45 protein-coding genes, 2 tRNA genes, 3 rRNA genes and 1 riboswitch (1 of these 51 running past the window's edge) are annotated in these 57,671 nt (G+C 41.5%); of the genes, 15 read left to right on the top strand and 35 right to left on the bottom strand.

The window, feature by feature from the left end; translation table 11 throughout:
- Nucleotides 1–50: 50 nt before the first annotated feature.
- The 10 genes from rrf to FHK88_RS00290 all read right to left on the bottom strand — a co-directional run bounded on the left by rrf (nucleotide 51) and on the right by FHK88_RS00290 (nucleotide 13,304).
- Nucleotides 51–164: ribosomal RNA gene (gene rrf / locus FHK88_RS00245) — 5S ribosomal RNA — on the bottom strand.
- A gap of 119 nt (nucleotides 165–283) precedes the next feature.
- Nucleotides 284–3,137 (bottom strand): 23S ribosomal RNA (locus FHK88_RS00250).
- Between the two features lie 298 nt (nucleotides 3,138–3,435).
- Nucleotides 3,436–3,511, bottom strand: a tRNA-Ala gene (locus tag FHK88_RS00255).
- Between the two features lie 9 nt (nucleotides 3,512–3,520).
- A tRNA-Ile gene (locus tag FHK88_RS00260) sits at nucleotides 3,521–3,597 on the bottom strand.
- Nucleotides 3,598–3,658: 61 nt separating this feature from the next.
- Nucleotides 3,659–5,192: ribosomal RNA gene (locus tag FHK88_RS00265) — 16S ribosomal RNA — on the bottom strand.
- The 16S, 23S and 5S rRNA genes sit together here with 2 tRNA genes alongside, the layout of an rRNA operon.
- 996 nt (nucleotides 5,193–6,188) lie before the next feature.
- Nucleotides 6,189–9,041, bottom strand: a complete 2,853-nt coding sequence (locus FHK88_RS00270; RefSeq protein WP_227428784.1) for a transglutaminaseTgpA domain-containing protein — start codon at nucleotides 9,039–9,041, stop codon at nucleotides 6,189–6,191.
- A gap of 12 nt (nucleotides 9,042–9,053) precedes the next feature.
- Nucleotides 9,054–10,532, bottom strand: a complete 1,479-nt coding sequence (locus FHK88_RS00275; RefSeq protein ID WP_227428785.1) for a DUF58 domain-containing protein — start codon at nucleotides 10,530–10,532, stop codon at nucleotides 9,054–9,056.
- Nucleotides 10,533–10,577: 45 nt separating this feature from the next.
- Nucleotides 10,578–11,591: an AAA family ATPase gene (locus FHK88_RS00280; protein ID WP_227428786.1), complete on the bottom strand. Its 1,014-nt coding sequence runs from the start codon at nucleotides 11,589–11,591 to the stop codon at nucleotides 10,578–10,580.
- 111 nt (nucleotides 11,592–11,702) lie between these two features.
- Complete coding sequence (gene menA, locus FHK88_RS00285; RefSeq protein WP_227428787.1) at nucleotides 11,703–12,629, bottom strand: 1,4-dihydroxy-2-naphthoate octaprenyltransferase; 927 nt, start codon at nucleotides 12,627–12,629, stop codon at nucleotides 11,703–11,705.
- Nucleotides 12,630–12,668: 39 nt separating this feature from the next.
- Nucleotides 12,669–13,304: a DNA glycosylase gene (locus FHK88_RS00290; protein ID WP_227428788.1), complete on the bottom strand. Its 636-nt coding sequence runs from the start codon at nucleotides 13,302–13,304 to the stop codon at nucleotides 12,669–12,671.
- 208 nt (nucleotides 13,305–13,512) lie between these two features.
- Between FHK88_RS00290 and upp the strand changes: the two genes are divergently transcribed.
- Entirely contained in the window at nucleotides 13,513–14,160 is a 648-nt protein-coding gene (gene upp / locus FHK88_RS00295; RefSeq protein ID WP_227428789.1) for a uracil phosphoribosyltransferase, read from the top strand.
- Nucleotides 14,161–14,207: 47 nt separating this feature from the next.
- Here the strand turns inward: upp and FHK88_RS00300 are convergent, their stop codons facing one another.
- The 6 genes from FHK88_RS00300 to FHK88_RS00325 all read right to left on the bottom strand — a co-directional run bounded on the left by FHK88_RS00300 (nucleotide 14,208) and on the right by FHK88_RS00325 (nucleotide 19,539).
- A complete protein-coding gene (locus tag FHK88_RS00300; RefSeq protein WP_227428790.1) occupies nucleotides 14,208–14,894 on the bottom strand; it encodes a hypothetical protein in 687 nt (228 codons plus the stop codon).
- A 66-nt stretch (nucleotides 14,895–14,960) separates the two neighbouring features.
- Nucleotides 14,961–15,464: an acyl-CoA thioesterase gene (locus FHK88_RS00305; protein WP_227428791.1), complete on the bottom strand. Its 504-nt coding sequence runs from the start codon at nucleotides 15,462–15,464 to the stop codon at nucleotides 14,961–14,963.
- A 75-nt stretch (nucleotides 15,465–15,539) separates the two neighbouring features.
- The gene (locus tag FHK88_RS00310) at nucleotides 15,540–16,559 is read right to left on the bottom strand and encodes a hypothetical protein (RefSeq protein WP_227428792.1); all 1,020 of its coding nucleotides are present in this window, start codon (nucleotides 16,557–16,559) and stop codon (nucleotides 15,540–15,542) included.
- Nucleotides 16,560–16,768: 209 nt separating this feature from the next.
- Nucleotides 16,769–17,548, bottom strand: coding sequence for a uroporphyrinogen-III synthase (locus tag FHK88_RS00315; RefSeq protein ID WP_227428793.1), 780 nt, complete (start codon nucleotides 17,546–17,548; stop codon nucleotides 16,769–16,771).
- 7 nt (nucleotides 17,549–17,555) lie between these two features.
- Entirely contained in the window at nucleotides 17,556–18,560 is a 1,005-nt protein-coding gene (gene hemC, locus FHK88_RS00320) for a hydroxymethylbilane synthase (RefSeq protein ID WP_227428794.1), read from the bottom strand.
- Between the two features lie 241 nt (nucleotides 18,561–18,801).
- Nucleotides 18,802–19,539, bottom strand: a complete 738-nt coding sequence (locus FHK88_RS00325) for a LytR/AlgR family response regulator transcription factor (protein WP_227428795.1) — start codon at nucleotides 19,537–19,539, stop codon at nucleotides 18,802–18,804.
- Nucleotides 19,540–20,943: 1,404 nt separating this feature from the next.
- Here FHK88_RS00325 and argH point away from each other — a divergent pair.
- Nucleotides 20,944–22,410, top strand: a complete 1,467-nt coding sequence (argH, locus tag FHK88_RS00330; RefSeq protein WP_227428796.1) for an argininosuccinate lyase — start codon at nucleotides 20,944–20,946, stop codon at nucleotides 22,408–22,410.
- Between the two features lie 4 nt (nucleotides 22,411–22,414).
- Nucleotides 22,415–22,705, top strand: coding sequence for an oxidative damage protection protein (locus FHK88_RS00335; RefSeq protein WP_227428797.1), 291 nt, complete (start codon nucleotides 22,415–22,417; stop codon nucleotides 22,703–22,705).
- A 126-nt stretch (nucleotides 22,706–22,831) separates the two neighbouring features.
- Here FHK88_RS00335 and phoU read toward each other — a convergent pair whose 3' ends face one another.
- The 5 genes from phoU to pstS form a co-directional block, all read right to left on the bottom strand.
- Nucleotides 22,832–23,611: a phosphate signaling complex protein PhoU gene (phoU, locus tag FHK88_RS00340; RefSeq protein WP_413680424.1), complete on the bottom strand. Its 780-nt coding sequence runs from the start codon at nucleotides 23,609–23,611 to the stop codon at nucleotides 22,832–22,834.
- Between the two features lie 77 nt (nucleotides 23,612–23,688).
- Nucleotides 23,689–24,588: a phosphate ABC transporter ATP-binding protein PstB gene (pstB, locus tag FHK88_RS00345; protein ID WP_413680420.1), complete on the bottom strand. Its 900-nt coding sequence runs from the start codon at nucleotides 24,586–24,588 to the stop codon at nucleotides 23,689–23,691.
- Between the two features lie 78 nt (nucleotides 24,589–24,666).
- Nucleotides 24,667–25,560: a phosphate ABC transporter permease PstA gene (gene pstA / locus FHK88_RS00350; protein WP_227428799.1), complete on the bottom strand. Its 894-nt coding sequence runs from the start codon at nucleotides 25,558–25,560 to the stop codon at nucleotides 24,667–24,669.
- 61 nt (nucleotides 25,561–25,621) lie between these two features.
- Nucleotides 25,622–26,572, bottom strand: a complete 951-nt coding sequence (gene pstC, locus FHK88_RS00355; RefSeq protein WP_227428800.1) for a phosphate ABC transporter permease subunit PstC — start codon at nucleotides 26,570–26,572, stop codon at nucleotides 25,622–25,624.
- Nucleotides 26,573–26,878: 306 nt separating this feature from the next.
- Nucleotides 26,879–28,045 carry a phosphate ABC transporter substrate-binding protein PstS gene (gene pstS / locus FHK88_RS00360; RefSeq protein WP_227428801.1) on the bottom strand — a complete coding sequence of 389 codons (1,167 nt, stop codon included), beginning with the start codon at nucleotides 28,043–28,045 and terminating at the stop codon, nucleotides 26,879–26,881.
- A gap of 297 nt (nucleotides 28,046–28,342) precedes the next feature.
- A riboswitch (TPP riboswitch) is annotated at nucleotides 28,343–28,462 on the top strand.
- Between the two features lie 110 nt (nucleotides 28,463–28,572).
- Between pstS and thiC the strand changes: the two genes are divergently transcribed.
- Together thiC and FHK88_RS00370 are read left to right on the top strand one after the other, a co-directional pair.
- On the top strand, nucleotides 28,573–30,579 hold the full coding sequence (thiC, locus tag FHK88_RS00365) for a phosphomethylpyrimidine synthase ThiC (RefSeq protein ID WP_227428802.1): 2,007 nt from the start codon (nucleotides 28,573–28,575) through the stop codon (nucleotides 30,577–30,579).
- Nucleotides 30,580–30,841: 262 nt separating this feature from the next.
- Nucleotides 30,842–33,721: an autotransporter domain-containing protein gene (locus FHK88_RS00370; RefSeq protein ID WP_227428803.1), complete on the top strand. Its 2,880-nt coding sequence runs from the start codon at nucleotides 30,842–30,844 to the stop codon at nucleotides 33,719–33,721.
- 141 nt (nucleotides 33,722–33,862) lie between these two features.
- Here FHK88_RS00370 and FHK88_RS00375 read toward each other — a convergent pair whose 3' ends face one another.
- From FHK88_RS00375 to FHK88_RS00395, 5 genes are all read right to left on the bottom strand, one after another.
- Nucleotides 33,863–34,315, bottom strand: a complete 453-nt coding sequence (locus FHK88_RS00375; protein WP_227428804.1) for a hypothetical protein — start codon at nucleotides 34,313–34,315, stop codon at nucleotides 33,863–33,865.
- Nucleotides 34,315–35,082 carry a polymorphic toxin-type HINT domain-containing protein gene (locus tag FHK88_RS00380; protein WP_227428805.1) on the bottom strand — a complete coding sequence of 256 codons (768 nt, stop codon included), beginning with the start codon at nucleotides 35,080–35,082 and terminating at the stop codon, nucleotides 34,315–34,317. The genes FHK88_RS00375 and FHK88_RS00380 overlap by 1 nt, the downstream gene beginning before the upstream one ends.
- Before the next feature lie 57 nt (nucleotides 35,083–35,139).
- Complete coding sequence (locus FHK88_RS00385; RefSeq protein WP_227428806.1) at nucleotides 35,140–35,616, bottom strand: hypothetical protein; 477 nt, start codon at nucleotides 35,614–35,616, stop codon at nucleotides 35,140–35,142.
- A gap of 191 nt (nucleotides 35,617–35,807) precedes the next feature.
- A complete protein-coding gene (locus tag FHK88_RS00390; RefSeq protein WP_227428807.1) occupies nucleotides 35,808–36,704 on the bottom strand; it encodes a fructose bisphosphate aldolase in 897 nt (298 codons plus the stop codon).
- A gap of 147 nt (nucleotides 36,705–36,851) precedes the next feature.
- Nucleotides 36,852–37,802, bottom strand: coding sequence for an EamA/RhaT family transporter (locus FHK88_RS00395; protein ID WP_227428808.1), 951 nt, complete (start codon nucleotides 37,800–37,802; stop codon nucleotides 36,852–36,854).
- Between the two features lie 206 nt (nucleotides 37,803–38,008).
- Between FHK88_RS00395 and FHK88_RS00400 the strand changes: the two genes are divergently transcribed.
- Both FHK88_RS00400 and FHK88_RS00405 read left to right on the top strand, forming a co-directional pair.
- On the top strand, nucleotides 38,009–39,880 hold the full coding sequence (locus FHK88_RS00400) for an ABC transporter ATP-binding protein (protein ID WP_227428809.1): 1,872 nt from the start codon (nucleotides 38,009–38,011) through the stop codon (nucleotides 39,878–39,880).
- A 52-nt stretch (nucleotides 39,881–39,932) separates the two neighbouring features.
- On the top strand, nucleotides 39,933–40,226 hold the full coding sequence (locus FHK88_RS00405) for a hypothetical protein (RefSeq protein WP_227428810.1): 294 nt from the start codon (nucleotides 39,933–39,935) through the stop codon (nucleotides 40,224–40,226).
- 105 nt (nucleotides 40,227–40,331) lie between these two features.
- On the opposite strand, the gene FHK88_RS00410 is transcribed toward FHK88_RS00405, so the two are convergent.
- Nucleotides 40,332–40,841 (bottom strand): GlcG/HbpS family heme-binding protein, encoded by a 510-nt coding sequence (locus FHK88_RS00410; protein WP_227428811.1) that lies wholly within the window; start codon nucleotides 40,839–40,841, stop codon nucleotides 40,332–40,334.
- Between the two features lie 331 nt (nucleotides 40,842–41,172).
- Between FHK88_RS00410 and FHK88_RS14090 the strand changes: the two genes are divergently transcribed.
- The gene (locus tag FHK88_RS14090; protein WP_264480566.1) at nucleotides 41,173–43,539 is read left to right on the top strand and encodes an alpha/beta fold hydrolase; all 2,367 of its coding nucleotides are present in this window, start codon (nucleotides 41,173–41,175) and stop codon (nucleotides 43,537–43,539) included.
- Between the two features lie 16 nt (nucleotides 43,540–43,555).
- On the opposite strand, the gene FHK88_RS00420 is transcribed toward FHK88_RS14090, so the two are convergent.
- Complete coding sequence (locus tag FHK88_RS00420) at nucleotides 43,556–43,834, bottom strand: hypothetical protein (protein ID WP_227428812.1); 279 nt, start codon at nucleotides 43,832–43,834, stop codon at nucleotides 43,556–43,558.
- A gap of 93 nt (nucleotides 43,835–43,927) precedes the next feature.
- Between FHK88_RS00420 and FHK88_RS00425 the strand changes: the two genes are divergently transcribed.
- Nucleotides 43,928–45,016: an ADP-ribosylglycohydrolase family protein gene (locus FHK88_RS00425; protein WP_227428813.1), complete on the top strand. Its 1,089-nt coding sequence runs from the start codon at nucleotides 43,928–43,930 to the stop codon at nucleotides 45,014–45,016.
- Between the two features lie 11 nt (nucleotides 45,017–45,027).
- Here the strand turns inward: FHK88_RS00425 and FHK88_RS00430 are convergent, their stop codons facing one another.
- From FHK88_RS00430 to hisA, 6 genes are all read right to left on the bottom strand, one after another.
- On the bottom strand, nucleotides 45,028–46,293 hold the full coding sequence (locus tag FHK88_RS00430; protein ID WP_227428814.1) for a hypothetical protein: 1,266 nt from the start codon (nucleotides 46,291–46,293) through the stop codon (nucleotides 45,028–45,030).
- Between the two features lie 70 nt (nucleotides 46,294–46,363).
- A complete protein-coding gene (locus FHK88_RS00435; protein WP_227428815.1) occupies nucleotides 46,364–47,020 on the bottom strand; it encodes a histidine phosphatase family protein in 657 nt (218 codons plus the stop codon).
- 14 nt (nucleotides 47,021–47,034) lie between these two features.
- Entirely contained in the window at nucleotides 47,035–48,048 is a 1,014-nt protein-coding gene (locus tag FHK88_RS00440; RefSeq protein ID WP_227428816.1) for an NADP-dependent oxidoreductase, read from the bottom strand.
- A gap of 70 nt (nucleotides 48,049–48,118) precedes the next feature.
- Nucleotides 48,119–48,517 carry a hypothetical protein gene (locus FHK88_RS00445; RefSeq protein ID WP_227428817.1) on the bottom strand — a complete coding sequence of 133 codons (399 nt, stop codon included), beginning with the start codon at nucleotides 48,515–48,517 and terminating at the stop codon, nucleotides 48,119–48,121.
- A 73-nt stretch (nucleotides 48,518–48,590) separates the two neighbouring features.
- The gene (locus FHK88_RS00450; RefSeq protein ID WP_227428818.1) at nucleotides 48,591–50,114 is read right to left on the bottom strand and encodes a mechanosensitive ion channel family protein; all 1,524 of its coding nucleotides are present in this window, start codon (nucleotides 50,112–50,114) and stop codon (nucleotides 48,591–48,593) included.
- 155 nt (nucleotides 50,115–50,269) lie between these two features.
- Nucleotides 50,270–51,007: a 1-(5-phosphoribosyl)-5-[(5-phosphoribosylamino)methylideneamino]imidazole-4-carboxamide isomerase gene (gene hisA / locus FHK88_RS00455; protein WP_227428819.1), complete on the bottom strand. Its 738-nt coding sequence runs from the start codon at nucleotides 51,005–51,007 to the stop codon at nucleotides 50,270–50,272.
- A 450-nt stretch (nucleotides 51,008–51,457) separates the two neighbouring features.
- On the opposite strand from hisA, the gene FHK88_RS00460 reads away from it, so the two are divergent.
- The 6 genes from FHK88_RS00460 (at nucleotide 51,458) to nqrF (ending at nucleotide 57,453) form a co-directional block, all read left to right on the top strand.
- On the top strand, nucleotides 51,458–52,810 hold the full coding sequence (locus FHK88_RS00460) for a Na(+)-translocating NADH-quinone reductase subunit A (protein WP_227428820.1): 1,353 nt from the start codon (nucleotides 51,458–51,460) through the stop codon (nucleotides 52,808–52,810).
- A 5-nt stretch (nucleotides 52,811–52,815) separates the two neighbouring features.
- Nucleotides 52,816–54,051, top strand: coding sequence for an NADH:ubiquinone reductase (Na(+)-transporting) subunit B (locus FHK88_RS00465; protein ID WP_227428821.1), 1,236 nt, complete (start codon nucleotides 52,816–52,818; stop codon nucleotides 54,049–54,051).
- Complete coding sequence (locus FHK88_RS00470) at nucleotides 54,032–54,844, top strand: Na(+)-translocating NADH-quinone reductase subunit C (RefSeq protein WP_227428822.1); 813 nt, start codon at nucleotides 54,032–54,034, stop codon at nucleotides 54,842–54,844. The genes FHK88_RS00465 and FHK88_RS00470 overlap by 20 nt, the downstream gene beginning before the upstream one ends.
- A gap of 1 nt (nucleotide 54,845) precedes the next feature.
- Nucleotides 54,846–55,520 (top strand): NADH:ubiquinone reductase (Na(+)-transporting) subunit D, encoded by a 675-nt coding sequence (locus FHK88_RS00475; RefSeq protein ID WP_227428823.1) that lies wholly within the window; start codon nucleotides 54,846–54,848, stop codon nucleotides 55,518–55,520.
- Nucleotides 55,520–56,128 carry an NADH:ubiquinone reductase (Na(+)-transporting) subunit E gene (gene nqrE / locus FHK88_RS00480; protein ID WP_227428824.1) on the top strand — a complete coding sequence of 203 codons (609 nt, stop codon included), beginning with the start codon at nucleotides 55,520–55,522 and terminating at the stop codon, nucleotides 56,126–56,128. Before FHK88_RS00475 ends, nqrE begins: the two co-directional genes overlap by 1 nt.
- An 86-nt stretch (nucleotides 56,129–56,214) precedes the next feature.
- Nucleotides 56,215–57,453: an NADH:ubiquinone reductase (Na(+)-transporting) subunit F gene (gene nqrF / locus FHK88_RS00485; RefSeq protein ID WP_227428825.1), complete on the top strand. Its 1,239-nt coding sequence runs from the start codon at nucleotides 56,215–56,217 to the stop codon at nucleotides 57,451–57,453.
- Between the two features lie 107 nt (nucleotides 57,454–57,560).
- On the opposite strand, the gene FHK88_RS00490 is transcribed toward nqrF, so the two are convergent.
- Nucleotides 57,561–57,671, bottom strand: the end of a protein-coding gene (locus FHK88_RS00490) for a hypothetical protein (protein WP_227428826.1). 1,584 nt of this gene lie beyond the right edge of the window; the window shows 111 of its 1,695 coding nt (coding positions 1,585–1,695); its start codon lies beyond the right edge, outside the window; its stop codon occupies nucleotides 57,561–57,563.

Here is a 57,671-nt window from a genome sequence, read left to right on the forward strand (position 1 = left end):
CAATAAAAAGCCCCCATTAACGAATGTTAAAGGGGGCTTTAGGTATAGGGAGCTGACGATGACCTACTCTCACATGGGCGAACCACACTACCATTGGCGCTAAGATGTTTCACTTCTGAGTTCGGGAAGGGATCAGGTGGTTCCATCTTGCTATTGTCGTCAGCAAAGGGGGTTAGATATGAGTCTAAAGTGTTAAATATATTAAGCTAAATCAAGCTAAGTAAAATCGGATGATATAAAATCGTTATCAAGACTTGTTTATACAAAACCAATTGGGTGTTGTATGGTCAAGCCAAACGAGCAATTAGTACAGGTTAGCTACACGTATCACTACGCTTCCACACCCTGCCTATCAACGTCCTAGTCTTGAACGGCTCTTAGGGGAAATCTAATCTTGAGGTGGGCTTCCCGCTTAGATGCTTTCAGCGGTTATCCCATCCGAACGTAGCTACCGGGCAATGCCATTGGCATGACAACCCGAACACCAGCGGTTCGTCCACTCTGGTCCTCTCGTACTAGGAGCAGATCCTCTCAAATTTCCAACGCCCACGGTAGATAGGGACCGAACTGTCTCACGACGTTCTAAACCCAGCTCGCGTACCTCTTTAAATGGCGAACAGCCATACCCTTGGGACCTGCTTCAGCCCCAGGATGAGATGAGCCGACATCGAGGTGCCAAACACCGCCGTCGATATGAACTCTTGGGCGGTATCAGCCTGTTATCCCCAGAGTACCTTTTATCCGTTGAGCGATGGCCCTTCCATACAGAACCACCGGATCACTAAGACCTACTTTCGTACCTGCTCGACTTGTGGGTCTCGCAGTTAAGCGCGCTTCTGCCTTTATACTCTTTGAACGATTTCCGACCGTTCTGAGCGCACCTTCGTACTCCTCCGTTACTCTTTAGGAGGAGACCGCCCCAGTCAAACTACCCACCATACATTGTCCTCGATACTGTTATATCTGAGTTAGAACCCCAACATGACCAGGGTGGTATTTCAAGGATGGCTCCACAAATACTGGCGTATCTGCTTCAAAGCCTCCCACCTATCCTGCACAAGTCAGGTCAAAGTTCAATGTAAAGCTGTAGTAAAGGTTCACGGGGTCTTTCCGTCTAGCCGCGGGTACACAGCATCTTCACTGCGATTTCGATTTCACTGAGCCTCTGCTGGAGACAGCGCTGCCATCATTATGCCATTCGTGCAGGTCGGAACTTACCCGACAAGGAATTTCGCTACCTTAGGACCGTTATAGTTACGGCCGCCGTTTACTGGGGCTTCGATCAAGACCTTCGCTTACGCTAAGCCCATCAATTAACCTTCCAGCACCGGGCAGGCATCACACCCTATACGTCCACTTTCGTGTTTGCAGAGTGCTGTGTTTTTAATAAACAGTTGCAGCAGCCTGGTATCTGCGACTGTCAATAGCTTACAGAGCAAGTCCTTCACCATCGACAGCGTACCTTCTCCCGAAGTTACGGTACCATTTTGCCTAGTTCCTTCAGCAGAGTTCTCTCAAGCGCCTTGGTATTCTCTACCTGACCACCTGTGTCGGTTTCGGGTACGATTCGTTTATGACTATCGCTTAGAAGCTTTTCCTGGAAGCATGGTATTTGCCACTTCGCTGTACATGTACAGCTTGCTATCAGATCTCAGTATTAAGTGACCGGATTTGCCTAATCACTCTACCTACATCCTTCCACCTGGATAACCATCACCAGGCTGGCATAACCTTCTCCGTCCCTCCATCGCATCATAAACAAGTATTGGAATATTAACCAATTTCCCATCGACTACGCCTTTCGGCCTCGCCTTAGGGGTCGACTCACCCAGCCCCGATTAACGTTGGACTGGAACCCTTGGTCTTCCGGCGTGCGAGCTTTTCACTCGCATTATCGTTACTCACGTCAGCATTCGCTCTTGTGATACCTCCAGCATGCCTTACAACACACCTTCACAGGCTTACACAACGCTCCCCTACCACTTGAAACAATTTTCAAATCCGCAGCTTCGGCTCCTAGTTTGAGCCCCGTTACATCTTCCGCGCGGGCCGACTCGACTAGTGAGCTATTACGCTTTCTTTAAAGGGTGGCTGCTTCTAAGCCAACCTCCTAGCTGTCTATGCCTTCCCACTTCGTTTCCCACTTAACTAGGAATTTGGGGCCTTAGCTGGCGGTCTGGGTTGTTTCCCTCTCCACGACGGACGTTAGCACCCGCCGTGTGTCTCCCGGATATCACTCATCGGTATTCGGAGTTTGCATCGGTTTGGTAAGTCGGTATGACCCCCTAGCCGAAACAGTGCTCTACCCCCAATGGTGTTCGTCCGAGGCGCTACCTAAATAGCTTTCGGGGAGAACCAGCTATCACCGAGTTTGATTAGCCTTTCACCCCTATCCACAAGTCATCCCCTGGCTTTTCAACGACAGTGGGTTCGGTCCTCCGATGCCTGTTACGGCACTTTCAACCTGCTCATGGATAGATCACTCGGTTTCGGGTCTATACCCTGCAACTAGACGCCCTATTAAGACTCGGTTTCCCTACGGCTCCCCTATTCGGTTAACCTCGCTACAGAATATAAGTCGCTGACCCATTATACAAAAGGTACGCGGTCACGGAACAAGTCCGCTCCCACTGCTTGTACGCACACGGTTTCAGGTTCTATTTCACTCCCCTCACAGGGGTTCTTTTCGCCTTTCCCTCACGGTACTGGTTCACTATCGGTCAGTCAGGAGTATTTAGCCTTGGAGGATGGTCCCCCCATCTTCATACAGGATTTCTCGTGTCCCGCACTACTTAATATGCTTCTTCTAATGTTTCGAATACGGGACTATCACCCACTATGGTCAGCTTTCCCACACTGTTCTTCTACATTAGAGTCCGTCGGCTCCTCCCCGTTCGCTCGCCGCTACTAGGGGAATCTCATTTGATGTCTTTTCCTCGAGTTACTGAGATGTTTCACTTCACTCGGTTCGCTTCCTAATAAATTAGGATACCTAGCTTATGCTAGGTGGGTTTCCCCATTCAGAAATCTCCGGATCGCAGGATATTGCCACCTCCCCGAAGCTTATCGCAGGCTGTCACGTCTTTCTTCGCCTCTGACTGCCAAGGCATCCACCATGTGCGCTTCATTACTTGACCATACAACCCCAATTAGTCTTAGGATTCTATGTAGTAATGATAACGATATCACCTATGTTTACGCTTGATTCAGTTCTCTTTACTTTCGATAACCAACCCTTGGGATAACAACTGATGTCATTAAAGGTTGATTATCAGGTTAAATTATATATTGTGTATATATAACTTAACCCAGACTCATATCTATGTTTTTAAATAATCATAATGCCTTCGTCAGGTCATTATCATCTGTATAAAACAGAAGAAAATAATCTATATATAAAATTACTTTGTTCTGCTTTCGCTTCACTCTATATCATGGTGGAGCCAAGGAGAGTCGAACTCCTGACCTCCTGCGTGCAAGGCAGGCGCTCTACCAACTGAGCTATGGCCCCGTAGTTATTTGGTGGGTCTGATAAGACTTGAACTTATGACCCCCGCGTTATCAACACGGTGCTCTAACCAACTGAGCTACAGACCCCGAGCTTAGCTTAAACTAAAGAACAACTTGTTGTGAATTCTTGCTGACCGAATGTCGTTTTTAAGGAGGTGATCCAGCCGCAGGTTCCCCTACGGCTACCTTGTTACGACTTCACCCCAGTCATTGACCACACCGTGGTGATCGCCCTCCTAAGTTAGGCTAACCACTTCTGGTGCAATCAACTCCCATGGTGTGACGGGCGGTGTGTACAAGGCCCGGGAACGTATTCACCGCGGCATTCTGATCCGCGATTACTAGCGATTCCGACTTCATGGAGTCGAGTTGCAGACTCCAATCTGGACTACGATAGGCTTTTTGAGATTCGCATCACATCGCTGTGTAGCTGCCCTCTGTACCTACCATTGTAGCACGTGTGTAGCCCTGGTCGTAAGGGCCATGATGACTTGACGTCGTCCCCGCCTTCCTCCAGTTTGTCACTGGCAGTATCCTTAGAGTTCCCGGCCAAACCGCTGGTAACTAAGGAAAAGGGTTGCGCTCGTTGCGGGACTTAACCCAACATCTCACGACACGAGCTGACGACAGCCATGCAGCACCTGTATCACAATTCCCGAAGGCACTCCCGTATCTCTACAGGATTCTGTGTATGTCAAGACCAGGTAAGGTTCTTCGCGTTGCATCGAATTAAACCACATGCTCCACCGCTTGTGCGGGCCCCCGTCAATTCATTTGAGTTTTAACCTTGCGGCCGTACTCCCCAGGCGGTCTACTTATTGCGTTAGCTGCGTCACTAAGAGATCAAGTCCCCCAACGACTAGTAGACATCGTTTACGGCGTGGACTACCAGGGTATCTAATCCTGTTTGCTACCCACGCTTTCGAACCTCAGTGTCAGTATGATGCCAGGAAGCTGCCTTCGCCATCGGTATTCCTTCAGATCTCTACGCATTTCACCGCTACACCTGAAATTCTACTTCCCTCTCACCTACTCTAGCTAACCAGTATCAGATGCAGTTCCCAGGTTAAGCCCAGGGATTTCACATCTGACTTAATTAGCCACCTACGCTCGCTTTACGCCCAGTAATTCCGATTAACGCTTGCACCCTCTGTATTACCGCGGCTGCTGGCACAGAGTTAGCCGGTGCTTATTCTGCAGCTAATGTCATCGCTTATGGGTATTAACCATAAGGTCTTCTTCACTGCTTAAAGTGCTTTACAACCAAAAGGCCTTCTTCACACACGCGGCATGGCTGGATCAGGGTTCCCCCCATTGTCCAATATTCCCCACTGCTGCCTCCCGTAGGAGTCCGGACCGTGTCTCAGTTCCGGTGTGGCTGATCATCCTCTCAGACCAGCTACAGATCGTCGCCTTGGTAGGCCTTTACCCCACCAACTAGCTAATCTGACTTAGGCTCATCTAATAGCGAGAGCTACAAGTAGCCCCCTTTCTCCCGTAAGACGTATGCGGTATTAATTCGAGTTTCCCCGAGCTATCCCCCACTACTAGGCAGATTCCTAAGCATTACTCACCCGTCCGCCGCTAATCCAGTCTAGCAAGCTAGACCTTCATCGCTCGACTTGCATGTGTTAAGCCTGCCGCCAGCGTTCAATCTGAGCCATGATCAAACTCTTCAGTTTAATCTTCTTGGAATCTTTTAAGATGATTCCTAATCTTGGCTCATTCTTTAATCGTATAGTCTTTCGACTACTGGCATTTTATTGCTCATTCGTATGTTCGTAATGAATTAACTTTTGAGTTTTCTTGCCTTAAAGAATGATAATCTTTTTATAGTTAGTCTTTGACCAACTTTAATTCATTAACATTCTGTGTCAGCAAAAATCCACACAAGTTGTTCTTTAGTTTGCTTTTAAATAGTTGACATACAATGTCTTCCATTGTATGTTATATCTAAACTAAGATAGCCTTCAATTTGAAGTTACTCATATTTGAGTGTTTATCTTGCTTAGTGAGCCATCCAGTATATCATGTTTTTAATATCTGTCAAGCTTTTTTTCAATTCTTTTTTTCTTCGTTTCAATCTAAACCCTTCCATTCAACAATTAATCAATTGTTTCATTAAAGTGTTTAGCTCGTCCCGATGAGGTGCGTATTATACGCTAATCTCCCTCACTGTCAAGAAGTTTTTTATCTTTATTTTTAGTTGGTTGTTTTTATCCATCTCTGAATAATTCCACCCAACTTCAAATATCCACTAACTCAATTTCCCAAGCTAGCCTTCCCTCTTAACGAGGTGCGTATTATATACCCTTTTTAATTCGGGTCAAGGACTTTTTTAAAATAATTTTTGAGAGGTTCTTGGGTTTGGGGTTATTGCCTTAGTTAGGTAGTTATTATTAAGGTGTGGGTCGGTCTGAATATGGCTTTTTAGCCCTGATATGAGAACCGTTAAAAAATTGTACTGCAATTTTAGGTTCGCAAGGAAAAATGCCTTAAAGGGCTTTTTTTGAGCGGTATCCTGTTGTAGTCGATGGCGTTACGGACTGTGGCTAGCTGTGGTCGCTCGCTTAGATGGAACACGGCTAGTCACGTTAGTCCGTACGCCAGCGACAAGGCAGATACAAGCGTATGGCAGGATTAGCTACTACTTATTCTTTAGTAAGTTTAGTAGTAGGTTAGTTAGGCTGTCTTCGTCTGCGTAGCTTTGAGAGTGAGCTTGATAGTAGGTCTGTCGGTTTTGTTTGTTGTATGGGGTGCTGTTGCAGGTGCTTTAGGCTTTGGCAGTATAGGGCAATCATAAAGTTTGGCACTGCTTGAGTGTCTTTTGCTGTGGCAGTCTGTAATGGCTCGGTTAGGTAAAAGTTGCTATTGACCATTTGGCTTAGGTACTGCTGTTGCTGTACGTCAATGAGTTGGTGCTTTTGTAGGTATTGGCTAAATTGGTCTATGGTTTGTCCGCGTGGACGGCGAACGCCATGACGTGTAAGCATACGTTGATATAGGTGCATACTTTGGTGTAGATAGGTTTTTAGTTGCTCGTTTTGGCTATGGTCGCTGTCTGTATTTGAGTTTGGCTCAAAGGTGAGTCGCTTTAGGCGGTATAGGTCGATTTTGTCCATGATGGGGTTATATAGTTGACGATACAGCAGATAACACCCACTAGCAATGACAGCAAATATGGCTACAAACCATAGTGCCTTTTTAAGTAATATAATCAGGTAGTCGAGCAGTAAGATAAGTTGATACCAAAATTGATACGCCCAAAATTTAAGCTGTTCTGACCAGCTAAGCTGATGCTGATTTTCTGTGAGGCTGTCATTGACTAGGTTTTGTTGTTGATTGATATTTTCTAGGTAGTCTTTGATGGCGGTATGGGTGTTTTGTGGCGGTGGTAGACTGATACTATCACTATTTATGTTGTCACTGGCTGACTCATCATTATTAATATTTTCATTGATTGTATCTATCGTATTGTTGTCATCAATACTGTCATCGCTATTGTCACTATTGTTATTAAGCTCACTATTAGAATCGCCATTAGAGTTGTCATTAACACGGTTTAATGGGTCAGATTGGTTTACAGAACTGTTAGCCCCTGATTGTTTTGCTATTTGCTCAGCTTGTTGTTGTGCCTGTTGCCGTTGCTCGGCTTGCTGTTGTGCAGTATTTTGGTTAGGGGGTTGATATGCCCCTGTGGCTTCAAAGACTGCCCAATGCCCATCAATATAAGCAGAAACCCATGCGTGTCCGTTTGTGCCTTTGACTTCATAATAGCCTGTGATGGGGTTGTAGTCTTGGGCAACGTAGCCTGTAATCATACGTGCAGGGATATGTTGTTGCCGTAACATGATGGCTAAGGCGGTGGCAAAATATTCGCAATGCCCTTGTTTACTGCCAAATAAAAAGTCGGTTAATGGAATGTTGTTTTGGTTGGGCAAGGTGGCTAGGGTGTATTGATAGTTGTTACGCAAGTGGCTTTCTAAGGCTTGGGCTTTTTGCCAGTCATTGCGATATGGGGCGGTGATTTGTTGCGACAGCTTAGCAATTCTTGGGTCAAGATTATTAGGTAGTTGTAAGTCTTTGCTGTCAGGTTTGGCTTGATGACGGTCAATTAAGCGGTTGTGTTGGTATTCGTCCACCACTTGTAGCTGATATTGAGTGTCTTTGCTTAGGGGTTTGCCTGCTTTGACTTGGTCGTAATAGTTGGTGGCAAGCCAGCTATTAGGAAAGCTAACAGCAACGGTGTTATCAGTAGTCAGTAGATGCTGTTGCCCATTGTCTTTGACCACTTGAATGTCAATGTTGGCGTTTGGTTTGTCGGGATATAAAGAATAGGTTTGTCGCTCACCTGTTAATTTTTTCCAACCATATTGTAGGCTGTACCATGACGCACCATCAAAATAGGTTTGGGTGCGGTTTTGTAGGTAGCGTGGGCGTTCGGATTTGACATAAAAATAAATGCTGTCATCTAGCCATGAGGATTGCCCGATATTCACATTGTTTGCGTCAGGACTTGCTAAGCCGTCACTGCTATTAGCACCGTTATCCACATTAATAGGCTGAGCGGGTTTGCCAAATGGGGAATTTTTGTTACCCATTTTATGTGCGTTATTATTTTGTCCTTGTTTGCCTGTATTGTTGCCACTGCTATTAGTCGGCTCGTCATAAAAGCTATCGCTTAGGTCGGCATTGGCTGGTAGGATTTGTTGCTCAAGGGTGCTATTTTCATATTGTTGAAAGCCTTTTAATGGCACTGAGCCTAAATTGCCTGCACTAAAATGTGGGGTGGCAAGGTAGAGAAAACCTGCAACGGCACTGATGATAACGGCAACGATAAGCCGTTCTCGATAATGCCATTGCCCAATATATACCATCTCTTGGCTGTTGCTGTTTGTACCAGTATGCTGGTTAGCAATTTGGGAAATATTGTTATCAATTGGGTTGAGATAGCGTTGTTTATCGACAAATACGGACGCCAGATAAAAACAGGCAAAAACGCAAAATAAGAGAATAAAAAATAGGTAACCTGTGGAAAAGGTATGCACTGCCCCGCCCATTAAGGCGACAAAGGCGATGATAAGCCCAAAGTAAACTTGCCGATGTTCACGAAAGTTTAGGTTTAATGCCAGTTGTAAAAAAAACAACATACCCAATAAGGCAACGATTAAGCCTTGGGCAAATAATAAGATAAATAAAACCGCCAATCCCAATACGGCACAGGCATCAGCAGGTTGCTTTAGGGCGTTTTTTTGTTCTCGGTACTCATAGGCAAAATTTAGACTAAAAAAGTTAGCAACAAATGCCACGATAAACATCACGACAGCAAAACCAATACCAAATAAGCCAAAAACCGCCCCTGCAAAGCCAACGGCAATCAATGCAGACAGCCATAGATGAATGGCAAAATCCTCTAAAAGCCATTCTTGAGGCTGATTCTGCAAGCTGTTCTGCAAACCATTTTGTATGTTGTTCTGCATACTGCTTTGTGTATCGTTTTGAGGGTTGGGTCGGATATAGGTTTGGCTCATTTGTTTTTCCCATTATCCTTGTTGTTGTGTTCGTTTTGCTTGCTCGTTTTGATGATTACCAATATTATCAAACGTTTTGCCACCAAACACTTGTGCCAGTTGCTCAAGTGTTGAGTTGGGCTGAATACGATACACACTGAGATTGTCGCTTAGCTGTTGGTAGTGGTTTTGTTGGGTGGTTTTATCTAAATAGATATGGCAATGTTGGCAATGGGCATGACTGGCTGTAGAGCCAGCACTGTTGGTTATTGGCGTATGCGCATAAAAACTGATAAGCAAGTTACTTTGCGAAAATTTATTTAAGGCGGTGCTAATAAATGCACCATAGTTATTGTTTTGGTTGTTGGAACTGTTCAAGCTATTACCTGTTGCCATTGTTGTCATCAGATAAAAGCCATCAATTTCTGCCAATTTTCTTAACACATCACTGGTGGGGTGAGTCTGCTCAGTCAGTTGGATTTGCCAATAATCTGTGAGTGAGTGAAACGGTGCGTCAAATCCCAATAAATGCACGCCAAACCCTTGCCCGCTTAGATGATGTCCCATTGATAAGGCGATACTAATCATGGTGTCAAAGGCTTGAGGCTCACGAATATCAAATTGATTAAGCAAAATTAATATTCGAGGTTTATCCAATGCGTCAAATTCTTTGACCACCAAATCTTGCCCACGACTGACCTGTCTGGCACTTGCTCCCCAATGCACCGTTTTAAAGGCGTCACCTCGGCGATAAGGTCGCACATCGGCAAATTCATCATGTTGTCCTTTATGGCGTGACGGTAAGTTGCCAACGCCCACACTGTTTGCCCAATGATTGGGTAGATTGGCAACGCTAAACCAACGCGGTAACACATAAACTTTATTGTTACTACCCTCGTCCGCACCATCGAAAATAAAACCATCAATATCAAAGCTTTGCTGAGTGCTGACAATGCCTAATGGATAGGCACAGCTTATTTGAACTGTAGATAAACGATAAACACCTCGTGGCAATTGCCCGATACACTCAAACGATTGGGTATGTTGACTGCGTAAGATAAATAGGCGAAACGTGGTTTGAACGGATTGTGAAATAGGCTGTGAAATGGATTGTGAATTGTCAGCTTTATTTAGTTGGGCAAGACGTGGGTCTTGATATTCTTTAATCATCGGTAAATAGATGGCTAAAAAATGCTTTGTCCATTGACTTTGTAGACTGACGGTAACGGCAAAATCCTCTCCTGCCAATACATTGTCATGTGGTAGGTTTGCTCGTAGTGATAAGCCTTTAAGGTTGATAAAATAAAAGCCATAACTGACCAACATCACCGCCAATAAAAACGCCACCAACGCATATAACAACATTAAGCCCCGATTCCATGCGATAAAGGCACACACCACAATAAAACCCCATAAAAACCGATGCAGGTTAATATGCTTTAAAACGGGTTCAAGCTGAGCCACCAGTTCATCTAATTGGTTAGGCTCACTGGTGTTTGTGTGGTTTAACATGGCAACATTTCCCTGTTTTTAATATTCTTTTTTTATAAAGTTTTATTATAAAGATAAAGGATTATCAGGAACGGCGACTTGTCTGTCGAGTAATTGCTCAAAGAATTGTTGTCGCTCCATCGCAGTGCTATGCTGATTTTTAAATAACAAACGATGTGCCAAAATCGGTTCTGCCAATAATTTAATATGCTCGGGGGTAATGCTGTTTGCCCCTGTCAATAAGGCATAGGCTTGTGAGGCTTTAAGCAGGCTTAAAGAGGCACGCGGGCTTGCCCCCAATCGCAACGCTTGATGATGACGGGTACGCTCAACGATATTCACAATATAGTTAAACATATCCTCGCTAACTGTCACTTGACTGGCACGTTGACGCAGTTGTAATACTTGCCCTGTCGATAATAACGGCTTTACTTGTTGTTGCGTAGATAAGCTATGGTTATCACTGCCTGCTTGCCCACAAACCCCTTTTAACATGGCGATTTCACTGGCTTTATCAGGATAACCCAAAGACAACCTCATCATAAACCTGTCCATTTGAGCTTCGGGTAATTCATAAGTGCCACTAAATTCCACAGGGTTTTGGGTGGCAATCACAAAAAATAGCTCGGGCAACTCATGGCTGACATTATCAATACTCACCGTTGCGTCACTCATCGCCTCAAGCAGTGCCGACTGAGTACGTGGGCTGGTGCGGTTAATCTCATCTGCCAATAAAATATTGGTAAACACAGGACCTTGGATAAATTCAAAAGAGGCATTTTTTTGGTTATATACCGTCACCCCTGTAATGTCGCTAGGCATTAAATCGGGGGTACATTGCACCCGCCGAAACTGCCCCTTAATGGCGGTTGCTAATGCTTTGGCAAGGGTGGTTTTACCCAGTCCCGGTACGTCCTCTAATAACAAATGCCCGCCTGCCACCAAACAAGTGAGCGCCAATAAAATCTGTGGTTGTTTGCCGATTAATGCTTGCCCAATATTGTTGGTAAGGGCTTTTGTGACATTGGGAATATTTGAGCGAGGTGGATTGGATTGACGAGCCGTTGTATCAGTTAGCATCCTTGTCTATTTCCTCTATAATGTTTGATTTTTTTAGTATAGATATTAGCTTATCTTAAACTATTTTTGACACCTTGTCTTTAATTTGCTTTATCCTAAATTTACTTTACCTTAAATAACAATCCCCAATGCAAATAATAGGTTAATAAAGAAGGTTAGTAATACAATTTTTGGTAATTGTGTGCCAATTTTCTGTGGGACTTGCTGAATATATTTAATATGGCGAATGATAAGCGGTAATGTCAGTAACCATAATAAACTTGCCAATCCATAGTAATAACTTGCGACAACATACAGCAAGATTGCCACTGCCAATAAAGCAAAATAGCCCTTTCGCATTTGCTCTTTGCCCAATAGCACCGCAACAGTAATTTTACCTGCCTGCTTATCACTGTCTATATCTCGCATATTATTAAGATACAACACACACGATGCCAACAATCCGCACCCCGTTGCAGGCAATAGTTGCGGTAAGTCAGTGGGGATTGCAAATCGCTGAGTTTGCAAATAACAACTGCCCAACACCGCAAGCCAGCCAAAGAAGATAAGAACCGCCACCTCTCCCATCGCCCGATAGCCATAAGGTCGCTTACCCATGGTATATGCCATCGCTGCAAAAATCGCTACAATACCAAAACCTAAAAATAATAATAAATCACTAATACTATCAAACGCCCAATAAATCAGCCCTACCCCAGAAAAAAAGGTGAGCCATGCCCAAATAATAATCCAACGCTTTAAGCGTTTGGGGTCAAGCTGACCTTGTGCTGTCAAACGCTGGGGGCTATCAGTTGCCCGTAAATCATCAGTGCCTTTGATACCGTCACCATAATCATTGGCAAGGTTGGATAAAATTTGTAGTGCCAATGCCACCCATAAACTCAGCAAAAATATACCCCAATGATGAAGGTCAAAACCTGCTAATTGATGATATGCCAACGCATTGCCACAGATAATACTGGCAACAGCAAGCATAAAGGTACGAGGACGGGTGGCTTGGATAAAATTGATGACAGTGGTTTTTATGCTCGATGACACAATAACTATTTCCTTAACCTGTATTACAAAACTTACCCGTTAAATCTTACCCATCTTTGCAAAAAATGCCCGATACGCCTCAACTTTTTTGCTAAAGGCAAGAGGATATGCCCGAGAAGTAGAAGGCAGACGATATAAAGTTAACGCACGAGTAGGATAAGGATAGTCAATGTGTTGGTTGGTTTTTGGAAGTTTGGGAGGATTCTCAAGTAAGCTGAGTAAAATTTCGGTGGCTTTTCCGCCTGTAGTAAATAAGGTTTGCACTTGTGGCACTTGCGTTAAAATACTGTCCAAATCGACTTTGTCCACCACTTGCAAATGCTTGTCAGCAGCATTGCCTTGCTCACGAATAGCACTGCGAACGGTGGGACATGAGGCAATGCCCCGTTCATGCAAAAAATCAATAATACGCTGGGGTTCAAAGCGTTTTTCCTCACCCACTCGGAAGTGGTCAGGGTCAGCAAAAAACACCTCACCATAAATTCGCCACATATCATTATAAAAATTAGGATAATGAAACGGCATAGCCCATTTATCCTCAGTGGGCGGAAATGTACCCATCATCATAATGGTCGCTTCTTTGGGCAATACAGGCGGAAATGGATGTTGCTCAATCGGTAGTTCTTCTGCCTGTTGTGCAAAAGGTTGCGTAGAACTTTGTGTACTATCGGTCATTGTATTATCCATAACGGTTTGTCGTGAAATTTTGCTATCATAGCGTTTGTTAATGCAAGCTATAGTCAGCGAAGCTATAAACTGGTACAAGGCAAGCGCGTGCAGATAGTACGGTTGTATAACAAGCGAGCCTAACACTGTAACAGTTATAAAGTTTGTTGACTATATTTTAGCACTCATGACTCTACTCCCATAATAAGGACAAAAAATGACAGACCTTCAAGTAACGGTAATTGACCATCCCCTTGTACGTCACAAACTTAGCCTCATGCGTGAAAAAGACTGCAGCACTTATAAATTCCGCACCTTAACCAAAGAGTTGGCTCGTTTGATGGCGTATGAAGCCAGCCGTAATTTTGAGATTGAAACCTTTACCATGCAAGGCTGGTGTGGTGAGATAGAAGGCGAGCAAATCGTCGGTAAAACGCTGACCGTTGTACCAATTTTGCGGGCAGGCTTGGGTATGCTAGATGGGGTATTAGACTTAATTCCTACCGCCAAAATTTCGGTGGTGGGCTTACAACGTGATGAAGAAACCTTACAACCTGTGCCGTTCTTTGAAAAACTGGTCAAAGATGTGCATCGTCGCCCTGCGTTAATCATTGACCCCATGCTTGCGACAGGTGGTTCGATGGTAGCGACCATTGATATGCTCAAAGACAAAGGCTGTCAGGATATTAAAGCCTTGGTACTGGTGGCTGCCCCTGAAGGCGTGCGTTTGGTCAATGAAGCACACCCTGACGTTACCATTTATACCGCCGCTTTAGATAGCCATCTGGATGAAAATGGTTATATTATTCCAGGGTTAGGTGATGCAGGCGATAAAATATTTGGCACCAAGCAAGATATTTTATAAGCATATCTATGAATAACATATGATTGCCTAGTCAATCATACTTTTTGCTATCGGATTTCATAACGGCGTAAAAAAACGGGCATAGATGGTGAGAGTTGGTCGCTGTCTATGCCTTTTTCATCAACTTGGTATAAGCTTTGCTCTGAAACCAAACGTAAATCTGAAAAATTGAGTATCATCACTTCGCTTTGCAAGCGCTCACTGGTGCGTTTATTATGGCGTACTGCAAAACCCAATACTTTATGACTGGCAATTTGTAGCAAGTTAATAAATACACAGCGTTGTCTAGACGGTAGCAACGCAGGATTATCCTGTGCCTGTTGCCATGCAGTAAAGGGATTGAGTGTGCTAGAAAATAGCTTTTCTTGTCGTGCCGTTCTTGGTAACTCACCACCAAAAAACAGCGTCTGTGTCATTGGCAAATATTGTGCATGACGCATTAGCTCATGACGCAGTAAATCTGGCATATCAGCATTAAAGTTATCTTCACTTTGACGATAAAAAGCTGCAAAGCTACGCTGCACATAACGCCCAAATACAGTAAAGTTTATCCACTCTTGGTAAGTATCATTTTGCAGTAATATCTCACAAAATGCTTGTTTATATGTGGATAAGTCTTGCTGTAAATAGCAAGGCAAGGCATGCAATAGCTGCTGTGGCTCACAAATCTGATGACCTTGCCATTGTATTGGATATAAGCAACCATCAAGCAGTGGCAAACTAGGATGATTCATCAAGACAAACGCCCTAGATGACCCACATCACCCGCTAAACAGCTCTGAAAAATAGGCAATTTCATATTAAGATGTCTGTGGCTCATGCCCAACCGCTTGGTCAAAACTTAATAACTGCTGACGCTCTTCTGCTGTCCATGGTGACTTACGCTGTGCAGTATCATCCAGACGAACCACCACTGCCTCACCTGTCGCCACGACTTTTTTCTGGGCAGTACTATAGTATAAATACTCAGTGACAATGCTACTATTTCCCACTGATTTGCTACGTACACCGATTAATAGTGTATCTGGATATGTCACTGGTACTAAATACTGACAGCTACACTGTGCCAGTACAGTCACGCTACCAGCAGCAAACATATTTATAGCACGCAAATAGGCAATACGGGCAGACTCAGCATAACGATAATACACCACATTATTTAAATGATTGAAAGCATCCATATCACCCCACGCCACAACTTGTGGATGGATAGTCGGATAGTGTTGCAATACTTCAGGAATATCACCAATACTCTCAACACTAAATGGCTCAGATATTTGTCTTGTCTTTTCTACTGCGCTCATAAATTTCCCTTTTATCATTATTGTTTAGTATCCAGCATACTTCACAATATTATTTAACGATATCTTGTGGATGAATTACTGATTATTCTCTGGTACTGCCAATACCTGCGTGGTGGTTAATGTGACTGCTGTTGGTGGTGTTGCAATCATTTGCTCAAGAAGATAAACCACATCGCTCATATTTTGTAGATCACCATATTGCAAGGTTTTGATGCGATCCAATTCATTACTATCATTTGTTTCTGTACTATGCTTATCTGCACTATGATTAATAGTATTGTTAGTACTATTATCACTGCCTGATTCCACTGGCTGATTATCTAGCTTAGAAGGTGATGTCGTAGCAGATGACAGCTCAGTTGCAGATGCAGTAGCTGGAAAAAGTGACTTTAATCTATCCACTGACAATCGCAAATATCTTTGTAACATCACTGAATCTTGATTTGCAGCTGCTTGCTGTGCCAGATTTAACTGCATAATCACATCATACAAACGGATATCTGGCTTCTGTACTGAGGTGTCTGATACTTGTGAGGCTAAAAATTTTTGCACTGCTTGTATGGCAAAAATCTGCTCCTGCCAGCTATCTGGCTGACGCTCTCGACTTTGGAGATAAGTAATATCTTTTTCTAAGCTACGCAACAGTACTGCTGTCAACGCAGCGGAAATATCATGATTACCTTGCTCTAACTGCCAGTGTATGCCCTGCAATAACTGAATGGCTTCTAAATAACGAGACTGACGTAGCAACACATCTGCCGCTTGTAGCTGTAACCTAATTTGCTGAATCTGTCCAGATGACTGCGTAGAGGGGGCTTTATCTTCTACAACCTGCTTATTTGATAAATCTTTATTCATCGCCACTAGCTTATCTTCAAGCATATTTAGTTTATCAATACGCTGACTTATGGTCTGCAGGCGCTGGGTGATATCTGTATGTTGACGTTGCTGCGCAATATAAAGCCATACTAGCCCAACTAACAACAGACTAATACCCAACCACTGTAGTAGCACCAATAAATAACGTGCTTTTTTACGTTGAGTGGTGGCAGCAAGGTTCTCTTGTTGTTTGTTGACAGAGGGCTTATCACTCATGCTGGCTACCTTATACTGACAAAGTGGAATAAATCATTATTAAACAACTGCTTATGTGAGTCTGTTAAGCTTTCCATTGCATACCACTGACTTCTTGTAAATATTAACATCATGGTAGTATAAATACTCAACTAACCCCACTATTATTTATCACTCTAAAAAAGCAAAGTCATTATAAAGAAGCAGAGTTGCAAAAACCTATCACGACCTTACTTATCTAAAGTATATAGGTAATCTAAAATATGCTGACTTTGCAAACTTTGTAGTTGACTGTACTGTAATCCCAACGCCTGTAGTCGCTGTGACAAGCGTTCCCCTAATACAAAGTAATAAAAACTGGATAAAGACGGTGCAGCTACTGGCATATTAACCTGCATTTTCTGGCTTTCCACCACTGTCTGCCAATGTATAAAAGCTTCTCCACTACTAATCAACACCACCATTGGCGTATCTTGTTGCCCTACCATCTTTTCACAGAGTTGCTGATAATCTTCTGACAATGACTGTGGGCAACGGCGCTCATACCACTCAACAATATCAACTTGTATGCCCCGTTCTCGCAAGCAATCTACTAGCAGTCGTCTACCACCAGCACCACGCCAGATGAATACTCGGCTATTTGCTGACAGCTGCTGAATCATTGGCATATTCAGCATCCCTTCATTACTCGACTCATCTGGACACTGTACTTGCCAACCTCGTTGGCGCAATATTTTTGCAGTGGCTTCACCAACAGCAATAACTGGATAGTCAGGCACATAGTCATATGGGCATTGTGCCAACCCCATACGCGCAGCCGATGGGCTGACCACAACCAATACTTGATACTCACTGTTCAATAGTTGCCCCATACACCGCTTATCTTTATCTGATAAGTCCAATGTATCCAGTGTCAATAATGGCATATCATAAACCTGCACACCAGCCTGATGCAGTGCCTGACTCAGAGCCACTGCTCGGCTCGCAGGGCGTGTATTTACAAATTGCACAAACTCACTACTTATTATAAATATGGTTTAAAATTTGGTCTGCACCCTGTGCTAATAAAGCCTCAGCAACCTCAATACCTACTTGCTCTGCTTGTCGCTCTTGCTCAGACTGTGTCCCAGACAACTGGCATCTCTGCTCAACCTTTAGCAATGTTGTGCCATCCTCTGAGCCGACTCGACCACGTAGCCAAAGCTCAGATGTCTGCTCATCTAACAGTGCAAAACCAGCAATAGGTACTTGGCAACCACCTTGTAAGTGTCTGTTTAACGCTCGCTCAGCAATCAGGCAGATACGAGAAATGTCATCATTCAGAGGTGCCAACAGTGATAATACTGACTCATCCCCTTCTCGACACTCAATCGCCAACGCTCCTTGCCCCACTGCTGGTAGACTAACCTCAACGTCTAACTCTCCACGGATACGCTCATCTAGACCCATGCGCTGTAGACCACTGGTTGCCAAAATAATGGCATCATACTCACCAGCATCCAGCTTACTAAGGCGTGTGCCGACATTGCCACGTAACGTCTTAATTTGTAAATCAGGTCGATGCGCTTTAATCTGACATTGACGGCGCAAACTTGATGTTCCTAGCACAGCACCTTCTGGCAATGCTTGTAATGACTCATACTGATTAGAAACAAACGCATCTGTCGGCGCAGCACGCTGACAATATGCCCCCAACATCAACCCTTCTGGCAACTCCATTGGCACATCTTTTAGCGAATGCACAGCAATATCAGCACGCTTATCAAACAGTGCTTGCTCCAGCTCTTTCACAAATAAGCCTTTACCACCAATCTTGGCAAGGGGTGTATCCAAAATCTTATCACCTTTGGTCACCATCGTAACCAAATTCACCGTTAACTCTGGATATAGTGCTTCCAATCTGGCCTTGATATGCTCAGCCTGCCACAATGCCAATGGGCTTTGGCGTGTGGCAATATTTAATGTGGTTTGGTCAGTTGCTATGTTATCTGTTACTAAGGGTTTTTCTTGTGATATCGTCATGATAACACCCTTCTATTAGGTCATATAAGAATAAAGGCTCAAAAAATCATTACCACAATATTATAGTCAAAGAATAATACAATGAAGACAAAGTAACCGAATACTGAATAGACAGCTACACAAAACAAGGACAGCACTGTAGCTGTTTGGTCATTCTTTGACTATAGATCTTTCTGTATGGCAAAAAAATACCCCTATTTAATCATAAATAAGGGTAATATGAAATTTTTACTGTATTCTGTTACATATTCTGAATCTTATCACGCAATACTGGAACATGACGACGGCTTACTGCCAGCTTTTCATCAATACCTTTAAAACGCACTTGATACTGTCCAGAGTCAACAGTCTCTAATAGCTCAAGATAATCTAAGTTAATCAAAGCGTTACGATGAATACGGAATAAGAAATCCTCAAACTCCTGCTCTAGCTCTTTTAATGTCTCATCAATCAAGACGATACCACCCTTATGGCGGACTTTGACGTACTTTTGGTCAGCAGTAAAATAATAAATATCAGCCAAAGGAATCAGCTCTACACCTCGGTGCGTACGTGCTGCAATATGCTGACGTACAGGTCGTACGGTTGGGTCTTCTAACTTACGAATCTCATTTAACTGCGCAGCGTTGAGGCTACTTGCGCCTTCCAATGCTTCTAATAGCTCATCTTTATTGGCAGGCTTCAATAAATAGCCAATCGCCTGTGACTTAAAGGCGGCAATGGCATAATGGTCATAAGCAGTCACAAAAATAACTGCGGGTGGATGCTCAAGCTCATTTAGCTCATGCGCACAGCGAACACCATCCATTTTTGGCATACGAATGTCTAATAATATAACATCAGGCTGATGCTGTTTAACCATATCTACAGCTTCTGAGCCAGTCATTGCTTGTGCAACGACCTCATGTCCTGCCTCTTTGACAATCCGTACCAAACGCTCACGCGCTAATGGCTCATCATCACATACCACAATTCTCATGCTCGACTCCTTCAATTATATACTTGACCATTCATCACGAATTCTTCAGCTTTTTATATCTACAGCTTAAAACCTTACTTTGTATTACCTTGTTTATCATCATTATGAAAAATTAGAATATATAATATAGATAATGACTCAATAAAACTTTATTGATTATCCATCCAGCAATGGACAAAATGAAAAAACGAGACCTTGTAATACAAAGTTGCCTTGTTAGACATTGATTCCATACTCTCTACATATCTAATTTTCAAAAACTTCCTATCTAGCAAAGCTTAAACTTAATCAAAACATCGTGACAAGGATGATTTCATATTAATAATTTTACCATGATTTTTCAAAGTAAAATTTAAATTCTCATTTTATAACCAAATACCACAGCTCTTCTTTTGTAGAACTTGTACAATTTATAATCAATACATACAATCACAATAGCACATTGAAATAGTGAGCATAGCAGTCACAGATACTAACTATGGCACAATGTTTGTAAATCTCTTAATTTACAATATGATATTACATTGCCTGAACATGCGTTATAATGCACTCTATACCAGATGACACAGTATCTAAAAGACTTTGCAGTGAATTACTGACATCCTCTAGAAAGACCTTTGTGCCATTTGCTATACTGACATCATATCTATTGATTTGTTTGATGATTGTTTAATGGCTTCTTAGTTTTAGCAACAGCTGATTCAATGACTAAAATCATGCTGTGACTAGGTATGCAACACCTCAAAACTATCAGTATCCAACATCAATTACATCATCTTAAGCACAACAAATGAGCTCATACACCAATAGGTAAATATTGCACGCACTATTTGTTTGGCTGAATGGTTGCCACTGTGTTATAACCGAAACCATCCTAGATAAGTAACTAATTTACTCATTTTATAGCTCATCACACTACTTAAACTTCGGAAGCTCCAAAATAGCAGTGCTATTATCAGGGTAAAAAATGAGTAGAGTAAATAGTTTATATAGACAAACCGATATAATTATCATTTCAGATGATGACTGACAAAAAATAGATACATTTTGGACAAAGATAGAGCAAAAAGTTTTTATTGAGCCAAAAAAATTATGAATTTGCTTTATCCAGCGTCTATAAGGATAGCAAAAAATTTTGTATACATATCATATCTATTAGCGCAAAAATAGTGCCGAATATGTTATCAACCATCACAACTTAGCAATGAGCATATATTCCAAACCAGAGTAGTTTTTAGACTAAGGCAATGCCTTAATGGTTGATTTCAAGATAGATATCTGCTCTATTTTGCCTTTGCTAGTAACAACTTGTTGTAATAGTTTATAACCCTATTCATATCACTGAGCAACCTGCTCATTTTTTATTCTTTTACTCTTACTTTTCATTGGATAAGCGATTTTATTATGTCAACACACTCTCATACTAATGCCAATACTCAGCCATCTACAAGTGCGCAATCACAGCAAGGACAACAGATGTGGGGTGGGCGCTTTAGTGAAGCTACTGACAGCTTCGTTGCTGCTTTTACTGCCTCTGTTGGCTTTGACCAGCGTTTTGCCAAGCATGATATTCAAGGCTCAATTGCCCATGCGACCATGCTTGGAAAGTGCAATATTTTGACTGACGATGAGGTCAATGCGATTATTAATGGGCTTAAACAAGTGCAAGCAGAGATTGATGCAGGTGAGTTTAATTGGTCTGTGACACTTGAAGATGTACATATGAATGTCGAATCACGGCTGACTGATTTGATTGGAGTAGTCGGTAAAAAGCTGCATACAGGACGTAGCCGCAATGACCAAGTAGCGACGGATATTCGTCTGTGGCTGCGTGAAGAGACCGATAATATTATTGCTTTATTGGTTAAGCTACAATCTGGGCTATTGGATTTAGCAGCGCAGCATACTGATACTATCATGCCCGGATTTACCCATCTGCAAACCGCTCAGCCTGTCAGCTTTGGTCATCATGTGATGGCGTGGTTTGAGATGCTAAATCGTGATACAGACAGACTGATTGATGCTCGCAAACGTATTAATCAGATGCCATTAGGTAGTGCTGCCTTAGCAGGTACTACTTTCCCTATCGACCGCACTATTACCGCAGAGTTACTCGGCTTTGAAGGTATCTGCCAAAACTCATTGGATGCTGTTTCTGACCGCGATTTTGCCATTGAGTTTACTGCTGCTGCCTCTATTTTGATGATGCACCTATCACGTATGAGTGAAGAGATTATCTTATGGATGTCTGCTCAGTTTGGCTTTGTGCAGATTCCTGACCGTTTTTGTACTGGCTCATCCATCATGCCTCAAAAGAAAAACCCTGATGTACCAGAGCTTGTACGTGGTAAGGCTGCGCGAGTATTTGGTCAGTTAACTACCTTACTAACACTGATGAAAAATCAGCCGCTTGCCTATAATAAAGACAATCAAGAAGATAAAGAACCATTATTTGATTGTGTGGATACGCTTACAGGTTCATTATTGGCATTTGTGGATATGCTTCCTAATATTATTCCGAACAAAGAAAACATGCGAGCAGCGACGATGAAGGGCTATGCAACGGCGACAGATTTGGCAGATTATCTGGTACGCCGTGGTGTTGCATTCCGTGATGCTCATGAGGTAGTTGGAAATACTGTGGCACTGGCTATCAAAGAAGGTGTTGATATTAGTGAGTTAAGTTTGGAGCAGCTACAGCAGTTTAGTGATGCCATTAGCGACGATGTGTTTGATTATTTGACACTTGAAGGCTCACTTGCTGCTCGTGACCATTTGGGCGGTACTGCTCCCAATCAGGTAACACAAGCGGTGGCACGTGGACGTGAGCGTTTAGAAAAGTTTAACAACAATCAAATTACACAAGGATAAGATCATGACCCAGACATTTGACCCTAAAGCCAATATGGTATTTTGCCGTAAATATAAGCAAGATTTACCCAAAATGCCCCATCCACCTTTTCCCAATAAGATTGGTGAAGAGATTCAAAATACCGTGTCAAAAAAAGCATGGGATGAGTGGCTAGAGCATCAAACCATGCTAATTAACGAAAACCATTTAAGCATGATGGACCCTGAAGCCAAAAAATTCTTAACTGAACAACGCAATAAGTTTTTGGATAACGAAGACTACGAGCGCCCTCAGGGTTGGACACCTGAAAGCTAACTAAAAGCTCAGGTAGAGTTAACATAAAAAAGTGGTGTTTGTTAAACAAACACCACAGGGAAAATGATTGTGTTTTCATCGTTCTTTTTTATTGTTATGTACTTCGTATTTTTTATTGATTTAAAGTTAAGATGATTTTTTCTCTTCCACTTGAGATTGTTCAGCCCCACTCGCTTGTCGTGCCAGTTGTTGGTCATGTACTTCTTGTACGGCCTTTTCTACCTGCTCAAAGTTTGTATGGCGCACGTCTTTACCACTTTTTGAGTAAATCACCAACTCGGCAATATTACGGGCATGGTCTCCAATGCGCTCTAAAGCACGCAATACCCAGATGATGTTCAATACTTTTGAGACATGGCGTGGGTCTTCCATAATATAGGTCATTAAGGCACGAATGGCAGATTGATACTCTTGGTTAATCACCGTATCATTACGCATTACCTCAAACGCTTGCTCAGCATCAAGATGAGCAAAGGCTTCTAAAGCACTGTGTATCATCAAGCGTACCTGATTGCTCAGGTGCTGGACTTCTGAGTATCCCCGTGGGGAGCTGCCTTCACTGACTACCTGCTGAGCCATTTGCGCAATTTTTACTGCTTCATCACCGATACGCTCAAGGTCTACCACACCTTTACTCATCGCCATAATCAAACGCAAATCATTGGCGGCTGGCTGACGCTTGGCAACCATCAATAAAATGCGCTCATCTAGGGTAATTTCCATTTGATTAATGTCATGGTCCGCATTAATCACTTCTTGTGCCTGAGCATTATTTGCATCGGTTAAAGAATGAATGGCTTTAGCAACTTGCTTGGCAACCGACTCTCCCATTTCTAAAAAAAGAGTAGTGGCTTCTTTTAGCTCTATGTCAAAGCTCTTTGAGGTATGTTTATCCAATGTATTCATGTTCATAACTTACTTTCCTTGATGATAGCCATCAATCTCAACCATATCATCAGCTCATTGCGATAGTTGATGCCCTATTAACCGTAGCGTCCGGTGATATAGTCTTCTGTCGCTTTTTGCTGTGGGTTAGTAAATAGCTGGTCTGTCTCGCCCATCTCAACCATATCACCCAAATACATATAGACAGTGTAGTCTGACACCCGTGCTGCTTGCTGCATATTATGGGTTACAATGGCGATGGTATAGTCATTTTTTAAATCTTCAATTAAGTCTTCAATCGCACCAGTAGAAATGGGGTCAAGTGCTGAGGTTGGCTCATCAAGAAGCAACACTTCAGGCTTAGTTGCCACACCACGAGCAATACATAAACGTTGCTGCTGACCACCAGAGAGTGATAGCCCAGATGCTCTTAGCTTATCTTTAACCTCTGTCCATAGTGCCGCTTTTTTCAATGCCCATTCAACACGCTCGTCCATCTCTGCTTTACTAAGTTTTTCATAAAGCTTTACGCCAAAGGCAACATTGTCATAAATGGACATTGGAAATGGCGTTGGTTTTTGGAAAACCATACCAACCCTTGCCCGTAGCAAGTTGACATCAACGTCCCTATCCAAGATGTTTTTGCCATCTAGGTTGATTTGACCTTCTGCACGCATACCTGGATATAAGTCATACATACGGTTAAAGGTACGTAACAAAGTAGATTTGCCACAGCCAGAAGGACCAATAAATGCAGTGACATGCTTGTCAGGAATCTCAAGATTAATACCTTTGAGTGCTTTAAAATCACCATAGTAAAAATTGAGGTCACGGATTTGCATTTTTGCAGGTGGCATATTACTAGGTAAGTCAGCCATGGTCTGTGTGGTGAAGTTCTCCATATTTGGCTGGGCCGCTTGTGCATTACTAGCAGACTTGTTTTCTTGTGTCTGTATAGAGGTCTTTTGAGAGGTTACTCTGTCAACAACGTCATTCATAATCATATCCAGTTATTTCATTCATTAATTGGCTAATAGCAAATGTCTATATGGCGCAAGTACATCCTGCCCCCAACCTTACTTATGCTCTTTACCACCGATAAAGCGTGCTGCGATGTTCAGACTCAATACAGCCAATGTGATTAATAAGGCAGCAGCCCATGCCAGCTCATGCCAGTTAGCGGCTGGACTCATAGCAAACTGATAGATGGTATTAGGTAAGTTTGCCATTGCTTTATTCATATCAGTATTAAAGTATTGGTTATTAAATGCGGTGAATAGTAACGGTGCAGTCTCACCAGTAATACGGGCAAATGCCAGTAATACCCCAGTGGTCAACCCTGCTTTGGCAGCTTTAACTGTCACACTACTGACCAGCTTCCACTTCGGTGTACCCAGTGCATAGGCAGCTTCACGTAGCTGGTTGGGAACAAGATTAAGCATATTTTCTGTGGTACGTACCACGACAGGAATCACAATCAGGGCCAATGCACACGCACCTGCCCATCCTGAGAAGCCTTTACCCTGTACCATCAAGGCATAAATAAATAGACCAATCACAATAGAGGGGGCAGATAGCAAAATATCATTTAAAAAGCGGGTCACTTTACCCAGCCAACTGCCTTGTGAAAACTCAGCCAAATATATCCCTGCCATCATGCCCACTGGTGCACCAATCAATAATCCTGATACTGCCAGCATTGCCGAACCAATAATGGCGTTACGTAACCCCCCTTCTGTATTCGGTGGTGGGGTATCGGCTGTAAAAATCGGCAACTGAGCTAAACCTTGCGCACCTTCAAAAAACAACTGAAACAAGATTAAAAATAGCCAAGTCAATCCAAACGCTACCGATATCAAGGCAAACCCTAAGCCAAATATATTTAGCATACGGCGCTTACGATAGAGGCTCATATTGATGCGTGCCTCAAAGGGCTTAACAGGGGTGGATAATGCGTTGGCTGATTGCATATCTGCTTTCCTTTATCTTAAATATCTCTGACACACTTTTATAAATTTAAAGACTGAAAAATTAATTACCTGCTTTTTTATCAATCCGCATCAACATCAACTTCGAAATAGACAACACAATAAAGGTGATAACAAATAGAATCAGACCTAAATGTAATAATGAAGATAAATGTAACTCACCAGATGCTTCAGCAAACTCATTTGCCAATGCTGAGGTAATTGATACCCCTGAAGCAAACAAACTTGGATTGATATTAAAGGTATTACCAATCAAGAAAGTCACGGCCATTGTCTCACCCAATGCACGTCCTAACCCCAAAATCACGCCACCAACAACACCAGCTTTGGTATAAGGCAACACAATTTTGCGCATCACTTCCCATGTGGTCGCACCCATACCATATGCCGACTCTTTTAATAAATCCGGCACCACTGAGAAAACATCACGCATGGTGGCTGCAATAAAGGGAATAATCATAATTGCCAAAATCAAGGCTGCGGTAAACATACCGATACCCATCGGTACACCACTAAACAGCTTGCCAATAACTGGCAAACCACCGACATTCTCAATCAACCACGGCTCAATGTGGTCACCAAAAAATGGTGCAAAAACAAATAATCCCCACATACCATAAATAATCGAAGGAATACCAGCGAGCAGCTCAACGGCAATGCCCAGTGGCTTTTTTAGAAAATTAGGACACAGCTCAGTTAAAAAAATTGCAATACCAAAACTCACTGGTACTGCAATCATAATGGCTATCACCGAGGTGACTAATGTGCCGTAAATCGGTGCTAAAGCACCAAACTGTTCATTCACTGTATCCCACTCACTACTGGTATAAAAGCCCAAACCAAATGCTTGCATACTGGGCCATGCGCCAATGATAAGTGATACTAAAATACCGCCTAAAGACAGCAATACCAATGCAGCAAATGCCTTAGTTGCATTGACAAAAAGAAAGTCATAACGTCTTTGTTTTGCTAGCTGGGATTGTAAATCTGCCATGAAAGCCTCTTTTTTTAGGTTGCGGTCACCAGAACATATCCAGAACTTATTAAGCCACGTACGCCAAACCGCTTTATTACTTGTAATAAGGATTAGAATCTAATAGCAAGGATGATTGCCTTACCCTATCAAGCTCATGGCATCGACTGCTTCAAGAGAACAAGCTTTCAATGAATAAACTTGCTTGGGTAAGACAACAGCAAGCAAATACGCTCATAAGTCAGTATTCGCTTGGTTGTCTCTACATATTTACAAAGGGTTTTTAAAAGTGTTTTAAAGTAAACTGTTTATTTTTGACACAACATCTTATGATGCAGGTTTATAAACTGGCTGCCCATCTGAGCCAACCACTTCGTTCCACTTCTCTTTAAACAGTTTGACAGCGTTATCAGAAAACGGTACATAATCTAGGTCGATAGCGTCTTGATCGCCTTCGGTATATGCCCAATCAAAGAAATTCAATACACCAGCTACTTTTTGTGGGTCGCTAGGCTGTTTGTGAACCAAAATAAAGGTAGCTGCGGCAATTGGCCATGCTTGCTCTGTCTCAGAGTTGGTAATAACTTTATAGAATCCCGGATACTGAGCCCAGTCAATGTCACCGGCTGCTGCAAAGGTTTCTGCTGATGGCTGAACCATATTACCCGCCGCATTTTTTAGTGCGGTGTGTGCCATATTATTTTGCTTCGCATACGCATACTCAACATAGCCAATAGAGTTGGGCATACGGTTTACATAGCTTGCCACACCCTCGTTACCTTTACCTGCTGCACCACTTGCAGATGTTGGCCATTTAACCGTTTTATCCACGCCCACAGTATTTGCCCAATCAGTCGATACTTTGGCAAGGTAATCAGTGAAGTTAAAAGTTGTACCAGAACCGTCAGAGCGGAAGATAGTCGTGATATTGGCATCAGGTAGTGTTAGGTCTGGGTTTAATGCCACCAATGCAGGGTCATTCCACTTAGTGATTTTGCCCAAATAAATATTGGCTAAGCTCTCACCATCAAGATGTAGCTGACCTGCTTCCACACCCGGAATATTAACCACAGGCACAACACCACCAATCACCGTTGGAAACTGAATCAAACCTTCTTTTTCTAGCTCTTCTGCGGTCATTGGCGCATCTGAAGCACCAAAATCTACAGTATTAGCAATGATTTGCTTGATACCACCTGATGAGCCGATAGATTGATAGTTTACTTGTCCACCAGTAGCTGCATTATAGTCTGCTGACCATTTGGCATAGATAGGCTGTGGGAATGATGCACCTGCACCAGTGATATCTAATGAGATATTTTCTGCTGACTTAAAGTTGCCAGTAGAAGTAGAGGCACTTTCACCAGATGTGGTTGTTGTAGTAGTTGCTTCAGTTGATTCTGCTGCTGTAGTTGCTGTATCTTCTGCTTTCTTATCACAAGCGGCAAGAGATAGAACGCTGGCAACTGCCACTGCTAATAATGAATAACGCATGCCGAACTCCTAAAAAATGAACTTATTAACAAAAAGTAGTCTTATATTCTGTTGTGTACAGATAGCATGAATCACATCATCACTACAGACACCACATTTTTACTGAGCAATATCTAAAAAATCTATTGCCTTTGTTGGATATGCCCATAGTGTGCCGTTCAAATATGACATTTTGATGAAATCAGAGTTTATTTTATCTAGAGCATTGATAATCCTCATTAATAATAATCATTATTATTTCCCGTTAATCGTTGTAAACCTATGCTAAATCGTAAAAACTCTGCTAATATATAGAAGATTTAAGACTCGGGGTGCATCTTGTCACTGTCGATAAACGGACAAAGACAACTTGCTGAGACATCACCCGTTGAACCTGATGCGGTTAATACCGTCGTAGGGAAGTCACTACTTTTTTGCTGATGCTTTGTTTGGCAAACTGCTCAAAACATCACATGTATGGCAAAATACTGGGCTGTCTACCGAGTCGTCTATTCTTTCTTCTATTTATAAAGATAAAAGGACTCACCATGACCTCTCGCTCAGCCGAAAAAGCCAATGCCCTAAAAACCCCTGCCCACCGCAGCCCCAAAGATGAACGCTTTGAGGAAGAAGCACGCGACCTCACCCGTAATCTACCCGCCTCCAAAAAAGTATATGTACAAGGCTCACGCCCTGATATCCAAGTACCAATGCGTGAGATTACCCTTACTGACACACCAACAGGGGGACTGGGCAAAGCCGAAGGCGAACACAACCCACCGTTTTATGTCTATGACACCTCTGGCGTTTATACCGACCCCAATGTCAATATTGACTTAACCAAAGGACTTCCAAAGCTACGGGAAAAATGGATAGAAGAGCGTGGCGATACTGAAAAGTTGGCAGGACTGTCTAGCGATTATGGCAATCAACGTGCCAGAGACATCTCTACCGCTAACTTACGTTTTGCGCATATTGACAAGCCGCGCCGCGCCAAAGCGGGTAAAAACGTCACCCAAATGCACTATGCCAGACAAGGTATCATCACCCCTGAGATGGAATATATCGCCATTCGTGAAACCCAAAAGCAGCATGAACTTACCGACATGCGCCAACATGCCGGCGATAGCTTTGGGGCAAATATTCCCAAAATCATCACCCCTGAGTTTGTGCGTAGTGAGGTCGCCTCTGGTCGTGCGATTATCCCAAATAACATCAATCACCCAGAATCTGAGCCGATGATTATCGGGCGTAACTTTTTGGTAAAAATTAATGCCAATATTGGTAACTCAGCACTTGGCTCAAGCATTGATGAAGAGGTCGCCAAAATGACATGGGCGACTCGCTGGGGCGCGGATACCATCATGGATTTGTCCACTGGTAAGCACATTCACGAAACCCGAGAATGGATTATCCGTAACTCACCTGTACCCATTGGTACGGTGCCGATTTATCAAGCATTAGAAAAAGTTGATGGCGTGGCAGAAGACCTGACATGGGATATCTTCCGTGATACCTTGATTGAGCAAGCCGAACAAGGCGTGGATTACTTTACCATTCACGCAGGTGTGCTACTGCGCTATGTACCACTGACCGCCAAACGCTTAACGGGTATCGTCTCTCGTGGTGGTTCAATCATGGCACAGTGGTGCTTGGCTCATCATAAAGAGAGCTTTTTATACACTCATTTTGAAGAAATTTGCGAGATTATGAAAGCCTATGATGTGGCGTTTAGCTTGGGTGATGGTTTGCGTCCCGGCTGTATCCAAGATGCCAACGATGAGGCACAATTTGGTGAATTGCGTACCCTCGGTGAGCTGACGCAAGTGGCATGGCAACATGACGTGCAGGTGATGATTGAAGGTCCGGGGCATGTGGCAATGAACCGCATTAAAGAAAACATGGACTTGCAATTAGACATGTGCCACGAAGCGCCATTTTATACCTTAGGACCTTTGACTACCGATATTGCCCCCGGCTATGACCACATTACCAGTGCCATTGGTGCGGCAATGATTGGTTGGTTTGGAACAGCAATGCTTTGTTATGTGACCCCAAAAGAGCATTTGGGCTTACCCAATAAAAAGGACGTGAAAGACGGTATCATCACTTACAAAATCGCCGCCCATGCTGCCGACTTGGCAAAAGGTCACCCCGGAGCGCAGGCTCGGGATAATGCTCTATCTAAAGCCCGCTTTGAGTTCCGTTGGGAAGACCAGTTTAACCTAGCGCTTGACCCTGATACTGCGCGTGAATATCACGATGAGACCTTGCCCAAAGATGCGCATAAATCTGCCCATTTCTGCTCAATGTGTGGTCCGAAGTTCTGTAGTATGAAAATCACCCAAAATGTGCGTGAATATGCCGAAGGGTTAAAAACCCCTGTGACGCCAAACTCTGGTGAGCTTGCAGATAATAAGCATCTGATTAAAGAAGTGGATACTGAGCTGGTCAGACAAGTGGGTGAAGCCAGCCTTGATGAGGTGCAAAAAGGTATGCAAGAGATGACCAAAAAGTACCATGAAGAAGGCAAACAGCTTTATCATGAAGTGTAAGGCATCGTTTCTGTTATAAGTTTTAAATATATCTCATAAAAAAACGCACACTCAGGATTGGGTGTGCGTTTTTTTATGAGATATATTTGCTAAAGCATCCAAAAATTCCAATAAATAATAAAACAATTAAAAAGATATATAAAAATATCATATAGAAAAAAGAAAAGCTTACACAAAAATTTATACTATACTTAGGCTCTATTATATAGGTGCTATCTTTCACCATATAAGAAATAGATTGATTACAAATAGGAAATTTAACATGAACCATGTCTATCGTATCGTTTTTAACCGTTCATTGGGTATTTATCAATGTGTCTCTGAAATTGCCAAATCTCGTGGAAAAACATCTGGAAAATCACAAACCACTTCAAAAACCGTATTAACTTTAAAAGGTTTGGTCATCGCTATGATGGGATTGTCAGGGTCAGCGATGGCGGTGACTTATGATGATGGTCAAACACATACTCTTTATGATAACCCTTATGTTGTTACTGACGATACCATTAGTGGGGAAAATACCAATGTAAATGGCTTTGATATAGAAGTCGGTAAGCAAAATGATGGTACTTTAAATATTACCGGTAAAAAGGTACAGCTTACTGTTGAAAACAATCTAACCATTGGTCAGGATGCCACAGGTACAGTGACTATAACCCGTACTGAAGATAACAATGATTCTCAGCCATTCCTAGAAAATAATTTGCGAGTAAAACAAGATACTATTTTAGGAGCTTCTACTTCAGGCTCAGGTATTCTAAAAATTGATGGTAGAAATAACTTTCAGACAACCAACCTTATTATTGGTCAACAAGGTCGTGGCGAGTTCCAAGTATCAAACACACCCTATAATCGTGGTTTAACCAGAGCAACAGATACTACCTATATTGGTGGCTTTGGTGATAATAGCACTAATGCCACAGGTAGTTTAACCGTTGAGGATAGTGGTTTTGTAAGCCCCAAACTGGTTGTTGGTAATACTGGCTCAGGAACTCTACGGCTTATCAATGACGGCGAGATAGAAGTTCATAGCCTCGAGCGTAATCCAAACTCTGTACGCTCTGATATTTATATTGATGGAGGAGAAATAGACGTTATTCAAGATCAACCTAATTTATTTGCTAACTTCACTAAAGACAATAAAATTGAGCTGGGTAAAAAAGGAATCTCCTTTTATACTCAAGGTCATGTCGAAGATGATGCTCATAATTTAAAAAAAGTAGGTACCCATGTCACTATTAATCCTGATGCTGTGATTACAGGAAATATCGAAAGTTTTGATTTTGATAAAGATAGATTTAGTGGCTTTGGAAAATATGGTCTTGGTACTTTAGAGCTATCAAAGAGTAGCAAGCAATGGACAGGAGATTTTTTAATTACTCAAGGTAAGCTAAAGTTTAATGGTGATTACACCATGGAAGCAGGTGAAACCTTAGGTATTGGCTTATTAGATTGGGATGAGGACGGTACTATTGATCCTGAATATGGTCAGTTTATTGTTAATGGTAATGTTAATATTAACGAAGGCAAGTTATTTGTTTATACTGATGAAGCTCTAAAAAACACACCAAAAACAACTGAATGGAAAAATGTCGTCTTAGCAGATAAACGTACAGGTGAGTTTAAAGAAGTTGCTGACAATAGTCCACTTGTAAAGTTTGAAGCTGACTATAGTGATGCTAATGCAGTACACCTAAGAATGGTTGCTCCTAAGCCCGAAGAGCCCACTAAGCCTGAAGAACCCACTCAGCCTGAAGAACCCACTCAGCCTGAAGAACCCACTCAGCCTGAAGAACCCACTAAGCCTGAAGAACCCACTAAGCCTGAAGAGCCCACTAAGCCTGAAGAGCCTACTAAACCCGAAGAGCCTACTAAACCCGAAGAGCCTACTAAACCCGAAGAGCCTACTAAACCCGAAGAGCCTACTAAACCCGAAGAGCCTACTAAACCCGAAGAGCCTACTAAACCCGAAGAGCCTACTAAGCCCGAAGAGCCTACTAAGCCCGAAGAGCCTACTAAGCCTGTAGAACCATCTGACACCACGTTTGCACAAGCTGTCAATAAACAGGGCAATACTTCAGCTGCTGATATTGCCTCTGTATTAGATCAGGCAATACAAGAGCGAGTAACTACTGGCAACAACAAATTGGCAGATCAACTGATTATCAATACCCAAAACTTTAATCAAGCCCAAGTTGCTGAGGCGACCAATCAACTACAGCCTCTATTTGTAGGTTCAGTCAATAAAATTATTACTGATACCAACAATGTAGTGACAAACGCCATTACTGAGCATAGCCAAGAAATGACTCCAAATCGTCATATTTGGGCGAAGGTTATTGGACAAGATAGCAGTAAACAAGCAAATAACCACATCACAGGATATGATACAAAAGGCTATGGCGTTATCTCGGGTATTGATACAGCCATTACAAACAATCTAAACTTAGGGGTAGCTGCCTCATATATCCAAAATGATGCAGATACTAACGGCTATAATATCAACCATAATGCCACCGTTAAAAACTGGCAAGTTCTAGGATATGGTCGTTATGCTGCTAATGAATCTACACAAGTAAACTTCCATGCGGGTGCAGGTAAGAGTGACATTACAGGAGAACGTCACCTATCAATAGTTTCAAATGCTATTGCTTATTCTGATTACTCTGCAGATACACTACAGGCAGGCTTTGGCATTGATCATCGCATCGGTACTGTAAACAAAAATATTACGCCGTTTGCCAGTGTCAACTATGCTCAAACCTCCAGTGAAAGCTATCAGGAGACTGGTGCAGGTGTATATAACCTTAATGTAGATGAAAATCGCCATGAGTCTTTGCGCTTTACTGCAGGTGTCAAACTGGCTCAACCACTATCCTATAATCTTGCATTGACAGGACATCTGGCAGGTGCAATTGAAAATAGAGACCAGTATTCAGACGTCACTGCTAGCTTCACTAGCATGCCAAATACAAAGTTCACTACTATTGGGCAAGAGGTAGGACGCAATATTGGTATTGCTGGTATTGGTCTAAATTATATGCCAACAGCCAACACGACCTTATCAACAGGTTATCAAGGCGAGTGGCGTGATAATTATCAAGACCATATGGCAACCATTACCTTACAAACAAAGTTTTAATGCTCTGATTTTATAATATCCACTTACAATAAAAACGCACACTCAGGATTGGGTGTGCGTTTTTTATGAGTTATGGTATTGCTAATGGTTAGTGTGATAACTGATATATCAAAGACGGATTGTTATCCACCTCAAGCTTATTCAACTTGCTTCATGCTTAAATTGTTGGTATTTATCAGCATAGTTTTTTAGCATTTCTTTCAATTCCTGAGACAAACTATCATATAATTCATTTTTTAAAATATCATATGCCTTGATAAACATATGTGTATTATTTCTGGTAAATTCTTGTCTCATATCATGCTCAGTAAATGAATTTAATATATTAAATAAAATACCTAACTCATAAGGGTTATACTCAAATGCTTTTATGAAATACTTTAAACCAGTCTCATCTTCTTCATATTCAGTTAGATAAGAACAATACATTGCAACGATTAGACCTTTCATTAACAAAGCATCAGCTATCTCCTCTTTATTTGCTTGAGTATCTATAATAATTTTATTTAACAAATTAAATGTCAACTCACCATCAAAATCACTATTCCCTATTAAAGAATTAATTTTATCTAGTTTATCTGCTATACATGACATCACTTAACTCCTGCATTCTTTGGAGACACAGTACCATCTAAAAATCTAATACCCTCAACCCATATGGTATGACCATCAACTTCTTGAGTTAATATTAGTTTATCCCCTACCTTAACGCCTTTAGCCCCATGATATATATAACCCGTATCTACCCACTCTCCTTTACGTAATGCTTCTTTAATAATTGGATTAACATCATCTAGAGTTACGTCCTCATCACTAAATATCTTGCTCCAGTTGTGATGATCTACAGTAACTACATGCTCATTAATACCCCATTTATCAAAACAAGCATTATGCACCCAAACGCCATAAGTACTATCACTACCTGTCACAAAATAAGTATGGTCGTTATTAACAGTTAGATTATAAGCTGATAAAGGCTCATTGGTTTGGCGGACTTTTTGTACAACTTGCCATTCACCATTTTCGGATAGAAGCTGATAGCCTGCTTTTAGATTACTGGCATCCACCCATTGAGCATTGTCTATATCACCCTGATAGTCATGACCTTCTGATGAAGGCGGTAATGGATAGTCGTGATTAATTTTGGTAAAGAATGGATGTATTTTGTTAGAGACAATGGTTTGCGTGTTGCCTGTCGCATCTTTGATATCAATATAAACCGTTTGCTTGTATGGGTTATTATATTGGTTAAGTACCTGCTGGAAGCTTAACTGACCAGTGTGTTCATTTCGAGATAAAACTTGCTCACCCACATGGATGTTTGCAATTGGCTTATAACCTGTGATGGTTTTAACCAGCATATCTCCACGGAAGGAGCAGGTTTTAGTAGTTTTACTGATAATGTATTTATTACCACATTATTTTATTTTCAAACAGTTTAAAGGTCTTATATAAAAGTATAAACTATCTTGGTCAATATATATCACCTCTATACTTGAATTAGGCTTACATCTATAGGCGCCAACACTACCTGATTCTAAGTCGAGAAAAACTTGATTTCTTCTTAGGTCACCCATACCTATTATGTCAGTTTTAATCACTTTAACCACTCTATCATTTTTCCAAAAGACAAACTTTTCAAAGCCGTCATCACTTTCTATATCAAAACCATCTTTTATGTCAATATAATCAACGCCTCCAAACCAATTATAGGTCGCAGATGTCATAAACTCATTCAACTTGTAAACTTTCCCAACTTCATTATCTGTACGAATCTTTTCAACCATTCTTCCTTCAAAATTATTTATTTTTGAGAAAAATATATAAATAATAACGATCAAAAATAAAGAGATAATAGAGATAGAAATCTTAATTTTCTGGCTGGTTGTTATCATAGATTTAATCTTCCTAATTTTTATGCCTATCCAAAAATCACCTCTTTAATCAATAATTCACAATCAATGTCACCCCTAAATAACAAGGCACCAGTAACAACCATAAGTTGCCTGATGCCAATAGTAAGTAAAACAGAGACTATAAATATTTAAAGTGGCGACTATCTACTCTATCCACTATATTTTTGCTCTTATCCTTTTGATGCACTATAAATCTTGTCAATAGATGCATCAATGGTGCTAGAAAATTCTGCATCACTTTGTGATTTACTCAAGCCTTCGGTAAATGCACGTGAGAAACTGGCAATCATGCCTGCATTTTGGGCAAGTTTATCACATGCTTCTTCACGGCTATAACCACCTGATAATGCTACTACTTTTAGCACCTTAGGATGATTGACCAAATCTTGATAAAAGCCTGCTTCTTCTGGAAGGGTTAATTTGAGCATGATTTGCTGTCCATCATCGAGACGCTCAAGGTTACGTAGTATCTCAGCTTTTAGTAGTGTTTCGCTTTCTGCTTTATCAGCAGTATTGATGGTTACTTCTGGCTCAACAATGGGCATCAACCCTTTAGCAAGGATTTGCTTTGCCACATCAAACTGCTGTTGTACCACTTTTTCAATACCACTGGCACTGGCTGTATGAATCACTGAGCGCATTTTAGTACCAAAGATGGGATAGTTTTTGGCTTTATCGAGTAATGAATCTAGGGTTGGAATCGGCTTCATCACTTGTACGCCGTCCATCTGCTCAGCCAAACCTTTATCGACTTTTAAAAACGGTACAATGTTTTTATCTTCCCATAGATAGTTTGCGGTTGGCTTATCATTAACTTGTCTGTCCATAGTATCTTCAAACAAAATTGCACCCAACACACGCCCACTATCAAAGCAGTCACAAGTCATGATACGACGACGCATCTCATGCACTTGGGCAAACATTTCATCATCATTGTTATATTCGCTTTCTTCAACCCCATACAAACGTAAGGCTTTTGGCGTACTGCCACCACTTTGGTCCAGAGCGGCGATAAAACCTGTGTCATTTTTAATTCTTTCTAGTTGTTGCTGATAGCTGGTACTCATAAATTCCTTACTCCAGTTATTAATTTAAACGAAATTTTACAAATTGCTTCACATGGTAGCAGAAATTTATGACTGTTCGCATCATCAAATTGTTACATTCAACATCAAAACCACTAAAAACATTGAATAAAAAATTCTGACAGGGATTTACCCTAAAAATAATACCAATACACAGGCAACCGCTAACCCTAAACCAACAATATTGGCTTTATTCAGTGATTCCTTAAACCATATGACACCCACTACGGTTGCCAATGCAATCACGCCAACATTCATCCCTGTAAAAACGATGCTAGGTGAATCTGCAAGGGTCTGATGTGCTTTGACATAAGCATAAATATTGCCCATATTTAGCATACCTAATAGCAACCCTGCCAATAATGCTGGACGTTGCCAACGGATACGCTGTAGTAATAGATAAATTAGTAACAATAGCCCTGCCAAACCAAAGCTGATTAGTAATGTGAGAGAAAATGCTGTCCCTTGTTTGGCAACTTGTTTAAATAAAATATCAATCACACCGTAGCCTAGCCACACACCTAATAACCAAAAAGCATTGGGTAGAGACGATAAAGGCTTATTTGATGTTGCGATTGATGGATTTTGCTGTGTATTGCGCCATGTCGTATTACTTAATGTCTCAGCATCCAGTGTATGACGTGATGAGGTCGTGGGGATATCAGCAGGCTTGTCACGATAAAGTAAGGCAATCAATGCCAAAAACCCCAAAATAATACCCATCAAACGCTGGGTGGTCAGAAGCTCACCAAACAGTATAAAAGCAGCTACTATGGGAATGATTAATGATAAACGCTGGGCAGCATCCGTAGCAATGATACCTGCTGTGGATAATGCACGTCCCAAAATCACAAATACTGATGGTAATAAAATACCCAATGCAAGGATAATAGCCCACGACGCTGGTGTTAATGACTCAATCAAGCTGATATCAGGCTTTAGTAATAGCCATGTCAACATCAATGCAACTGGATACCCCATGACAATGGTCTGGCGAATATCCATATCACGCTGACGTAAAACCTTCAGTAGTATTGACACACTAACACTACATAATACTGCTAAAACAAGATAAACCATAAGTGAGTACCCAATTAGTAACCATAAATGTAACAAGATATTTCATCTTATACCATGTTTTATCTGATATTACGATACCTATTACAAATATCACTGCATGTTTGACAGACGCTAGATTGATGATAGTCGTTACAATTCACGTGCGAGGATGTTCATGAAGTTTTGTTAAAATAGCAGGCGCACTTTCCCAATAGTCAGTAGCCATTATGAAAACTATTTTTCGTTTTTTTGAGTCTCGACTTCCACCTTTTCCAAGCAGCACCGAAGCACTACCCAGCTCAGGGCTACTACCATTTTTATGGGCGTGTACGCGTGGGCTACGTGGTTGGTTGCTACTGTTTATGATTCTCACCGCAGGTGTGGGTGTGTATGAAGCAATGATGTTTGCATGGGTGGGAGATTTGGTCAATTGGCTTGGAGAGCTTACGCCACAAACTTTGTGGGACAGCAAAAAAAATGACCTGATACTGATGGCACTGGTATTATTTTTAAGCCCTCTATGGATATGGCTTACCTCATTGGTGCATTTTCAGGTATTACAAGGGGTCTTTCCAATGCAGATGCGCTGGCGATTTCATCAGCGTATGCTCGGGCAGTCGATGCAGTTTTATCAAGATGAGTTCTCTGGACGCGTCTCTGCAAAGGTGATGCAGACGGCTTTGGCAGTGCGAGATACCGTCATGACCATCACCGATATGCTGACCTATGTCAGTGTTTACTTTATCACCAGTGGGGTGATTTTATTTCATCTAGATGCACTACTATTAATTCCTTTTTTATTATGGCTGGTGCTATTTATCGCCACCTTATTCTTTTTTATCCCTCGCCTACGTCATGCGGCCAGCGTGCAAGCCGATGCACGTGCATTGATGACAGGGCGCATCACTGATGCGTATGCCAATATCATGACGGTCAAGCTGTTTAGCCATTCACAACGTGAGCTTAGCTATGCCAAGTCTGCCATGCAGCAGTTTTTGCAAACGGTTCATGGGCAGATGCGCTGGGTAACCACACTTGAAATAGTCAATCATATTATCAGTGTGGTTTTGGTCGGTAGTACTGCCATTATTGGTCTATACCTATGGCATCAGCAAGTCGTGGCAGCAGGTGCGATTGCCGCCGCTACTGCGATGGCACTACGCCTTAATGGGCTAACACATTGGATTATGTGGCAAACAGCAAGCCTATTTGAAAACATCGGTACAGTGCAAGATGGTATGAAAACTCTTTCAGCACCCCAAACCATCACTGATGCGCCAAAAGCACAGCAACTGGTAGTGACTCAAGGTCATATTCAGTTTGAGCATGTCAATTTTAGCTATGCCAAACATGCCTCAAATACACAAATCACTACGCATACCCCTCTACTTACTGACTTTCATCTACACATTCATGCAGGAGAAAAAGTTGGCTTGGTTGGACGCTCTGGTGCGGGAAAATCGACACTGGTAAATCTATTATTGCGTTTTTATGACGTTGATGATGGGCAGATTAGCATTGATGGACAGAACATCACCCATGTCACACAAGAGAGCTTACGCCAACATATTGGTATGGTGACACAAGACACCTCACTGCTACATCGTACTGTACGGGAAAATATTGCTTATGGTCGCCCTGATGCGACAGATGAACAGATTATTGCTGCTGCCAAGCGCGCTCAAGCATGGGACTTTATCCAGACCCTACACGATGCAAAAGGCAATACAGGACTAGATACTCAAGTTGGTGAGCGAGGCGTTAAGCTCTCTGGTGGACAACGCCAGCGCATCGCCATTGCCCGAGTCATGCTCAAAAACGCACCTATTTTACTACTTGATGAAGCCACCAGCGCCCTAGACTCTGAAGTAGAGCATGCCATCACTCAAAGCCTACACGATATGATGGCAGGCAAAACTGTGATTGCCATTGCCCATCGCCTCTCTACCATTGCAGCCCTTGACCGTTTGGTGGTTATGGATAATGGGTGTATCATTGAACAGGGTAGCCATGATGAACTGATTGCTCAAAATGGTGTTTATGCTCGATTATGGCAACGGCAAAGTGGGGGATTTTTGGGTGAGGATGAAGGTGACTAGGAAAATATCTCAAGCAAAGTTTACAATCATAATATTATCCCTAGTATCCACTTTGAACTTATCAGGATGCTTTAATAAACAAGTGCAATGCCAAATAAATGGTTTACCAATCAATGAACAACTTATTGGTAAAGAACGAGCCTTTATTATAGAAAAACTGGGACAACCGGTGAATTCTGATTTAGGTGTCAAAAATTTTGAAGAATATACTTTTATGGTTAATAACAAAGAGTTTGCAGTGGTTTTGCATTACTATCCAAAATCAGACAACCATTATGTTAGCCAACAAAAATGTATCAAAGCTAGTCCACTACTAGAGCTATTCAATCATGTCTTATGGCATTAAAAAACCCTTAAAGCCATTCACAAAACTGTCAATAACTTTAAGGGGATAAAAAGTAATGGCTAAATCAATCACCCTTTAAAACAAGAGTGTTAAGTTAAAAGGTTATTATTTAAAAACCGTCATACCTGCACTAGCACACTCAACATCTAAGTCTGCGCCTGGTGCGCCACCAACACCAACAGCACCTATCACGGTATCACTAACCAAGATTGGCACACCACCACCTAAGAACAATAAACGATCATCCATATCACGCAAACCTTCTATCTTCGCATTGCCCGCAATCATATCGGCAAAGTCGGCGGTAGGTTTTTTTAAAGACACTGCTGTAAATGCCTTACGATAGCTACTATTTAATGTATGTGGTCCTGCGTTTTCATCTCGCAGTTGTACCAAAGGTGTTCCTGAAGCATCAACAACTGTAGCAGTTACTGAATAACCATTTTGCTTACATTGAGCGACTGCTTTTTGAGCCACTTGAATGGCAGCAGCCGTACTGATACTACTCTTTGATACAACGGCTGGAACACTTGTTGATTGAGTGGGTAGTGCTTGTGCTACTGTAGCAGAAGCAAATAAAGCAGAAGCTAGCAATACTTTTTTATTCATACGCATATCTTTATCCTTATATTTATGTTAGTGAAAACTATCATGGGTCAGTGAGCAATCATTGTATTAAATAACTTCTCACTCAATCCGATATAGAAAAGATTAAGCTATTAAGTAAATTGTTTTTTACCAAGACTTGCTCTTGTATACTTTACCCAAAACTCATTGCTAGATGCAAACTCTTCTCAAAAACTGATACCAATCTACCCAAAAACGTTAACAAACTCTTAAATTTTATTATACATAATAAACACATTACTTCATCTCGATAATTACCTATCTTTGTATGCTATAGTCTAATGATATTTCTTACTCTGACTATATATGGCACAACCCTATGTCTTCCATGAACCCAACTGGCTTTGAACAATTTGCTAAATCTATCAGCATTGATGGCAAAAATGCCCGTTACTTTGATTTAAAAGATTTAACAGCTTTGAAAAATCATTTAGACAATCAAAGCCAGATAAATAAACCAACGAACCCGCGACTCCCTGCCCATTTTTATGGAGGTAATGGCTTTGCGGTGGGCGTGTATCAGCCATTATTGAGCGAGCTTGCCAGCCAGTTTGATATCACCAGCCTTGCCATGCGTGGCTATTGGTATGATTTGCCCACTGCCAAAACCCTGACCCGAGAGCAAGACGCGGATATGCTGATTGAGTTTTTAGAAAAGACGCAAAATAAACCCGTTATCGGTATCGGACATTCGCAAGGGGCAACCGCCACTGCCCTTGCCTGTGCCAAACGTCCTGATTTATTCTCCAAGCTATATCTTATTGAACCAGTTACTTTTACCAAGCAACAAACCCTAGTTTATAACTTGTTACCAAGATGGCTAAAAATGAGACAAGAGCCGTTTAAAAGCACTTTAAAAAAACCGACCACTTGGCAAAGTATTGAGGACTATTATCAGTTTTTACGCAGTCATCGGGCTTATAAACGGGTCAGTGATGAGCACTTAAAGGTTTATGCTACTAACAGCTTAGAGCAACGAGACGATGGACAATATGAGCTGATTTTTTCACCCAAGCAAGAGTTGGCAAATTATTTTGGCACGCCGTATATTGATGATGCCTTAAAACAATTAAACCGCCTGAATGTGCCTTATACGCTAATATTGGGTAAACCCACTATTTTTGTCAGTGATAAAGTACGCAAAAATTGGCAAGGATTGGTTGATGATAAAAATACTATTATCCTAGCTGAAAACGGACATCTATTACCAATAGAAAATCCTGAAGGCTGTGCAGAGGTGATTTTGGAGGATTATCAACAACAACCACTTAAGCAAAACACTTCGCCTTCAGTAACACAAAAACCAATCATTCAAGAGACTAAAAATACTCAAATGAAATCAGCCAAGCTAACACTCACTCAATCTTTAGATGAACATACATTTGAACAGTTAAAAGAGCGTTGTCAAAATCGAGATGGTTATCAACGTGAATGGGCATTAAAAAGGCTCATTCAGCAGTTTAATAATGACCCACGTTTATTGCCTATTTTGCTGACCCGTCAAAATGATTATGTGAACCCCATACGCAAACTGGCTTTGCCAGCACTATTAGATTGGATACATCCTAGTAATTTATCCATTTTATTGCATCAGACACCTGAGTTTTTACATTTAAAGACGCAATCACGTAGCCAATATCAACAGATTTTAGCCAAACTGTTAGATTTATATTGTCACCCTGATAGCCAAGCACAACTACAAGATTTTTTAATGCGTTTTCAAGGAAAAGCAGTACGTGCCGTCTATCAACTATTGGCAGAATCACAACAGTTTGATACGCAATATTTAATTAAGCTGGCGTTATCTTCCCCTGATATTGGAGTGAATATGCAGGTTTGGAATGTGCTGACCAGTTTGCCTATTATTGAGCAACAGGCCTTATTGCAGGAGTCCTATAACAACAAACCTCACCGCATCAAAAATCGCCAGTTTTATTTTAAACTACTAATGAACCTCGTTTATCATCAACCTGTAGAAGTTTGGCAAGCCATCGCCATCCATTATTTACCCCTTGCTACCCCCTCACAAATGCAAACTTTGTGGTTTTATCTCAAACAACAGGGTATGGATTTTGGGCAGATACAAGAGGTTTTAATCACTGAGTTAGGCGAACAAAAAGCTAGCAGAACATTGTTAAAACTGATTGAAAATTTACAAGATAAAGAGCTATTAGTAGACACGCTGACTAAGAACCCTCATTGGCAACAATGGCTGATTAATGAAATCATAAATTGTGCTTTATTAATCATGCCTGAACACAATTTGACTCAAACACTGATAGTAGAAAATCCAGATTATCAGGTTAACCAACAGAGCAAAGATAAGTTTTTTAGTCAGCATTCTATTATTAGCCAAAGTGAATATAAAAACTATGCTCAGTTATTAAAGTTAAATGAATGTGAGTATTTGCAATATAGTCGATATTTACCAGCGTGGGAGCAGTTTTTTTTATTAATAGACTATTTAAAAGAGCATCAAGATATATTACCTGACAATATAAGCAGTGTTTTTCAGCAAGTAGCCAGTGAACTATCTTTAAAAATAAAAAACTCACAAATATCCACTCAAGCCCTATCACAACCGCAAAAACAACAACTGATAGATGATTTAAAAAATCCAGATATTCGTAAATACTTTGTCATCATGCAAACCCAATTAAAGCTTATGAAGTTAATAACGGTCTAATATAAATGATTGTGGTTTATTGCATATTTTCTATCTCTGCCATCTTATCATTTTCAAGCTGTTGCGCTTGTTCAATCTGATTATTAGCTTTATCCAATATGGCTTTGGGTTGTTGACCTAAAGGTTTATTGGCAATATCATCATTTGTATTAGCTGTATTATCTGTATTGGCAACTTCTGTAGAGGCGATTTCGGCGGAAACAGTGTCAGGCTCATTATAGCTAATAGCAATATTAAAAATAACCAATGCGATACCAGCAACGAGAGCAATAATAATCATGGTTTTGGACTGCATGGGGCTGTTCCTATGTTGAGTATTGAACTGAATAAGATATGTCATTAGTATAGCAACTATCATATCCATTATAAGAATAAATAAGGACAAATAATGACCCTCACCCAATCACAATTTTTAGGGGCAATGTACGGCTTGCTTATCGGAGATGCGGTGGGCGTACCCTATGAATTTAACCTGCCCCAAAATCTACCCGAATTTGCTGATATTGATATCACTCCACCTACCAATTTTAAACGCACTTATCCCACCATAGCGGTGGGTACATGGTCAGACGATGGCGCACAAGCCTTATGTTTACTTGCCTCATTATTAGATAAACAGAGCTTAGATTTAAACGATTTAGCCAGACGCTTTTTAAATTGGCAAAATATAGGCTATATGGCGGTAGATTATGAGGTATTTGATATTGGCGTACAAACCTCAGAGATGCTATTAGTACGTCAGCAACAACTAGAGCAAGATGTTGATTTAAATGAGTTATTTGCTGTTGATAAGATGGTTTATGATGTGCGAACCAATGGCAATGGTTCACTCATGCGGGTATTACCTTTGGTATTGTGGTTTGTGTCTTGTCAACAGATGGATAAGCAAAATGATAAGCAAATAGACAGGCAAAATGATTTGGTAATGTTGGCAAATCTGGTGCAGTTAGCCCATCAGCAATCATGGCTTACTCACCCACACCCACGCTCGCAAGTATGTTGCGGGTTATATTGTTTGTGGGCGGTAAACATCATTGCAGGGCAAGATTATCAGTTGGCATGGCAACAGGCAATCACTCAATTAACGCAGATTTATCAGCAATTACAATTGGTTAAACATTTAGAAGAATTGCAATCTCATATTTGTCCTGATGACAGACAAGCTGAGGTAACAGGTAGTGGCTATGTGGTGGACAGCTTGCGTAGTGCCTATTGGGCGCAACAGCAGGATAGCTATAAAAATGTGATTAAAGCGTCCATTAGCTTAGGGCGAGATACGGATACCACCGCTTGTATCGCCGGTGGTATTGCAGGGTTACGCTTTGGGGTGGAAAATATGCCACAAGATTGGCTGGATAAGTTAAGGGGTAAGGATATTTTGTGGTCTTTATTTGAAACTGCCTATTTATTAAGCTCACCAAATAATGTCAACCATTTATTTTCTACAGTTGATAGTTTAGATAACAACAACAAATAACTTCTAACAAATTAATAATTTATTTTTTCTAACAATCTAATATTAGATGCTTCACCATCTGGTGTAATATCAAAAACAATATCTACCTTAATATTCATATTATCCTTAAATTTTTCAGAAAACTTCTCTAAATCATACAAACCTCTATTAATTTCTTTCATTTTATTTTTTAATGGTTCTTTATTTAATTTTTTTGCTTTTTCCAGCTCTGTTTCTTCATTGAAATCTATAGGTTTAACTAAGCCAGTTAAACTCAAACCTTGCCAAATAGCTACCACAGGCAAAGCTGCAGTTACCATAGCTCCTGTACCTAATATTTCATACCAAGCCCAACTTTCATCTAGTTCATCATTTTTTTTATCTACTACTTTATTAAATTTCTCTATAATACTTCTATAAGTAAAAATATTTTTTTCTATTTTTTCATGCCAACTATCATTGAATGAAGAGTTAGTATAAAATATATTATAAATATACTCAATCATCTGTTGAGCTTGAATCATAGAATATAATATTTCAATAAGGTTATATATTTTATCAAAATCTTCATTAAAACTAATAATCGTCTTATCTATTTTTCTTTCATCAAATTTCTTCAATTCCATTTTTTCAATACTACTTAATATTTTATTGACTAATATCCTTATATTTTTATTAATTCTTTTAAACACAGGTACAATATGATGTATATGAATTTTCTCAAATTCATCAAAAAAATTATATTGATTTTTACTAAAAGAATTTATTAATGACCTCACATGATCTATATCTTCTTGTATTTCTAAAAAGTATTGCTCTTCTAAATATTTACTGATTTCCTCCAATCCTTTATTAATATCATTAAGCTTGCTATTAATTGTAGCTAAATGTTGTTGGGCAGTAATCATTGTTGCTATTTGCAAACCTAGTAAAGCCATATTAGCAGGGCTTACTCCTGATTTCAGTCTTGCCTGCTCAAGAATTTTTTTGCTCTCTTTATCTACTACCTGAGGCAGAATTTTTCCTTCTTTAGTTTTATGAATAACAACCACTCCATTTTTCAAATTTTCCATTGTATCTTTAGAAAAATGTGCAGTATAACTATTCATACTATCTATTGTTTTTCCAATATTAGGAATACTACCAATGATTGATGAAAGATGACTCTCTATAAAGTTTTGCTCATTTAATGACAGCTGTCTCCCTTTAACATGTCTGTCTATTTTTTTAAGTGAAAAAACCTTTTCATTTTCACTATCTGCAATTACTATTTCATGGATATTATTCTTATCGCTCATATACTTCTCCAATAATAATTATCATAATATGCTCCATATCATAACAAGACTTCCTCACTTTTTACAATCACTAATCCGCCATATTCACCCATTGTAACTGCCTAACCTCACCACTAACCAACAAACGATAAACCACAGTATTTGCCATTGGCATAGCGGTTTGGAATTGGCGAAAGCGTCGCATATCGGCATTGTCCTTAAATTGACAGCCCATTAACCGCCAAGCCAACAGCCCAATCCAAATCCCATGCCCAAAAAATAAACTGTTATCCTCAAATTCATCAAGTTGGCTGATAAGATTATCCACCCGAGCCAAAAAGTCAGCAAAGCTATCTGAATCATGTGTATCACGATGTTCTAAATCAGCCGTTTGCCAATATTGTTTGGCAAGCACTGCCCGCTCTTTTCCCATCATACCTTCAATGGTGGCATAACCTAAACAGCCAAACTCATTTAGCCAAGGCAAGATTTTATAACAGCTTTCATAATCAGTGTCAGAGCCAGTCTGTGCATTTAATTGAAACTTATCACAAAAGGCTTGCGCGGTTTGTTGCGAGCGTAGCATTTGTGAGCAGTAGATTTTATTGGGCGGGGTTTGCCATTTTTTGGCAAGCTCACGTGCTTGCTGTTGCCCAAGTTCTGTTAAGGGAATTTCACGGTCGGGCATGGACTTTGCCCCTGTATTGGCAAGACTTTCACCATGACGGATAAAATAAAGGGTTTTCATTATTATTTCTCAATTTAATTATTTTCTAACACAATCTTACCAAAGCTATGCCCTTTTTCTAACTCTTGATGAGCTTTGGCAACTTCGGTTAAAGGATAGGTTGATTGGATATGTACGCTTAATTGTTTGTCAGCAACTTTTTGGAGCATATCCGTCAAGTCTTGGGCATTGGGTTTGGCGATAAAACCTGCTACTTGTAAGTTTTTATCTGCCCCTGCCTCTTTGAGTTTGTCCGCCCAAATACTTGGCAATACATACACCTTGCCATTGGTTTTTAGCGTTGATAAGGCTTTGATACCTGCCTGCCCACCGACAAGGTCAAGTAAAACATCGGCTTGCAACTCAGGAAATGCTTGCTCATCACCATATTGCTGATAGTCAATCCAACCTGCTAATTTATCGCAATCAATTAGGCTGGCAAGTTTTTGATATTTTTCTTTAGAACAAATAACGCTCAGCTGAACATCAAGCGTATCAACCAATCCCATCAGCATTTGGATTAACAAATGACCCACACCACCTGCGGGGGCATTGATAACCACATGCTCGCCTTGCTTGATTTTGGCAAAGTCCAATAGCTGTTTGGCAGTGGTGGCGACGCAAGGCATTGCCCCTGCGGTTTTTAAATCCACGTCATTAGGAATGGGAGCTAATAGCTCTCCTGCGACAGCCACATATTGAGCATAGCAACCGCCATTAAAGCTAAGAGCTGATACCTTATCACCGATGTTAAAACGGCTATCTTTACTGGCAACCACTTCCCCTGCCACATCAAAGCCCAAAACGGCAGGTTGGTTGTTGGCAAATTGCTGATTACGAATGTTATCTGCGCCCCAACCTAAGCCTTGTCGGGTTTTATAATCAACAGGGTTAATACCTGCATAGGCGACTTTTATCAGCACTTGACCATCGTTTAGCGTGGGTATGGCAAAGTCATTTTGTTGTTTAAAAACATCAGCTTCACCAAACTCTTTAATGGTCATGGCAGTTTGGCTATTAGGGATTGATTGGTTGATAAGCTGGCTCATTAAGTGTTCCTTATTTTTCTATATCATTCAAATTATTTACAAAATATCTATTTTAAGGCTTTCTAAAAAATTAAAGTTTTGAAAATGGCAACGATACTATTTTTTCTAATAACTTATCAAAAAATAGCTGTGGACTTGCTTGGCAACTCTCTAACTCTTCCGCAATCATAATAATATGGTCATTTTTCCCATCCAAATACACCACAACAGGACTTTGCCCTTGGCTGGCTTTCTGGGTTGCCTCGTCCATCTCATTTATATGCACCGCTTGCACAGGAATGGGAAAACTTGCCACTCGCTCTCGCCACTGTGCTTTGGCCTTAATAGAGTTGCCATGACTAATATCACATAAAGCACAATGGGTATTGCCCAAAACTTTGCCTATCACATAACTTAGCTCACCCATAATGCCACCGTTAGCATTATAGACAGCAACGATTCGGGCATCACTTAAGATATTATTTTGCATCACCCTTTTATATTCCTAATGGCTTTTTGATATCTTTGATAACCTACATGAATGCGTATGACTTCTACAAATATTATTCCTGAGGACTATGATTATCCAACAAGTCAGATGCCCCTGCTTCTGCAATTTCTTCTTCGACTTTTTCCATCAGCTTAGTATCAGGTCGGGCATCTAAGATATCATCGACCGAGCCTTCACTCAGTACTTTTTTCGCACGTTGTTTGGCTTCGATTTTCTTTTGAGCCTCAGCAGGTTCAATTGTCACAGTATGAGGTGCTACCCCATCAGAGCTAATAGGTGTATCCGGTGAGCTCACTATTTCATCAGTGCTAACATTAGTTAATATGGCTTGCTTGAGTGCAGATTCAATATCACCATTAAAACGCAGGCGATAAATCGGTTCAGGAAGGCTAAAGCCTTGATCTTCTAAGGCATGTTTGGCTTCACGAATGGCGATACTACGAGCTTTACTAAAGTCTGTTTTGGATTGGTCAACCCATACCTGAAAGCTCAGTACGATGTTTGAATCCCCCACTTGGTCAATATTGGCACTCGCCTTTGGTTGTGTTAACACAAAGTCCAAACTATTGATGGCGTCTAACCCGACTTTAATGGCGGCAATGGGATCATCATTGGCATCAACCCCTAGCTGAAAGGTAAAGCGTCTTTCGGGGTTTTTGGTATAGTTTAAAATCGTCCCTTTAAATACTTCTGAGTTAGGAATTCGTAGCTGATTACCATCTAATGTCATTAAGATAGTCGCACGAGAGGTCAAACGTACCACAATGCCTTCTTGTCCATTAATCACTACTTGGTCTCGTGCCCGAAATGGCTGACGCACACTTAACATAAGCGATGAAATGTAGTTTTCGATGGTGTCTTTGACCGCAAAACCAACGGCTATACCAATCACCCCTGCACCACCCAAAAGCGTCCCAATAATCGCTTCTGCCCCCATCAGGCTTAAGCCTAAAATCAGCCCAATGATGATAAAGATGACTTTGATGGTTTGAGACAGTAGCTCTGCGACAAACGGATTTGGTGTTAGCCTTTGCCAGATACTGTCTCGACCAGATAACCATGCACCAAACCACGCCACTACAGCAAATACCAACAATGCCACCAGTAACAATGGCAAGGCCTTTACCAAACCTTGCGCTCTTGCCTTTAGGTCATTGACTACTGGTGTCACATTATCCTGCACATCCAAAGTACGGCTGATGTTATCTTCCACGGTGACAACATTACCCACTCTACCTGCCAGCTTCAGTGCTTGCTGAGCTTTCTTTTCGTTAGGCGTTTCACCACCTAATAGCACGACACCTTGATTGACAGTAACAGTGACGTTATGCAGACCTTCTATTTCTGAAAAGATGCCTTTGATACGTTGTCTGATTTCATTGTCTTTTGGTGGTGCTGAGACAGGCTCAATGGGCGTATCTACTTCTGGTGCGGTTGTAGGCTCAGCTTGACCACTTGCAGCAGCCAAAGCACTATCTGCTGCAACTATCTCATCAATGACAGCATGTGCAGGTAACGTCACACTCAATATCAGTAATACACCACAAAAAAAATTACGTATGCTGTTTATACTCATACTGATATGATTGACATTTATATTACCTACAGTCGTCACAATAATCACCCGCACACATTTTGATACAAAAAATATTGACCGCCTATCAACTGATTTGATAACTGCTTGTATTGACTCTAAATATAGGCGCTCATTTGATACTCTTCTTATAAAAACTAAGCATCCAATAGACTTTGAGCCGCTCGTAAATCTAGTGTACCTTCATAAATCGCACGCCCTGTAATGATACCTTCAATGCAGTCACCATAAGGCTTGAGCAGCTCAACATCTTTTAAATCCGTTACGCCACCTGAAGCAATCACAGGAATCCCACCTTCTCGTGCCAGATTCACTGTTTGCTCGACATTTACCCCTTGCATCATCCCATCTCGGGCAATATCAGTATACACAATTGACGAAACGCCAACGTCCGCAAAGCGTTTTGCTAAGTCAACCGCTTTTACCTCAGTCACATTTGCCCAGCCATGCGTAGCAACCATGCCATCTTTGGCATCAATACCAACGATGATATGCCCTGCAAACTCACGGCATGCCTCTGCCACAAAGTCTGGATCTTCAACAGCCTTTGTACCAATAATGATATAAGTTAAGCCTGCTTTCATATACTGCTCAATGGTTTTTAGGCGACGCACACCACCACCTAGCTGGATGGGCAAGTTAGGAAAGGCGCTGGCAATATCTGTCACCACAGACTTATGTACTGGTACACCATCAAATGCACCATTTAAGTCTACCAGATGTAGACGTCTTGCCCCTTCATTGACCCAGCGAGAAGCCATCGCTACAGGGTCATTTGAAAATACAGTATCATCTTCCATACGCCCTTGTTTTAAGCGTACGCATTTTCCATCTTTTAAATCAATAGCAGGAATAATTACAGGTGTGTTTGACATAATAAAATCCTTAATTGGAAACTCAAAAAGTAAAAAAGTCTTGAAATGACAATATGATAGAGCAGGAATATAGAAAATATTTGATGTTAAGTCATTTTTTTGTGCAATAAACACACAGTTTTTTAACTGACTGGCAATTTTAGGGTAATTTGACGTATAATCCTAGGTCATATTGTATATGTATTTTGGTAGCCAGTCGCCACTGTCTTCTTATATTTAAGATATTAATCGCTCAGAGGATGCTAGATTTTCTGTACTTGATGCTTTCTATGTAAGGTTTTAATTATTGAATAGTCTATATCCCTAAGCCTGCTAGTATCCATAGATACTCATCAGTCAGGTTAATACTCTTATCTCGTGCAAGTCTTGCTAAGTACAAATGAATAGCAACTTGCTCAAGCCACACAGGACGTCTGGTATCTTTCCTTAGCCTATGGATTAAGTTCGCTTATGTTTACCATTAAAAAAGGGTTGGACGTACCCATTGCTGGCGAGCCTAGCAATGAGATCAGCCAGCATGTGCCGAAAACTGTGGCACTCATTGGCTACGATTATGTGGGCATGAAGCCTACCATGAATGTCACCGAGGGTGATATCGTAGTAAAGGGTCAGCCTGTCTTTGAAGACAAAAAACGGGTCGGAGTCATCTACACTGCACCTGCATCAGGTAAAGTGATTGCGGTTAACCGTGGCGAGCGCCGAGTGTTTGAAAGCTTGGTGATCGAAGTCGACCCCACTGCCGAGGAAGTCGAGTTTAAACGATTCAATTCAACCGAGTTGGCAAACTTAGACTCTGAAACTGTTGAAGCTCAACTCATCAAATCAGGTGAATGGACAGCATTTCGTAGCCGTCCCTACAGTCGTACGCCAGATATCGGCGCTCGACCCAGTGCCATCTTCGTCACAGCAATAGACACCAATCCACTTGCCTTTGACCCAATGATTGTGATTAATGAAGAGACTCAAGCCTTTAATGATGGCTTGGCAGTGTTATCGACATTATCACCAAAAACGTATGTTTGTCATCATGGTGATGCCAACATTCCTAAAATTACCCAGACAGCCAATGGCAATGTGACTGAATACCATGCTTTTTCTGGTGTTCATCCCGCAGGGCTAGCTGGTACACACATTCACTTTTTACACCCTGTCAGCCGTGAAGTAACCGTATGGACGATTGGCTATCAAGACGTGATTGCCATTGGTAAGTTATTTACCACAGGTCGCCTATATACCAAGCGCTTGATTAGCTTGGCAGGACCTTCAGTGAAAAACCCACGTCTCATTGCTACCGAGCGTGGTGCATCACTAACTGAGCTGACTCAAGACCAGCTTCAGGGGACAGATAACCGCATCATTTCAGGCTCGGTACTGGCAGGACGCAAAATATTTGAGCAAGTTGCCTATCTAGGACGCTTCCATAATCAAGTCAGTGTCTTAGCCGAAGGTCGTGAACGTCCAGCGTTCCACTTCTTTAGCACAGGTAAAAATCGCTTTTCTAAACTGCCAATTTATATCTCACACTTCTTTAAAAATAAAAAGTTCAACTTCACCACGACATCTAATGGCTCACCTCGTGCCATGGTACCTATCGGTGTATTTGAAACTGTCATGCCTCAAGACTATTTGCCCACACAGCTATTACGTGCCTTAATCGTTGAAGACATCGTTACAGCAGTTGATCTTGGGGCATTAGAGCTTGATGAAGAAGATTTGGCATTATGTACCTTCGTATCTCCAGGCAAATACGAGTTTGGCGATATTCTACGTGATAACTTAACTCGCATTGAGCAGGAGGGCTAAACGAGATGAAATTTATTCATAACATATTTGACCGTGCAGCCCCACATTTTGAAAAAGGTGGCAAATACGAAAAGTACTATGCTGTCTATGAGATGTTTGACACATTTTTCCGTCAACCAAGCTCAACTACTTATTCAGCCTCTCACGTCCGTGATGGTATCGACCTAAAACGTATTATGATTACCGTCTGGCTATGTACTTTCCCTGCGATGTTTTGGGGTATGTACAATGTAGGACACCAAGCATTAATGGCAATCAGCCAGTTAGGTGTAACACCTGAGGGCTGGCGTACCATCATTACAGGGTTAGTCGGCTATGACCCAAATAGCTGGTTTGCTTGCTTTGTCTATGGTGCGATGCAGTTTTTACCTATTTACATCACCACCTTCGCAGTTGGTATCTTATGGGAAGTCATCTTTGCTGTGGTGCGTGGGCATGAAGTCAATGAGGGCTTCTTTGTCACTTCAGTACTATTTGCCTTGAGCTTACCCCCTGATACGCCTTTATGGCAAGTCGCACTAGGTATTACTTTTGGTGTGGTCGTTGCTAAAGAAGTCTTTGGTGGTACAGGTAAAAACTTCCTCAACCCAGCATTAGCAGGACGGGCATTTTTATATTTCTCATTCCCTGCATATATGTCAGGTGATACGGTATGGACGGCGGTTGATGGTTTTTCAGGAGCAACGCCTCTTGGCTTAGCAGCAATCGGTGTTTCTCCAGATCAGTTTGTTAATGCGTATCAGCAAACCATCACTTGGACCGATGCCTTTTTTGGTAATATGCAAGGTAGTATTGGTGAAGGTTCAACCATCGCCATTTTAATGGGTGCTGCGGTTTTATTATGGACACGCATCGCTTCATGGCGAATCATGGCAGGTGGGGTTATCGGCTTAGTAGCAACTTCACTTCTCTTTAATGCCATCGGCTCTACCGAAAATCCAATGATGAATCTACCATTTTACTGGCATTTAGTATTGGGTGGCTTTGCCTTTGGTATCGTCTTTATGGCAACAGACCCTGTCTCAGCGGCACATACCAACAAAGGACGCTGGGCTTATGGGATACTTATTGGCTTTATGACGGTGGTCATTCGTGTGATTAACCCAGCCTTCCCAGAAGGCATCATGCTTGCCATCTTATTTGCAAACTTGTTCGCTCCGTTGTTCGACTATTTTGTCACTCAAGCCAACATCAAACGCCAAACTGCACGGAGGATGCGTCATGTCCCAACCGCAAAATAAAAAAAGCAATAGCAACATTACCACCATTAGTGTTGCCCTTGTACTCTGCTTAGTATGCTCGGTCATGGTCTCAGCAGTGGCAGTCGGCTTAAAGCCAAAACAAGTCGAAAATAGCCGCCTTGACCGTAACAAAAATATTTTATTAGCCGCCGGTATCATCGACTCACCTGAGGTGAGCAACTCTGAAATTCAACAAAAATTTAAAGAGTTCGATATCAAGTTGGTTGATTTAACCACTGGTAAATATGCAACAGAAGCAGATTTACAAGCTGCTGGTATCACTGATGTTGCCGACTACGATGCCAATCTTGCTTCTAAAAGTAAAGATTTGGGCATTGACTTAGGTGACAATGACCCAGCAGGTATTGGTAGTAAGCCTAAGTACGCCAAAATCTATGTCAAAAATGGGGCTAATGGTCAGCCAGAGCTTATCGTACTACCCATCTATGGCTATGGTCTTTGGGGTACTATCTATGGCTTCTTAACATTAGAAGATGACCTAAATACCATCAAAGGTATCAGCTTCTATGAGCATAAAGAAACACCCGGACTTGGCGCTCGCATTGAAGAGCCTGAATGGCGGGCAAAATGGGAAGGCATCGAGTCTTATGATGACAGTGGCGAAGTCGCAACTGGTGTCACCAAAGCGGGTAACCACAAAGACAACTGGGTCGATGGCATCAGTGGTGCAACGTTGACCAGCCGTGGGGTAAGTAACTTTATTCAGTTCTGGCTAGGCGACCAAGGTTACAAGCCATTTTTAGATAACTTACGTGATGGCAAGGAGGCGTGATATGGCAACTGATACCAAAAAAATCTTAACCACACCAATTTTTGATAATAACCCCATTGCCTTACAAATCTTAGGTATTTGTTCAGCATTGGCGGTCACTACCAGTGTCAAAAACGCACTGGTTATGTGTATTGCTTTGACATTGGTAACGGCATTTTCTAGCTTTTTTATCTCAACAATTCGTAACCGCATTCCTTCAAGTATTCGTATCATCGTACAGATGACGATTATTGCATCACTGGTTATCATTGTTGACCAAATCCTAAAAGCAGTGGCATATGATGTGAGTAAATCATTGTCGGTATTCGTCGGCTTGATTATTACTAACTGTATTGTTATGGGTCGTGCAGAAGCCTTTGCGATGAGCAACCCACCAATCCCTAGCTTTTTAGATGGTATTGGTAATGGTCTTGGCTACTCTGCCGTCTTACTATTTGTCGCCAGTCTGCGTGAGTTATTGGGTGCTGGTAGCTGGTTTGGCATCACTATTTTGAACCCTGTTACCAATGGTGGCTGGTATGTTCCAAATGGTCTATTACTACTACCACCTTCAGCATTCTTTATCATTGCATTGTTCATTACCCTTGTTCGCTTGAAAAAGCCTGAGCAGGTTGAAGAGCCTGAATTTGTGATTAAACCACAATCGAAAGGTCTGGCACACGGAGGGCATCACTAATGGGACACTATCTTAGTTTATTTATAACCTCAGTATTTATTGAGAATATGGCACTTGCCTACTTTTTGGGTATGTGTACATTCTTGGCAGTCTCCAAAAAGGTATCAACTGCTCTAGGACTAGGTGTTGCGGTTGTGGTGGTTATGGCAATTACTGTACCGCTAAATAACTTGCTATACCAATTTATCCTAAAAAATGGTGCTTTGGCATGGGCAGGCTTCCCAAATATGGATTTAAGCTTTTTGGGTCTGCTTAGCTACATTGCTCTGATTGCTGCCACAGTACAGATTTTGGAGATGTTTTTAGATAAGTTTGTACCAGCACTATATAACGCTTTGGGTGTGTTCTTACCACTGATTACCGTAAACTGCGCCATCATGGGTGGTGTACTATTTATGGTAGAGCGTGACTATAACTTTACTGAGTCTATTACCTATGGTATTGGTGCAGGGCTTGGTTGGGCAGTTGCCATTGCCTTACTGGCAGGTATTCGTGAAAAACTTAAATACTCTGATGTGCCTGCTCCGTTACGTGGCTTAGGTATTACCTTTATTACTGTAGGCTTGATGTCATTGGGCTTTATGTCCTTTGGTGGCATGTCGATTTAACCGTTTTCTCATTCATGAGGGTGGCGGCAGTGACTCAAAAGTGGTAACCCAACTGCCCTACCCCACACTCAATAAGGAAAAGTATCATGGAGTTATTTGGTACGGCAATCGGTGGCGTCGCCATGTTTACCCTGATCATCATGAGCTTGGTCGGCATTATTTTGGTCGCCCGCTCACGACTGGTTAGCTCAGGTGATGTCACCATTCATATCAATGATAATCCCGACAATGATGTCGTGACCCCAGCAGGGGGCAAACTGCTACAAACACTGGCAAACGAAGGTATCTTTTTATCTTCTGCCTGTGGTGGTGGTGGTACATGTGGTCAGTGTCGCTGTAAAGTCATCTCAGGTGGTGGCTCAATTCTACCCACCGAGGAAGGACATTTTACCCAAGGTGAAATCCGCGATAATATGCGTTTGGCTTGTCAGGTTGCTGTCAAGCAAGACATGGATATTGAAATTGACCCAGAGTTCTTTGATGTACAAAAATGGGAATGTACTGTCCGCTCAAACGACAACGTTGCCACGTTTATTAAAGAGTTGGTGCTTGAGATTCCTGAAGGCGAAGAAGTTAACTTCCGTGCAGGTGGTTATGTTCAGCTAGAAGCACCACCACATGAAGTGCATTACAAAGACTTTGATATTGCTGAAGAATATCGTGGTGACTGGGAGCAGTTTAATATGTTTAAGTATGTTTCTAAGGTAGAAGAGCCTGTGATTCGTGCTTATTCAATGGCAAACTATCCTGAAGAAAAAGGTATCATCAAGTTTAATATTCGTATCGCCAGTCCACCACCAAGAGGCCCTGAAGGCATCCCACCAGGGAAAATGTCTTCTTGGGTATTTAACCTCAAACCCGGTGATAAAGTCACTGTATCAGGTCCTTATGGTGAATTCTTTGCCAAAGACACCAAAGCTGAAATGGTCTTTATCGGTGGTGGTGCAGGTATGGCACCAATGCGTTCTCACATCTTTGACCAACTTAAACGCCTTAGCTCTGACCGCAAAATCAGCTTCTGGTATGGTGCTCGCTCTGTACGTGAGATGTTCTATGTCGAAGATTATGATTCACTTGCCGAAGAGTTTGATAACTTTGAATGGCATGTGGCACTGTCTGACCCACAACCTGAAGACAACTGGGACGGCTACACAGGGTTTATTCACAATGTCTTGTACGAAGAGTATCTGAAAGACCATCCAAACCCAGAAGATTGTGAGTTCTATATGTGTGGACCACCAGTGATGAACGCTGCTGTCATCGACATGCTACACTCACTGGGTGTAGAGGATGAAAACATCTTACTTGATGACTTCGGTGGTTAATAACCCAAGCATTTATAATTAGCAATAAAAAAAGAGTCTCAATTGAGGCTCTTTTTTTATGGATTCATTAAAGTCAACTTTTTATCATTAATAATGTTCAACAGCCCCTAATACAACTCAAAATAATCTACCAATGGTGGAAAAATGGTAATTTGTGAGTCTTTTTCATCAAAGCCATTATCCTTAGGATTACTAATCAAAGGCGATGGCTCATACAA

The organism is Psychrobacter sp. I-STPA6b (assembly GCF_020662265.1).
In the GTDB taxonomy this organism is placed as follows: domain Bacteria; phylum Pseudomonadota; class Gammaproteobacteria; order Pseudomonadales; family Moraxellaceae; genus Psychrobacter.

What these genes read in the sequence shown, in the direction of transcription:
- FHK88_RS00470 (WP_227428822.1), top strand. Translation starts at nt 54,032, where the DNA reads ATGTCCCAACCGCAAAATAAAAAAAGCAATAGCAACATTACCACCATT.
- nqrF (WP_227428825.1), top strand. Translation starts at nt 56,215, where the DNA reads ATGGAGTTATTTGGTACGGCAATCGGTGGCGTCGCCATGTTTACCCTG.
- FHK88_RS00375 (WP_227428804.1), bottom strand. Translation starts at nt 34,315, where the DNA reads ATGTCATGTATAGCAGATAAACTAGATAAAATTAATTCTTTAATAGGG.
- FHK88_RS00425 (WP_227428813.1), top strand. Translation starts at nt 43,928, where the DNA reads ATGACCCTCACCCAATCACAATTTTTAGGGGCAATGTACGGCTTGCTT.
- FHK88_RS00270 (WP_227428784.1), bottom strand. Translation starts at nt 9,041, where the DNA reads ATGAGCCAAACCTATATCCGACCCAACCCTCAAAACGATACACAAAGC.
- FHK88_RS00325 (WP_227428795.1), bottom strand. Translation starts at nt 19,539, where the DNA reads ATGAGAATTGTGGTATGTGATGATGAGCCATTAGCGCGTGAGCGTTTG.
- FHK88_RS00435 (WP_227428815.1), bottom strand. Translation starts at nt 47,020, where the DNA reads ATGAAAACCCTTTATTTTATCCGTCATGGTGAAAGTCTTGCCAATACA.
- FHK88_RS00290 (WP_227428788.1), bottom strand. Translation starts at nt 13,304, where the DNA reads ATGACCGATAGTACACAAAGTTCTACGCAACCTTTTGCACAACAGGCA.
- FHK88_RS00380 (WP_227428805.1), bottom strand. Translation starts at nt 35,082, where the DNA reads ATGCTGGTTAAAACCATCACAGGTTATAAGCCAATTGCAAACATCCAT.
- phoU (WP_413680424.1), bottom strand. Translation starts at nt 23,611, where the DNA reads ATGAATACATTGGATAAACATACCTCAAAGAGCTTTGACATAGAGCTA.
- FHK88_RS00280 (WP_227428786.1), bottom strand. Translation starts at nt 11,591, where the DNA reads ATGCTAACTGATACAACGGCTCGTCAATCCAATCCACCTCGCTCAAAT.
- FHK88_RS00420 (WP_227428812.1), bottom strand. Translation starts at nt 43,834, where the DNA reads ATGCAGTCCAAAACCATGATTATTATTGCTCTCGTTGCTGGTATCGCA.
- FHK88_RS00390 (WP_227428807.1), bottom strand. Translation starts at nt 36,704, where the DNA reads ATGAGTACCAGCTATCAGCAACAACTAGAAAGAATTAAAAATGACACA.
- FHK88_RS00305 (WP_227428791.1), bottom strand. Translation starts at nt 15,464, where the DNA reads ATGAGCGCAGTAGAAAAGACAAGACAAATATCTGAGCCATTTAGTGTT.
- FHK88_RS00440 (WP_227428816.1), bottom strand. Translation starts at nt 48,048, where the DNA reads ATGAGCCAGCTTATCAACCAATCAATCCCTAATAGCCAAACTGCCATG.
- FHK88_RS00370 (WP_227428803.1), top strand. Translation starts at nt 30,842, where the DNA reads ATGAACCATGTCTATCGTATCGTTTTTAACCGTTCATTGGGTATTTAT.
- thiC (WP_227428802.1), top strand. Translation starts at nt 28,573, where the DNA reads ATGACCTCTCGCTCAGCCGAAAAAGCCAATGCCCTAAAAACCCCTGCC.
- FHK88_RS00450 (WP_227428818.1), bottom strand. Translation starts at nt 50,114, where the DNA reads ATGAGTATAAACAGCATACGTAATTTTTTTTGTGGTGTATTACTGATA.
- FHK88_RS00400 (WP_227428809.1), top strand. Translation starts at nt 38,009, where the DNA reads ATGAAAACTATTTTTCGTTTTTTTGAGTCTCGACTTCCACCTTTTCCA.
- FHK88_RS00475 (WP_227428823.1), top strand. Translation starts at nt 54,846, where the DNA reads ATGGCAACTGATACCAAAAAAATCTTAACCACACCAATTTTTGATAAT.
- hisA (WP_227428819.1), bottom strand. Translation starts at nt 51,007, where the DNA reads ATGTCAAACACACCTGTAATTATTCCTGCTATTGATTTAAAAGATGGA.
- hemC (WP_227428794.1), bottom strand. Translation starts at nt 18,560, where the DNA reads ATGACGATATCACAAGAAAAACCCTTAGTAACAGATAACATAGCAACT.
- FHK88_RS00275 (WP_227428785.1), bottom strand. Translation starts at nt 10,532, where the DNA reads ATGTTAAACCACACAAACACCAGTGAGCCTAACCAATTAGATGAACTG.
- FHK88_RS00430 (WP_227428814.1), bottom strand. Translation starts at nt 46,293, where the DNA reads ATGAGCGATAAGAATAATATCCATGAAATAGTAATTGCAGATAGTGAA.
- FHK88_RS00395 (WP_227428808.1), bottom strand. Translation starts at nt 37,802, where the DNA reads ATGGTTTATCTTGTTTTAGCAGTATTATGTAGTGTTAGTGTGTCAATA.
- FHK88_RS00410 (WP_227428811.1), bottom strand. Translation starts at nt 40,841, where the DNA reads ATGCGTATGAATAAAAAAGTATTGCTAGCTTCTGCTTTATTTGCTTCT.
- pstA (WP_227428799.1), bottom strand. Translation starts at nt 25,560, where the DNA reads ATGCAATCAGCCAACGCATTATCCACCCCTGTTAAGCCCTTTGAGGCA.
- FHK88_RS00460 (WP_227428820.1), top strand. Translation starts at nt 51,458, where the DNA reads ATGTTTACCATTAAAAAAGGGTTGGACGTACCCATTGCTGGCGAGCCT.
- FHK88_RS00310 (WP_227428792.1), bottom strand. Translation starts at nt 16,559, where the DNA reads ATGAGTGATAAGCCCTCTGTCAACAAACAACAAGAGAACCTTGCTGCC.
- argH (WP_227428796.1), top strand. Translation starts at nt 20,944, where the DNA reads ATGTCAACACACTCTCATACTAATGCCAATACTCAGCCATCTACAAGT.
- pstB (WP_413680420.1), bottom strand. Translation starts at nt 24,588, where the DNA reads ATGAATGACGTTGTTGACAGAGTAACCTCTCAAAAGACCTCTATACAG.
- FHK88_RS00335 (WP_227428797.1), top strand. Translation starts at nt 22,415, where the DNA reads ATGACCCAGACATTTGACCCTAAAGCCAATATGGTATTTTGCCGTAAA.
- FHK88_RS00300 (WP_227428790.1), bottom strand. Translation starts at nt 14,894, where the DNA reads ATGAATCATCCTAGTTTGCCACTGCTTGATGGTTGCTTATATCCAATA.
- FHK88_RS00465 (WP_227428821.1), top strand. Translation starts at nt 52,816, where the DNA reads ATGAAATTTATTCATAACATATTTGACCGTGCAGCCCCACATTTTGAA.
- nqrE (WP_227428824.1), top strand. Translation starts at nt 55,520, where the DNA reads ATGGGACACTATCTTAGTTTATTTATAACCTCAGTATTTATTGAGAAT.
- pstS (WP_227428801.1), bottom strand. Translation starts at nt 28,045, where the DNA reads ATGCGTTATTCATTATTAGCAGTGGCAGTTGCCAGCGTTCTATCTCTT.
- upp (WP_227428789.1), top strand. Translation starts at nt 13,513, where the DNA reads ATGACAGACCTTCAAGTAACGGTAATTGACCATCCCCTTGTACGTCAC.
- FHK88_RS14090 (WP_264480566.1), top strand. Translation starts at nt 41,173, where the DNA reads ATGTCTTCCATGAACCCAACTGGCTTTGAACAATTTGCTAAATCTATC.
- pstC (WP_227428800.1), bottom strand. Translation starts at nt 26,572, where the DNA reads ATGGCAGATTTACAATCCCAGCTAGCAAAACAAAGACGTTATGACTTT.
- FHK88_RS00385 (WP_227428806.1), bottom strand. Translation starts at nt 35,616, where the DNA reads ATGATAACAACCAGCCAGAAAATTAAGATTTCTATCTCTATTATCTCT.
- FHK88_RS00445 (WP_227428817.1), bottom strand. Translation starts at nt 48,517, where the DNA reads ATGCAAAATAATATCTTAAGTGATGCCCGAATCGTTGCTGTCTATAAT.